This window comes from Ruegeria sp. HKCCD6157 (assembly GCF_013110685.1).
GTDB lineage: Bacteria > Pseudomonadota > Alphaproteobacteria > Rhodobacterales > Rhodobacteraceae > Ruegeria.
This window is the reverse complement of the sequence record NZ_WVRB01000003.1, coordinates 229,644-287,314: the sequence shown is the minus strand read 5'-3', so window position 1 is coordinate 287,314 and position 57,671 is coordinate 229,644. Positions and strand designations below refer to the sequence as shown.

General features: G+C 58.4%; 52 protein-coding genes (2 of these 52 cut by a window edge). 25 read left to right on the top strand and 27 right to left on the bottom strand.

Going from position 1 to position 57,671, the window contains the following annotated elements:
• Both GS612_RS13205 and GS612_RS13200 read right to left on the bottom strand, forming a co-directional pair.
• Window positions 1–821 carry the 5' end (the start) of a sulfatase-like hydrolase/transferase gene (locus GS612_RS13205; RefSeq protein ID WP_171640922.1) on the bottom strand. 844 nt of this gene lie to the left of the window's left edge, so the window shows 821 of its 1,665 coding nt (coding positions 1–821); it begins with the start codon at window positions 819–821; the stop codon falls past the left edge of the window.
• A 4-nt stretch (window positions 822–825) separates the two neighbouring features.
• On the bottom strand, window positions 826–1,047 hold the full coding sequence (locus GS612_RS13200; RefSeq protein ID WP_152460509.1) for a hypothetical protein: 222 nt from the start codon (window positions 1,045–1,047) through the stop codon (window positions 826–828).
• Window positions 1,048–1,104: 57 nt separating this feature from the next.
• Between GS612_RS13200 and GS612_RS13195 the strand changes: the two genes are divergently transcribed.
• Window positions 1,105–2,052, top strand: a complete 948-nt coding sequence (locus GS612_RS13195) for a helix-turn-helix domain-containing protein (RefSeq protein WP_171640920.1) — start codon at window positions 1,105–1,107, stop codon at window positions 2,050–2,052.
• 160 nt (window positions 2,053–2,212) lie between these two features.
• Here the strand turns inward: GS612_RS13195 and GS612_RS13190 are convergent, their stop codons facing one another.
• The 8 genes from GS612_RS13190 to GS612_RS13155 form a co-directional block, all read right to left on the bottom strand.
• Entirely contained in the window at window positions 2,213–3,202 is a 990-nt protein-coding gene (locus tag GS612_RS13190; RefSeq protein WP_171640918.1) for a HupE/UreJ family protein, read from the bottom strand.
• On the bottom strand, window positions 3,199–4,029 hold the full coding sequence (locus tag GS612_RS13185; protein ID WP_171640916.1) for a peptidyl-prolyl cis-trans isomerase: 831 nt from the start codon (window positions 4,027–4,029) through the stop codon (window positions 3,199–3,201). Before GS612_RS13185 ends, GS612_RS13190 begins: the two co-directional genes overlap by 4 nt.
• Before the next feature lie 157 nt (window positions 4,030–4,186).
• A complete protein-coding gene (locus tag GS612_RS13180; RefSeq protein ID WP_171640914.1) occupies window positions 4,187–6,109 on the bottom strand; it encodes a DUF3604 domain-containing protein in 1,923 nt (640 codons plus the stop codon).
• A 199-nt stretch (window positions 6,110–6,308) separates the two neighbouring features.
• On the bottom strand, window positions 6,309–7,457 hold the full coding sequence (locus tag GS612_RS13175; protein WP_171640912.1) for an energy transducer TonB: 1,149 nt from the start codon (window positions 7,455–7,457) through the stop codon (window positions 6,309–6,311).
• On the bottom strand, window positions 7,454–7,831 hold the full coding sequence (locus GS612_RS13170; RefSeq protein WP_171640910.1) for a biopolymer transporter ExbD: 378 nt from the start codon (window positions 7,829–7,831) through the stop codon (window positions 7,454–7,456). Before GS612_RS13170 ends, GS612_RS13175 begins: the two co-directional genes overlap by 4 nt.
• 4 nt (window positions 7,832–7,835) lie before the next feature.
• A complete protein-coding gene (locus tag GS612_RS13165; RefSeq protein WP_371809343.1) occupies window positions 7,836–8,168 on the bottom strand; it encodes an ExbD/TolR family protein in 333 nt (110 codons plus the stop codon).
• Window positions 8,169–8,193: 25 nt separating this feature from the next.
• A complete protein-coding gene (locus GS612_RS13160) occupies window positions 8,194–8,856 on the bottom strand; it encodes a MotA/TolQ/ExbB proton channel family protein (protein ID WP_171640908.1) in 663 nt (220 codons plus the stop codon).
• The gene (locus GS612_RS13155) at window positions 8,853–9,281 is read right to left on the bottom strand and encodes a hypothetical protein (RefSeq protein ID WP_171233258.1); all 429 of its coding nucleotides are present in this window, start codon (window positions 9,279–9,281) and stop codon (window positions 8,853–8,855) included. The genes GS612_RS13160 and GS612_RS13155 overlap by 4 nt, the downstream gene beginning before the upstream one ends.
• Window positions 9,282–9,791: 510 nt before the next feature.
• Here GS612_RS13155 and GS612_RS13150 point away from each other — a divergent pair.
• Together GS612_RS13150 and GS612_RS13145 are read left to right on the top strand one after the other, a co-directional pair.
• On the top strand, window positions 9,792–10,763 hold the full coding sequence (locus GS612_RS13150) for a FecR domain-containing protein (protein WP_253286167.1): 972 nt from the start codon (window positions 9,792–9,794) through the stop codon (window positions 10,761–10,763).
• A gap of 57 nt (window positions 10,764–10,820) precedes the next feature.
• On the top strand, window positions 10,821–13,052 hold the full coding sequence (locus GS612_RS13145) for a CHASE2 domain-containing protein (protein ID WP_253286166.1): 2,232 nt from the start codon (window positions 10,821–10,823) through the stop codon (window positions 13,050–13,052).
• 59 nt (window positions 13,053–13,111) lie between these two features.
• Here GS612_RS13145 and GS612_RS13140 read toward each other — a convergent pair whose 3' ends face one another.
• From GS612_RS13140 to GS612_RS13115, 6 genes are all read right to left on the bottom strand, one after another.
• Entirely contained in the window at window positions 13,112–14,107 is a 996-nt protein-coding gene (locus tag GS612_RS13140) for an ABC transporter ATP-binding protein (RefSeq protein ID WP_171640906.1), read from the bottom strand.
• Window positions 14,104–15,138: a Gfo/Idh/MocA family protein gene (locus GS612_RS13135; RefSeq protein WP_171640904.1), complete on the bottom strand. Its 1,035-nt coding sequence runs from the start codon at window positions 15,136–15,138 to the stop codon at window positions 14,104–14,106. Before GS612_RS13135 ends, GS612_RS13140 begins: the two co-directional genes overlap by 4 nt.
• On the bottom strand, window positions 15,135–15,974 hold the full coding sequence (locus GS612_RS13130) for a carbohydrate ABC transporter permease (protein ID WP_171640902.1): 840 nt from the start codon (window positions 15,972–15,974) through the stop codon (window positions 15,135–15,137). Before GS612_RS13130 ends, GS612_RS13135 begins: the two co-directional genes overlap by 4 nt.
• A gap of 10 nt (window positions 15,975–15,984) precedes the next feature.
• Window positions 15,985–16,899, bottom strand: a complete 915-nt coding sequence (locus GS612_RS13125) for a carbohydrate ABC transporter permease (protein WP_171640900.1) — start codon at window positions 16,897–16,899, stop codon at window positions 15,985–15,987.
• A 67-nt stretch (window positions 16,900–16,966) separates the two neighbouring features.
• Window positions 16,967–18,217, bottom strand: coding sequence for an ABC transporter substrate-binding protein (locus GS612_RS13120; RefSeq protein ID WP_170345229.1), 1,251 nt, complete (start codon window positions 18,215–18,217; stop codon window positions 16,967–16,969).
• The gene (locus GS612_RS13115) at window positions 18,214–19,137 is read right to left on the bottom strand and encodes an N-acetylmuramic acid 6-phosphate etherase (protein ID WP_171640898.1); all 924 of its coding nucleotides are present in this window, start codon (window positions 19,135–19,137) and stop codon (window positions 18,214–18,216) included. The genes GS612_RS13120 and GS612_RS13115 overlap by 4 nt, the downstream gene beginning before the upstream one ends.
• A 158-nt stretch (window positions 19,138–19,295) precedes the next feature.
• Between GS612_RS13115 and GS612_RS13110 the strand changes: the two genes are divergently transcribed.
• From GS612_RS13110 to GS612_RS13090, 5 genes are all read left to right on the top strand, one after another.
• Complete coding sequence (locus GS612_RS13110; RefSeq protein WP_171640896.1) at window positions 19,296–20,183, top strand: BadF/BadG/BcrA/BcrD ATPase family protein; 888 nt, start codon at window positions 19,296–19,298, stop codon at window positions 20,181–20,183.
• Window positions 20,170–20,925, top strand: coding sequence for a GntR family transcriptional regulator (locus tag GS612_RS13105; RefSeq protein ID WP_171640894.1), 756 nt, complete (start codon window positions 20,170–20,172; stop codon window positions 20,923–20,925). The genes GS612_RS13110 and GS612_RS13105 overlap by 14 nt, the downstream gene beginning before the upstream one ends.
• A 12-nt stretch (window positions 20,926–20,937) precedes the next feature.
• Window positions 20,938–21,966 (top strand): SIS domain-containing protein, encoded by a 1,029-nt coding sequence (locus tag GS612_RS13100; protein ID WP_171640893.1) that lies wholly within the window; start codon window positions 20,938–20,940, stop codon window positions 21,964–21,966.
• The gene (nagA, locus tag GS612_RS13095; RefSeq protein WP_171640891.1) at window positions 21,963–23,096 is read left to right on the top strand and encodes an N-acetylglucosamine-6-phosphate deacetylase; all 1,134 of its coding nucleotides are present in this window, start codon (window positions 21,963–21,965) and stop codon (window positions 23,094–23,096) included. Before GS612_RS13100 ends, nagA begins: the two co-directional genes overlap by 4 nt.
• Window positions 23,097–23,279: 183 nt before the next feature.
• Complete coding sequence (locus GS612_RS13090) at window positions 23,280–24,152, top strand: bifunctional allantoicase/(S)-ureidoglycine aminohydrolase (protein ID WP_171614603.1); 873 nt, start codon at window positions 23,280–23,282, stop codon at window positions 24,150–24,152.
• On the opposite strand, the gene bhcR is transcribed toward GS612_RS13090, so the two are convergent.
• Window positions 24,130–24,978 (bottom strand): HTH-type transcriptional regulator BhcR, encoded by an 849-nt coding sequence (gene bhcR, locus GS612_RS13085; protein WP_171640889.1) that lies wholly within the window; start codon window positions 24,976–24,978, stop codon window positions 24,130–24,132. The two genes, GS612_RS13090 and bhcR, sit on opposite strands and share 23 nt — an antisense overlap.
• Window positions 24,979–25,147: 169 nt before the next feature.
• Between bhcR and bhcA the strand changes: the two genes are divergently transcribed.
• The 4 genes from bhcA (at window position 25,148) to bhcD (ending at window position 29,579) form a co-directional block, all read left to right on the top strand.
• Window positions 25,148–26,338, top strand: coding sequence for an L-aspartate--glyoxylate aminotransferase BhcA (bhcA, locus tag GS612_RS13080; RefSeq protein WP_171640887.1), 1,191 nt, complete (start codon window positions 25,148–25,150; stop codon window positions 26,336–26,338).
• Complete coding sequence (gene bhcB, locus GS612_RS13075) at window positions 26,338–27,306, top strand: beta-hydroxyaspartate dehydratase BhcB (protein ID WP_171640885.1); 969 nt, start codon at window positions 26,338–26,340, stop codon at window positions 27,304–27,306. The genes bhcA and bhcB overlap by 1 nt, the downstream gene beginning before the upstream one ends.
• 27 nt (window positions 27,307–27,333) lie before the next feature.
• Window positions 27,334–28,497: a 3-hydroxy-D-aspartate aldolase BhcC gene (gene bhcC, locus GS612_RS13070; RefSeq protein WP_171640883.1), complete on the top strand. Its 1,164-nt coding sequence runs from the start codon at window positions 27,334–27,336 to the stop codon at window positions 28,495–28,497.
• A 116-nt stretch (window positions 28,498–28,613) separates the two neighbouring features.
• Window positions 28,614–29,579 carry an iminosuccinate reductase BhcD gene (bhcD, locus tag GS612_RS13065; RefSeq protein WP_171640881.1) on the top strand — a complete coding sequence of 322 codons (966 nt, stop codon included), beginning with the start codon at window positions 28,614–28,616 and terminating at the stop codon, window positions 29,577–29,579.
• A 166-nt stretch (window positions 29,580–29,745) separates the two neighbouring features.
• Here bhcD and GS612_RS13060 read toward each other — a convergent pair whose 3' ends face one another.
• Genes GS612_RS13060 through puuE form a run of 3 tightly spaced genes read right to left on the bottom strand, consistent with a single transcriptional unit; the run spans window position 29,746 to window position 33,118 of the window.
• Complete coding sequence (locus tag GS612_RS13060; protein ID WP_171640878.1) at window positions 29,746–31,170, bottom strand: uracil-xanthine permease family protein; 1,425 nt, start codon at window positions 31,168–31,170, stop codon at window positions 29,746–29,748.
• Between the two features lie 53 nt (window positions 31,171–31,223).
• Window positions 31,224–31,709, bottom strand: a complete 486-nt coding sequence (locus tag GS612_RS13055) for an ureidoglycolate lyase (RefSeq protein ID WP_171640876.1) — start codon at window positions 31,707–31,709, stop codon at window positions 31,224–31,226.
• Window positions 31,706–33,118, bottom strand: coding sequence for an allantoinase PuuE (gene puuE, locus GS612_RS13050; RefSeq protein ID WP_371809342.1), 1,413 nt, complete (start codon window positions 33,116–33,118; stop codon window positions 31,706–31,708). The genes GS612_RS13055 and puuE overlap by 4 nt, the downstream gene beginning before the upstream one ends.
• 146 nt (window positions 33,119–33,264) lie before the next feature.
• Here puuE and uraH point away from each other — a divergent pair, with 146 nt between their 5' ends.
• Entirely contained in the window at window positions 33,265–33,618 is a 354-nt protein-coding gene (uraH, locus tag GS612_RS13045; protein WP_171118073.1) for a hydroxyisourate hydrolase, read from the top strand.
• Window positions 33,619–33,623: 5 nt separating this feature from the next.
• On the opposite strand, the gene GS612_RS13040 is transcribed toward uraH, so the two are convergent.
• Window positions 33,624–34,544: a LysR family transcriptional regulator gene (locus GS612_RS13040; RefSeq protein ID WP_171229402.1), complete on the bottom strand. Its 921-nt coding sequence runs from the start codon at window positions 34,542–34,544 to the stop codon at window positions 33,624–33,626.
• A 101-nt stretch (window positions 34,545–34,645) separates the two neighbouring features.
• Here GS612_RS13040 and GS612_RS13035 point away from each other — a divergent pair, with 101 nt between their 5' ends.
• Window positions 34,646–35,878 carry a urate hydroxylase PuuD gene (locus GS612_RS13035; protein ID WP_171640874.1) on the top strand — a complete coding sequence of 411 codons (1,233 nt, stop codon included), beginning with the start codon at window positions 34,646–34,648 and terminating at the stop codon, window positions 35,876–35,878.
• Window positions 35,879–35,932: 54 nt separating this feature from the next.
• Here GS612_RS13035 and GS612_RS13030 read toward each other — a convergent pair whose 3' ends face one another.
• Complete coding sequence (locus GS612_RS13030) at window positions 35,933–36,835, bottom strand: LysR family transcriptional regulator (RefSeq protein WP_171640872.1); 903 nt, start codon at window positions 36,833–36,835, stop codon at window positions 35,933–35,935.
• 155 nt (window positions 36,836–36,990) lie between these two features.
• On the opposite strand from GS612_RS13030, the gene xdhA reads away from it, so the two are divergent.
• The 8 genes from xdhA (at window position 36,991) to GS612_RS12990 (ending at window position 49,389) form a co-directional block, all read left to right on the top strand.
• On the top strand, window positions 36,991–38,454 hold the full coding sequence (gene xdhA, locus GS612_RS13025; protein ID WP_171640870.1) for a xanthine dehydrogenase small subunit: 1,464 nt from the start codon (window positions 36,991–36,993) through the stop codon (window positions 38,452–38,454).
• A gap of 15 nt (window positions 38,455–38,469) precedes the next feature.
• Window positions 38,470–40,788: a xanthine dehydrogenase molybdopterin binding subunit gene (xdhB, locus tag GS612_RS13020; protein WP_171640868.1), complete on the top strand. Its 2,319-nt coding sequence runs from the start codon at window positions 38,470–38,472 to the stop codon at window positions 40,786–40,788.
• 3 nt (window positions 40,789–40,791) lie between these two features.
• Window positions 40,792–41,670: a xanthine dehydrogenase accessory protein XdhC gene (gene xdhC / locus GS612_RS13015; protein WP_171640866.1), complete on the top strand. Its 879-nt coding sequence runs from the start codon at window positions 40,792–40,794 to the stop codon at window positions 41,668–41,670.
• A 43-nt stretch (window positions 41,671–41,713) separates the two neighbouring features.
• The gene (locus tag GS612_RS13010) at window positions 41,714–43,315 is read left to right on the top strand and encodes a xanthine/uracil/vitamin C permease (RefSeq protein WP_171640864.1); all 1,602 of its coding nucleotides are present in this window, start codon (window positions 41,714–41,716) and stop codon (window positions 43,313–43,315) included.
• A 515-nt stretch (window positions 43,316–43,830) separates the two neighbouring features.
• The gene (locus GS612_RS13005; protein WP_171640862.1) at window positions 43,831–45,927 is read left to right on the top strand and encodes a hydantoinase/oxoprolinase family protein; all 2,097 of its coding nucleotides are present in this window, start codon (window positions 43,831–43,833) and stop codon (window positions 45,925–45,927) included.
• Window positions 45,927–47,591 (top strand): hydantoinase B/oxoprolinase family protein, encoded by a 1,665-nt coding sequence (locus GS612_RS13000; RefSeq protein ID WP_171640860.1) that lies wholly within the window; start codon window positions 45,927–45,929, stop codon window positions 47,589–47,591. Before GS612_RS13005 ends, GS612_RS13000 begins: the two co-directional genes overlap by 1 nt.
• Window positions 47,588–48,655 carry a histidinol-phosphate transaminase gene (locus GS612_RS12995; RefSeq protein ID WP_171640858.1) on the top strand — a complete coding sequence of 356 codons (1,068 nt, stop codon included), beginning with the start codon at window positions 47,588–47,590 and terminating at the stop codon, window positions 48,653–48,655. The genes GS612_RS13000 and GS612_RS12995 overlap by 4 nt, the downstream gene beginning before the upstream one ends.
• Window positions 48,652–49,389: an Asp/Glu racemase gene (locus GS612_RS12990; RefSeq protein ID WP_171640856.1), complete on the top strand. Its 738-nt coding sequence runs from the start codon at window positions 48,652–48,654 to the stop codon at window positions 49,387–49,389. Before GS612_RS12995 ends, GS612_RS12990 begins: the two co-directional genes overlap by 4 nt.
• A gap of 191 nt (window positions 49,390–49,580) precedes the next feature.
• Here the strand turns inward: GS612_RS12990 and GS612_RS12985 are convergent, their stop codons facing one another.
• Window positions 49,581–50,936 (bottom strand): MmgE/PrpD family protein, encoded by a 1,356-nt coding sequence (locus GS612_RS12985; protein ID WP_171640854.1) that lies wholly within the window; start codon window positions 50,934–50,936, stop codon window positions 49,581–49,583.
• 229 nt (window positions 50,937–51,165) lie between these two features.
• Between GS612_RS12985 and GS612_RS12980 the strand changes: the two genes are divergently transcribed.
• Together GS612_RS12980 and GS612_RS12975 are read left to right on the top strand one after the other, a co-directional pair.
• Window positions 51,166–52,053 (top strand): LysR substrate-binding domain-containing protein, encoded by an 888-nt coding sequence (locus GS612_RS12980; RefSeq protein ID WP_171640852.1) that lies wholly within the window; start codon window positions 51,166–51,168, stop codon window positions 52,051–52,053.
• 373 nt (window positions 52,054–52,426) lie between these two features.
• Window positions 52,427–53,731, top strand: coding sequence for a UDP-glucose/GDP-mannose dehydrogenase family protein (locus tag GS612_RS12975; protein ID WP_171640850.1), 1,305 nt, complete (start codon window positions 52,427–52,429; stop codon window positions 53,729–53,731).
• A 72-nt stretch (window positions 53,732–53,803) separates the two neighbouring features.
• On the opposite strand, the gene GS612_RS12970 is transcribed toward GS612_RS12975, so the two are convergent.
• The gene (locus GS612_RS12970) at window positions 53,804–54,805 is read right to left on the bottom strand and encodes a sterol desaturase family protein (protein WP_171640848.1); all 1,002 of its coding nucleotides are present in this window, start codon (window positions 54,803–54,805) and stop codon (window positions 53,804–53,806) included.
• A 107-nt stretch (window positions 54,806–54,912) separates the two neighbouring features.
• Here GS612_RS12970 and GS612_RS12965 point away from each other — a divergent pair, with 107 nt between their 5' ends.
• A complete protein-coding gene (locus tag GS612_RS12965) occupies window positions 54,913–55,803 on the top strand; it encodes a LysR substrate-binding domain-containing protein (protein ID WP_171640846.1) in 891 nt (296 codons plus the stop codon).
• Here the strand turns inward: GS612_RS12965 and GS612_RS12960 are convergent.
• The 3 genes in view from GS612_RS12960 to GS612_RS12950 are tightly spaced (at most 38 nt apart) and all read right to left on the bottom strand, a layout consistent with a single transcriptional unit that may run on beyond the window.
• Complete coding sequence (locus tag GS612_RS12960; RefSeq protein WP_371809341.1) at window positions 55,776–56,864, bottom strand: helix-turn-helix domain-containing protein; 1,089 nt, start codon at window positions 56,862–56,864, stop codon at window positions 55,776–55,778. The two genes, GS612_RS12965 and GS612_RS12960, sit on opposite strands and share 28 nt — an antisense overlap.
• Window positions 56,865–56,902: 38 nt before the next feature.
• Window positions 56,903–57,640 (bottom strand): hypothetical protein, encoded by a 738-nt coding sequence (locus tag GS612_RS12955; RefSeq protein ID WP_171640842.1) that lies wholly within the window; start codon window positions 57,638–57,640, stop codon window positions 56,903–56,905.
• On the bottom strand, window positions 57,637–57,671 hold the 3' end of the coding sequence (locus tag GS612_RS12950; RefSeq protein WP_216597837.1) for an RNA polymerase sigma factor. Its footprint extends 490 nt past the window's final position; the window shows 35 of its 525 coding nt (coding positions 491–525); the start codon falls outside the window, past its right edge — the gene reads right to left on this strand; the stop codon is at window positions 57,637–57,639. Before GS612_RS12950 ends, GS612_RS12955 begins: the two co-directional genes overlap by 4 nt.

Genomic DNA, 57,671 nt, shown 5'->3' with positions numbered 1-57,671 from the left:
TCACTCAGGGTTTTGTCCTGAAATGCTTGGTTCATCTCATCATATTTGGCTGCGTTCCAACGTTCACCCGGCTCCATTCGGATCTCACGAACAGGTCCGCCGGCATTTCCTTCGATCACCGTGGCCATGGCCGATGCATCGGGGCGGAACCAGTCGTCGATCGTGTAATCGTCGACAAAATCTGCGATACCAACCGAAACCTGCTCGCGGATTGCATCGTCATTGAAAATCGTCAACTGGCCCTGTTGATGAACGGCGTGCTGCGCATAGTCGAACCCCTGGTTCATTGCCCAGCTCTCGGCAATGTCACCCATGTGCCACTTCCCGACATGCGAGGTTGCATATCCTTCGGCCTTCAATACCTCGGCAAGCGTCACTTCCTCTCCGGGCAAACCGAAACCGGCGATGTCGACGGTCGTATCACCCATTCCGATCCGAACCGGCAGACGACCGGTCGTCTGGGCCACACGTGTCGGGGTGCAGGATGGCTCTGTATACATGCGCACCATGCGCATCGCTTCGTCAGAAAAATCGTTGATGTTTGGGGTGCTGATGCCGCGTACCGCGTTCAATTCTGGGATACCCATATCCCCAAAACCGATGTCATCGACCAGAATACTGATGATGTTCGGGGGGTTGCCACCGTTCTCGTCTCGAAATGCCGCGAGAGCCTGATCAACGGCTGTATCGTCCTGTTCCCAGGCATCCTTGTTCTGGGCCTGTAGGATATAAAACTCGGAATCATGCGCAATGGGTGCATCCTGCGCGTAGGCAGGTGCGCTGATCGCCAGAGAACCCAGCAAAAACAACTTGAGATCCATTTCTTTAGGTTTCCTTTTTTCTTGGGTTTTCTTCTCGCTCCAGACCCTGTGCGATAAGATCGTGGGCGACACTGGAAAGCGTCTGTCCGGTTAAATCCGCAAGACGCGTAAGCCTGTGACGCTGTGAGGGTGTAAGAAGGGTCACGATCCGTTCCGACCGCACTTCTGCTTTCGGAAGCGGAGGGCGACCACGTTTGGGCGCGGCAAGCGGATCGGGCAATTTCATTTGAACATATTCCTATGTTTCGACTAAGCTTTTCATGCAAACTACAGGGGAGATATTTTGCACCGCATCAAAAAATCGACAAAACCAGACCTGGCCCCGCCCGAAGCTCCCCGGTTTTTTGCGGCCACTTTCCGTGATCCGAACCAAATCGCCGCAATATCCAAATGGGATATGGATTTCCGTCAGATCGAAGACGGCGAAATGCAGGCTGATTTCAAGGTCAGATCCGGCCCGCTGATTTCCGTTATGAAGTTTGGTTTCTCGCGGCGTGTGCACCAGATCGGCGCGTCTCCAAAGGGGCACATCACATTTGGCATCCCTACCCATTCAAGACTGACGGACTGGAACGGTACCAGCATCGAAACGCCACCGTTTCTGTCCTTCGGCAGCGGCGATGAGTTCGACTGTATCAGCGACAGCGGGTTCGGCGGATATACGATGACCGTTGAAACTGAGAATGCGGTGAAAATAGGCGAGAAGATGGGGATCGCAGTCTCTGATACAGAATTCGGGGCATTTTTGTTGCCTGCAACGCCACCTGATCGCTCGGCTGCGCTTTTGAACGACATTCAGACTTTGTTGGCGACCCCAAATTCGTCAGAACAGGGCGAAACCCATTTGATCGAAGAGATACTGCGGATCGCTTTGGGGGGCGGGGCGGATCGCAGGGAGCCGCGGATAAACCGAAAAGCTCTGGCACTTGCTGCGGCCATTGATCGGATGACGGCGACCCCGGACGAAAACGTCCCCATCAGCGAGATCTGCGGGGATATCAGTGTGTCATTGCGCACATTGGAACGCGCGTTCAACGAAAAATTCGGTATCGGCCCAAAGGCCTATTACACAAGGCTCCGCCTTAACAGGGTTCGAAGCCTGCTTGCAGAGCAAGGCAAAGATCTGTCAATTTCTGACGCCGCAAACCGATATGGTTTTTGGCATATCGGGCAGTTCTCACAAGATTACAAAAAGTGTTTCGGCGAATTGCCATCGGCCACTGTCGATTGAAAACACTTGGCTTTGTGCTGTTTATGACCATGGCCTTTCATCGAAGCAAATCCGAAACGGCGCAAAAGCTCAGCAGGTCAGGCTCGGGCCGCATTCCATTTCAGGCACATGCGCCGTCATGATCCACAAAATCTTGCTCAACTCGCAACTTTGCTGCAGTTCAAAAACCGCTTACGCGTTCTATCAGCCAGTACATTGACACTGAGCCGATCCCATACGCGGTCAAGACAGTGGCATGTTTGCCAACCGGAAGCGCGATCAGCCGCCAGGTCGCCATCAGAAGAGCCAAGGCAGCAATAAAACTCAGCTGCCCGGCTTCGACACCGAGGTTGAAGGCCAGCAATGCCGCGGGAATATCGTCAGGAGGCAACCCGATATCAGCCAATGCCCCTGCAAAACCAAGGCCGTGCAAAAGCCCGAACCCGAAGCAAACGATCCATGGTTTCTGTTTTGAAAGCCGGAACCGTCCTTCGCCGCCTTTGACGATCTCCATCGCCAGAAAAACGATGGACAGTGCGATAACGGCCTCGACCGGTGGTCCGGGAACATTCAAAACGCCCATCGTTGCCAGCGCCAGGGTTATTGAATGCGCAAGTGTGAACGCAGTTACTGCTCCGACAAGTTTCCATGGATCGCGGACCAGAACAAACAGCGCGAAGACAAACAGAAGGTGATCCCAACCTTCCAATATGTGTTCAAACCCCAACCGGGAATATGCGGCAAACACTGACCATGTCGACTGTTCAGAAGGTATGATTTGGACATTGATATCCGGTGTAAAACGAAGCGTAGTAGGTTGAGCATCAACGGGATGCATACGCGCCAGCACGTCGTTTCTCTGAGTCTCAAGGCCCTCAATGGCAATGGGTTGGCCCGCGATACCCGCCTGGCATTCGACGACCCAGGACGAAACCCACCCTCGACCGTCGGAAATGGGATCCGGGCCACGCGCCGGTGTGCAGCCATCTGGCAAAACTGCGTCAATCGCCATCGGTTGGCCATTCACGTCGGGCTTTCGCCAATGAACGCTCCAAGTGTCAGAGGCAATTTGACGAATTTCCAGATATCCCGGATCAAGCGCGTGCGCAGCGGCGAAATTTGCAGGCCACACAAACAGCAGCGCAAACAGGAAGCAGATCAAGGTTCTCATTTGGCCGGGCCTGAAAGATCGGGGGCCACAATCTCGTATTTTTCGGCCAGAGACTGATATTGCGCTTGCGCCAAATCTTCACTCATCGCGCGGCGCCAGTCCCGCAGCACCGCGTCGTGGATTTCGGCCAAAGGAGGTGTTCGGCTGGGCTCGACAGCAACGACCTCGACAAGGTGGATACCGTAACCTGACCGGATCGGACCCGTCCACTGACCTGTTTCGACCTCTGTGATGCTTTTCGAAAACCCTCCTCCAAAGACCGACTCGACAACCCGCGTCGCGGACAAAGGCATTGACGCCGGCAGCAAGGTCGAACCGCCCAGATCGGAAATGTCCTGCTTGGCGCGCAGGCTGGCCAGTGCTTTCTCGATTTCGGCCTCTGCGGGCTCCTCTCCAAGAAAGACCTGATTAAAGGCCACCATGACAGGCGTTGCATAGCGTTCCGCGTTTTCCTGAAGAAAAACCTCCAGATCTTCGTCATTCGGAACGATGGAAGTGGCAATGGCTTCGGTCAGATAATCCATTTTTTGGCTCAGCCGGGTCCTTATCAAGGGATCTCCGCGATCCAGACCAAGTTGCCTTGCCTCTCTGACCAGAACCTCTTCACGAATGGATGCGTCGACCAAAGCCTTCAGTTCCGCATCGCTTGGAGGGCGTTTCCACTGCGCTTCGAAACGAGCGGACAAAAGCGCCACGTCATCCTGGTCGAGTGTTATTTTCTCAAGATCTTCAACGCTCTCGCTTTCCGGCGCTACGATATGGAACCAAACAAAAATTGCCGCTCCAATCAAAAAAAAATGGAGCAGAGGTTCTTTCAGTACTCGCATCAAGCCTCCTGCGTGGAACGTGTTTTGATTGTTTGTTCAGATGTTGGCATCATCGGGTCGGGTTTTGCATGATGATGCCCTCCACGTGTTACAGTAACGCGGAGGACGCACCGAGGTAAGGTCATTGACTCGGCTTGTGTTCCAATCGCAGAACGGATCACTCTGCCGGGGTGTACCAGATCGGGGACGAATAGGCGCGTTCCTGATGCGTAAGCACTGCATCCTCGGGCAATTCGATACCATATCTCAACTTGTCGTACAGGATCCAACGCGGCGTTGGAATTTCGATGGCGCGGACGTAGTAAAACGCGCGTGCATTCGGATCGAAATCCGGGTCTGACCATACGGTGACAAGTTCGGCCGTTCCGATTGTGTTGGTCCAGCTGGCAGTCTCCACGTCCACAGTGTTTCCAACCGCAGGGACTTTGCCGTTTTGATCGACCTCGCGGTTATCCGACCATGCGACGTCGTAGACCTTTTCCTGCAAGGCACCTTCGGAGTCGAGCCATCCCTTTATCACTTGAACACGGTCCAGATTGGCACCAACCGGGTCGCGCAAAGCGGCGATCAGGAAGCTTGGCGCAGCCTCGCCCTCGCGCGGGCGCAGGTCCGAACCCATTGGCACGCCTTTGGTATAGCCAACATTGGCAAGGAAACGAGTTTCAACGTCTGCTTCACTGAAATCCCATCCGCCAAAGAACCGTAGACCGATCCTTGGCCCGGTCGTTGCATAGGTTTCGCGGCGCTTGAACGCGTCAAAGATCGCCGCGCGCGTATTCTCGGTGGCCCAGACGGCCGTGTATCCGGAGGCGACAAGCAGGTCGCCGGGAATTTCCCCAAGGTCATTGGCTATGAACGGATGCTTGATACGCGAGGCTGAGGGTTCGACGCTGACGGATTTTCCAAAGAAATTGTCTTCTTCGGCCGTGGCCAGAGAGGTATGGCTGTCCGTCGCGCCCCCCATGCCGAATTTATAGGGGTTCACGCCAAACTTTTCTTCCAGCATCAATCCGCGTTTCAATGCCTCTCGGGCGTATTCTCCGGCCAGCATGTCATCGGTTTTCAACTCGGTTATGTCCAGATTGCCGACGTCCCAGTTCTCGTAATCGGCAAACTCATCATCCGGGCTCAGGAAAGGATGCGCTTCACCGTCACCCTTTATCTGGGTGACTTCGTAATGGGGCTCCCATTTTGCGCGGGCCGCGACATATTCCTCGTCAACCTTGCCGCCGTGATACGTGTCTTCGGTCGGGAACATCCACCCGTTCGACAGGTTCCCGTTATGGGCAAAGGCAACAGCACGCCCCCCCGTTTTTTCCTGGTACTCTTCAAGCCAGGCGTAAAGCGCCTTTGGATCCGTATCACCATAGGGCGGTTGCGTGACCGGCGGAACCATTTGAAGCGCCCTGATTGGCCCATCGCGCAGCATGACATTGCGGTGCAAGTTGAACCCTTTCGGTACCGAGGTCCATTCAAAGCCGATGAAAGCGGTAAAGGTGCCGGGGTCATTGTGCCGCTCTGCCGCCAGAACGATGCTTTCCCAGGTAAAGGCAAATGCGTCGGCACCGGGGCTGTAGGATTCCAGCAGGATTTCCGGCAGTGTCATTTGCGAAAAATTGGTGATGATGTCGAAAGCCGCTTTACCGGCTTCTTCCCCGCCGGCCTTGTACCCTTCGTACCACTCCAGTCCTTTCGGATCAGAAAGAACGCCCGGCTTGCCAGCCTGCAAATCCGGCGCGAACCCCATCAGGTCCGTGTGATCCGTGAGAACCATCCAATCCAATGGTCGTGACAGTCTTACCGGCTGACCTGTTGAAGAAATGACCTGCTCACCCTTGGCGAAACGCCACGCCTCATCCGGCAGCAATGTGTTCCCGAAAGCACCTGCATCCAGCGAAAGCCCGGTGTGAAGGTGAGTGTCCCCCCATAATGGGCGTTCAGGAAATGTGCGTTGGGCGTAAGGGGAATAGGGCTGATCAGAAAACAATCCCTCGGCAGCATCTTCGCTGGGTACGGCGTCGGCACCAACAACAGCAGGGACCAATACGAGTGAGATTATGCAAGCAGATTTCCGAAACAAAGTGACCTCCCAGTTCAGGAATACTTAGCTGTGAGGGCGAATTTCATCGCGCCATTATTATATTCCCATTTTCTTATATCACATTCTATTGGTCAAAGGGTTTTTTTAATCTGAGAGCTGCAAACCCGCGCAATCAGGGAGTTCGGCGAAAGCCCTTAGGGAGATCGCTAATCGTGTTCACCTGACGAGACCCGTCGGATCATCTTATCTGATAGTAAAATGAAAGCTTCCGGCTGACGCCCCCAGGCGGGCGCGGGAAAGGTGCGGCGGTTCGAACCTGTTCTTTGGCTGCGCGCTCTATTTCCGGCGAGCCAGAGCTTTCGACGACATCAACCCAAGCCAATGAACCATCCGGGTCAATCTGGAAAAACACCCGCGCATAGCCACGACCGGCAACGTAAACGATTGGCGCCCTGTTCAAATGAACAAGAACCTGACCCGCATAGTTCGTGGTGTCCGAATTTCCCGGCCCCCGCCCGCCTGAACGGGTGCCGCCCCGGTTTTGTCGGAAGGTGTCGACACCCTCTCTTTGATACGTCGCCAGCGGTGATTCAATCGTCTGTTCCGGAAATCTCAAAGCGTCAAAGTTGCTTGACGGATCCAACGCACCCCGCAGACTGGGTTGCGGGCGTCGGTCTGGAAGGCGAGGCCGCAATGACGTGGCTACGGCCTGTTCGGATCCGTCCACGCTTGCATCGGGAACGGTCAGTTCGGCGTCGTCATCCAGAGGTTCCGACGCTTCTTCCGGTATCACAGGTTCAAGTGGGGACGTGTTTTCCGGAACAACCGGAGCCACCTCGACCGGTAACGCGGCGATCTGTTGCCGTTCCTCGGACACCGGTTCTTCGGCAGAAGAAGGCTCAACCGGAGCAACCGCCTCTTCCTTCGGCACCTCGGGTGTTTCGGCCAACGCTTCGGGCCTTGCCGACGCAGCGCCTTCAGCTTCGGCGGCTTCGCCTTCGTCCTCCAGGTTCTGGTCTACAGGGTTCACGACAACCTCATCCGGCGCCCTCGGCTGGATAATCGTTGAATCCCCGGTGTCGGGCGTGAACGTCTCTTGCGGATTCGGCGAGGCCACGCGGGCATCACTTGTCGGAACTTCTGCCTCCTGCGGCTGGGTTGGCGGTTCCACCGGAGGGGTTGGCGGTTCATCCGGCGCAGGCGGTACGGGTTCGATCGTGGTATCGGCCAACTCTTCGAACGCGTTGCTGAGTTCGATCGTATCGGTACCGGGTTCCCCGGAAGCCGGATCTGACAAATCTGGTACCGTGACAATCAGGCCGATCAGATGCACCAGTACGGAAATCGAAATTGCAATGATTGCAACAAAAACGGACCGCCTGATCATTCGAGGGCCTGTTCGGTCACCAGAAAAACCGTTGGCGCACCCAACCGGCGCAAATTGCTGGTGATCTCCATCAATCGAGAGGCCGACGCATTCCTGTCCGGAACGATCCGCACGGCCCCCGAGTCATGCGCGGCCATGAAAGCTCCAGCCTCGATCGGATTGCCCCGAAAACTCAATGTCCCGTCCCGATGAAGAACAAGCGCATCCGGTGGCTCGCGACCGTCAAGATCCGCAGTATTCACCAGATCCAGATCGGGATCCAATGGCGGTGCAATCGTACCCGTAATCAGAAAAAAGATCAGGATCAGAAAGACGACGTTGATCAGCGGAATTGTGGAATCGCGATTTCGACCGGGTCGGATGTAACGGATCATTGCCTCACTCCAACACCCTGACTGTCAAACCTTCGCGCCCGCGCAAAGGGATAAGCAGGTCCACAAGACGTTGCGCGGTTGTCCCGGGATCAAGGCTTACCAGCACCTGACCGGCCTGGACCTGATCGAACAATTCCTCAAGCGACAGGGGTTGGCCGTTCAGGACAACACGTGTGGGACCAAGTTGCACGAAAAGGCGTTCGGGCGGCGTAGCGTCGGCATTCCCGCCTGTGGCGGCGCTGCTCAACTCGATCTCGCTGAATCGCGAAAACGTTGAGGACAGCATGAAAAACAGCAAAAGCAGAAAGATCACGTCGATAAGGGGCGTCATCGACATGCGCCGCCGCACAAAAGGCGCAGTGTTACGCATGTTCTGGGGCGACCGGGACCTGTGCCGCCTCTGTGCTTTGGATGGAATGACCGGGAACCAGAACCGTACGCAAAGCCTTGTCCGCAAAAACACGCTCGCGTGCGGTTCGGCTTTCAAGCCAGGACAAAACCATCGACGTCGGCATCGCAACGGCCAGACCCACAGCCGTGGTGATCAGGGCCACCCAGATCCCGCCTGCCAAAAGTGACGGATCAACCGATGATCCAGCGGTTTGCAAGCTTTGGAAAGCACTGATCATACCCAGAACCGTACCAAAAAGACCCAGCAAAGGCGCCAACTGCGCCACGGTGTCCAGCAAACGAAAACCACGTTCCAGCCCGGCAAGCGCCAAACCCGCTTCGGCATCCAGCCGGTCATCGGCCCCCGGAACACCAGATGCATTCATCGCCGCGCCCACAATAGGGGCAAGATAGCTGCTGCTGTCCGCCAGCCTGGCGCGCGCGGCACTGTGATCTCCTGCGTCCCAGGCCGCCAGAGCTTCAGACAGCACCTTGTGCCGCCCGACACCGCAGGCTGCAAATTGCCAAAGTTTGTAGAGGGTGACCGCCAGCGTCAAAACCGACATGGCGATCAATATCGCCACCACCGGCCCGCCGAGGTCAAATATCTCACGAAGTGCGGCTACAGGACTCATCCCAACAACTCCATTTCCACCCTGCTGCTCAGCGTCAGGGTGCTGTCGCATATGTCACTTTCGGTACCATCCACGACGCAGGAGTTCGCGCCGTTGATCAAGGCTTGTCCAACTGTGTCACATGTTCTGTTGGGAAGGTCGAACTGGCGCACCCGGGGCCGGTCGGCGGGCAAATCGCGAAAATCGAACAGAGAAAGGTTCAACACACCACCTTCGGTGTCGAAAATGACGGTTTCGAACACGGCACCGTCGATCGGCTGCCCGGTTTCATTCTTGACCAGAAACGTCAACCTGCACGCGCTGGCAACATCCTCGGCCGAGTTCAGTTCCACAAAAAGCCGTGCAGCGGAATCGGATTGCGCAGACGCTGTGGACAGCAAACAGCCAGAAAACATGGCCGCGACGATAATGCGACGAAACAGCATGAGCAGACTCCGTGTTGCAGCGCTGGAACAATCGGGCAGCGACCGTCAGCTTGCCCATCTGCGTTTCTACCCGAGGGACATGTCACATTAAAGTGCCGCGAAGGGTAGCAAAGTAAAAGGGTCGTCAGCGCGTGTTGATATACGTATTTTCACGGCAAGACATACGGTGCGCAATCAGAATTTCAACTGTGCCCAAAGCTGTTCCGCGCATGCGGACAACCAGCAAGTTGATGCCGGGTCAAATTCAAAAAAGTCACCCTTTTTCAAAACAGGTGCTTGGCCCGCAACAAAAGGCGCGAAACTGCGCTCGATCTAGTCTTCACAGAAAATCACTCAAAGCGGTTTTTGAACGTCGTTTTCACTTAATTCTTGCTAAAAGCACGAAAAATAATGCATATTTGTCTACATTTTTAATGCATATGAATAATAATAACATGCTTTTTGAGAGGCAAGCGTCGAGCACAGCGCGGTTTCCGTGCTTCAAAGCCCATTGGGGGAAGGGGTTCGAGTTTGTCGTTGTTAAAGATTGTAGTGGTTCTTTGCGTTGTCGTGGCCATACCGTCGCAGACCATCGCCAACATCGGAAAAATTATTAGCGTCAAACAAGGCGCCCAAGTCGTTCGCGCGGGAAAAGCACAACCCGTTTATTCGGGAATGGAGGTTGCGTCCGGCGACGCGCTCAGTACTGATCAGACTGGCGTAATCCAAATCGTTTTTGTGGATGACACCAAGATTGCCATTGGCCCCAACGCACGCATGGTGCTGGATGTGTCCATGTTGCGAAATAACCGCAAAGCCAAGAACTTTGCCGTTCAGGCCTTGGGTGGCAGTTTTCGGTTTATTTCCGGGAAAAGTCGAAAGAGAGCCTACTCGATCAGGACTCCGTCGGCGACAATGGCCGTGCGCGGCACCACCTTCGACATGTGGATCGTGTCGGAAAAACAAAGCGCGATGCTTGTCCTGCAAGGTACGGTCCGCATGTGCGGCAGTCAGGGCGCGTGCAGGTCTTCGGGACGTCAATGCAGCATGTTCGCAACAAGCGGAGATGGAGGAGTTGGACGGCCTGCCGATCAGACGCAATACGAACAAGCGCTGAAAAGCGGGTTTCCATTCGTTCAATCCCAGGAAGGGCTGCTGCCCCCTTTGCAGGTACGCGTTGAAGGGTGCTCAGGTGATGGAGCGCCCATACGGCGCATCGAGACAGACCGGTCGGAAGCCCGTGGGGACCCTCCTCAGCAACGCGAAGCGCAGAATACGGTCACTGGCCCTTCGCCTTCCGCGAACAATGAACCGGAAAGAGAAGAGCCGGACCATGCAGAACCCGAACGCGAAGAACCAGAGCAGGAAGAGCCCGACAGAGAAGAACCGGAGCAGGAAGAACCTGAACCGGAAGAACCTGAACATGAGGAACCCGAACGGGAGGAACCGGAACCTGAGGAGCCCGAACGGGACGAACCAGAGCGGGAAGAAACTGATCCGTAATTGCTCGGGAATTGCTGTTGAACACGCAGTTCCAGTTCCATTTGTCTGGAGGATGGTTTGAGCGACAAGGCGCGGAAATCCAGGAACGGGCGATGGGCTTTCCGCCTCGTGGGGCTGGGGCTGATCCTTTTGGGTTGCTTCATCCGGGCGTGGGATCCGTACCCGGTTCGAATGACGCGCCTGATCTATTTCGACGTTTTGCAAAGATTATCCCCGCGGGAGTTCAATCCCGAACTCCCCGTGCGCGTCGTAGATATCGATGAAGCTTCGCTTGCCAGCTTTGGACAATGGCCCTGGCCCCGCACTTTGGTTGCGCAGTTGGTTCAAAATCTGGGTGACTACGGCGCCGCGACGATTGCGTTCGACATGCTGTTTGCTGAACCTGACCGGTATTCGCCGTCTCGCCTTCTGAATGATCCATCGCTGGCGGGCGTACTGACTGTGGAACGCCATGCCGAAAAGCTGGACAACGATGTCTTGCTTGGGATGGAAATGGCCTACTGGCCCGTGGTGCTGGGCGTGGCCGCGCGATTGTCGGCCAAAGGTGAGCCCATTGCGGCCAAGGCCGGAATCATTGAATTCGGGGAAAGCCCCGCCGAGGGGCTGATCTCGGTTCCGCATTGGACGCCGATCGCGCCACCATTGGATCGGGCGGCGGCGGGTGTCGGCGGGGTCAATGTCTCGCCCATCGGAGGAACCGGCATCGTAAGACGGGCGCCGGTTCTTTGGAACGGTCCGGACGGTCCGCTGCCAAGCCTTGCCGTCGAAGCCCTCAGGGTCGCCCTGGGTGAGACCAGCATTTTCGTGGAAGGCGCGCCTGACGAGGCTGGCATCATGCTGGCCGTCGAAATCGCCGGATACCGTTTACCGACAACCGAGAATGGCGAACTTTGGCTGAAATACCGGCGGGACAGCCCCGACCTTTACATTTCAGCCAAGGATGTCCTGGAAGGTACTGAAGACCCCGGGCTGCGATCCGAAATCGAAGGAAGAATAATCCTGATCGGAACCTCCGCTGCCGGTTTGTTCGATATTCACCAGACGGCGCTTGGCGAAAGCGTCCCCGGTGTTTCAATTCATGCCCAGATGATCGAACAGATTCTGACCGGTGATATGCTCAGCCGGTCTGACGTGACCGCAGCACAGGAACTGCTTGCCTTTGCGTTTCTGGGGCTTGTGGTGATTGCGGTCATGTCCAGCCTTGGTGCCATCGCATCCTTCATCGCCGGTGGCATAGCCGCCGCAGCCGTTCTTGCCATCAGCTGGCTGGTTTTTCAAAACCAATCCATCCTGTTCGATGCCACCTTTCCTCTGATTGGAGGCATCGCAAATTTCGGTCTGCTGGCGGGGTATCTTTTTGTTTCGACCGAGCGCGAAAAGCGCCAGATTCGAAAAGTCTTTTCGCATTACGTGGCCCCGGAAATCCTTGATGAAATGGAGAATTCGGGCCACCAGCTGCAATTGGGCGGAGAAAGTCAGGAAATCACCGTGATGTTTTCGGATATCCGGGGATTTACCGCTCTGTCCGAGTCCGCGTCGGCAACGGAACTTGTATCCTTGTTGAATGCGCTCTTTTCTAAGCTTGGAGATCAGATCCTGCATGAGCGTGGTACGATCGACAAGTTCATCGGTGACGCCATCATGGCCTTCTGGAACGCGCCTCTACCTGTTGCGGACCATCCATGCCGCGCAGGGCTTGCCGCGCTCAGGATGCGGCGTGCCCTGGCACAGTTCAATGCATCCGAGATCATGCGGAACCGAAAGCCGATAGCGCTGGCAACCGGAATCGCCACGGGGCAGGCCTGCGTCGGCAACATAGGATCGCAAAAACGGTTCAACTATACGGTTATCGGAGACGTCGTGAATGTTTCGGCACGGATCGAACAATGCTGTCGAACGGTCGAGTATGACATAGTCGTCTCAGACGCGGTGTATCAAGCCGGGCGAGATGACCTGGCATTTTTGCAGGCAGGCCATGTTGACTTGAAAGGCAAAGCCAACCCAGAGCCCGTTTTTGTTCTGGTTGGAGATTCCGCTTTGCGGAAGACGGACGCGTTCCAGGAACTCGTTGCACGGCACGGTAAGTTGATCGCAGCATTGAGAACCCGAAAGCCTCAGGGCGACATCCTGCGCATGTGTCAGCATTGCGAAGAACTTGCCGCAGATATCGAACCCGGATTGCGCCAGTTCTATCGCGCTTTGGCAGGTCGCGCGGCCGATTTCCGCGCGGTCGCATCATCTGGGCCTGTCATGTTCACCCGAAACACCAGAATAGCCGGTGGTGTTTAGGCGGCGCTGCATCGAAAACTCGGCTGACTTCGGCCCCCAGAGCCCTGCGTCAGTGAGTGTCACGCGAAACGCGCACCCTGTGCGTCGAAGCGATAGACCCTGCCCGGAGAATACCCAAATCGGATGCTCTGACCGGCTTCAACCTGATGCTGCCCGAACAGGCGCGCGGTGATCTGGTGATCCTGCATCATGGCAATCACGTTGGTGTCACCGCCCAAATGCTCGACATGGGTGACGTTTGCGACCACCGGACCGTCGTCAGACAAAAACAGGTCTTCCGGCCGGATCCCCGTTGTAATGTCCGAGCTTTCGCCGATCATGCTGGCAGGAAAGAAATTCATCGACGGCGCCCCAAGAAAACCGGCCACGAACTGGTTAGCAGGATTGTTGTAAAGCTCCATCGGGCTGCCGACCTGTTCCACACGCCCGTCGCGCAGAACGACGATTTTATCGGCAAGAGTCATTGCCTCGGTCTGGTCATGGGTCACGTATATCATCGAAGCGTCAAGCTGCCGGTGCAGGTTCGCAATTTCCAACCTTGTGTTCATACGCAGAGCCGCATCGAGATTGGACAGAGGCTCGTCGAACAGGAACAGCTTTGGTTCCCGGACGATGGCACGACCGATGGCGACGCGCTGGCGCTGACCACCGGACAGTTCGGAAGGATACCGGTCAAGGTAAGGTTCGAGGTTCAGCATCTTGCTTGCCCTTTCGACACGCTCGTCGATGACCTGCCTGCTCTGGCCCTCCTGTTTCAGCGCCAATGACATGTTCTTGCGCACGTTCAAGTGGGGATAGAGAGCGTAACTCTGGAACACCATCGCGATACCGCGTTTCGAAGGCGGGGTGAGATTCATGAGCTCTCCGCCGATGCGCACTTCGCCCGACGTCACATCCTCGAGCCCCGCGATGACACGCAGAAGGGTGGATTTGCCACAGCCCGAGGGGCCGACGAAGACGACGAATTCACCCTCGTCAACGTCGATGTTGATATCCTTTAGGACCTCGACGATGCCGAAGGATTTATTCACGTTTTGCAGCGTCAGGGCGGTCATGTGCGTGCCTCTTTCAGCGAAATGGGTTGGCCGGTACGGATGCTATCATCAGCGGCCAGGCAGATGGCCAGCGATTGCACGGCATCGTTCATGTGGCGGGTCAGATCGATATCTTCGGCGATGGCGCGCAGCATATAGGCTTGCTCGGCATCGCAGAGTTGCTGATGGCCGGGCTCATCCGGCATCTCTATTATCCGGTCGCCGTCAGGGCGGTGGACCAGAAGGCCGCCAACCTTGGTGTGGCCGTCGATATCCGCGGATGCGCCCTTGTTGCCATCCGTGATTGAAACCGATCCATTGGGTGACACGATATCTTTCACGAAAAAGGCGGTCTCGGACATCATCGGGCCCCAACCGGCCTCGTACCAGCCGACCGAGCCGTCTTGGAAAATCACCTGAAACTGGCCGTAGTTATACATGTCTTCGGCAATCTCATCGCTCAGGCGCAGGCCCATGCCATGCACGCGGACGGGATCGGAATCGGTGATCTGACACATCACATCGACGTAATGCACGCCGCAATCGACGATAGGCGATGTCGTCTGCATCAAGGCCTTGTGGGTTTCCCATTCGGCCCCGCTGCTTTGCTGGTTCAGGTTCAGACGGAAGACATACGGCCCGCCGAGATCGCGCGCCTCCGAGATCAGTCGCATCCATGACGGGTGGTGCCGCAGAATATATCCGATCACCAGTTTCCGGCCGGTTTCCACTGCTTTTGCGACCACGCGTCTGGCGTCCGCAACCGTCGTGGCCAGTGGCTTTTCAACAAAGACATGCGCACCTGCTTCCATTGCGGCGCAGGCAAAATCTGCGTGGCTGTCGGAATAGGTTGCGACGACGACCAGATCGGGGTTTGTCTCGGCCAGTGCCGCCTGAAAATCCGAATAGGCCGGATAGCCTGACAGGTCTGGATGGTCTACATGACCTGTGCGGTTGACCAGCCCCACGATCCGTGCGTCGGGGTGGCGACGATGGGCCAAGGCATGACTCAGGCCCATGTTGCCAAGACCAGCGATCAGAACCCGGGTCATTTGACCGCTCCTGAGGTGATACCGCGGATCAGCTGGCGCGAGAAGATGACGTAGAGCACCAGAACCGGCAGGATCGCCATGCTGAGCGCGGACAGAACCGCGTTCCAGTCGGTCACAAACTGGCCAATGAAGACCTGGCTGCCCAACGTCAGGGTTTTGGTCTCTTCAGCGGGTGCCAGGATCAAGGGGAACCAGAGATCGTTCCAGATCGGGATCATGTTGAACACGGCGACGGTTGCCATAGCAGGCCGGACCAGAGGCAGCACCAACCGGAAAAAGATCGTGTATTCCGAAAGCCCATCGATGCGCCCTGCATTCTTCAGGTCATCACTGACCTGGCGCATGAACTCGGACAGGATGAACACCGCCAGCGGCAAACCCTGTGCCGTGTAGACGAAGATCAGGGCCCAGAGCGTGTTCACAAGCCCTGTGGCGACCATCATCTCCAGGATCGCCACGGTGCCGATGCGGATCGGAATCATGATCCCAAGCGCCAGATAGAGCCCCATCAACATGTTGCCCTTGAACCGGTATTCGCTGAGGGCAAAGGCGGCCATGGCGCCGAACAGAAGGATAAAGGCCAGTGAAACCACGGTGACGATCAGCGAGTTCTGAAAGTAGAGAAAGAAATCCCCCTGCTTCATCACCGTCTGGTAGCCGATCAAGGAAAAGCTTTCGGCATCAGGCAAGGCAAGCGGCTCGCGAAAGATGGCCCGGCGCGTTTTGAAGCTGTTGATGATGATCACGAAAACCGGGAACAGCGCGATCAGAGTATAAAGGATCAGCACACCATGCATTGCGGCGGTATTCAGTGGATTCGAGCGTGCCTTGTTCATTGCAGAGCCCTCACAGCTGATACCGGCGCATCCGGGTCTGGATGCCGAAAAGGTAAATGCAAACACCCACAAGGATGATGGCGAACATGGCGCCGGCAATGGCGGACCCCATATACGGATCACCCAGTTGCAGCTGGAAGCCAAAGAACGTGCGGTACATGAAAGTGCCCAGGATGTCGGTCGAAAAATCCGGCCCCGCCAGCGCGCCCTGAGAGACATAGATCAGGTCAAACGCGTTGAAATTGCCGACGAATGTGAGGATCGAGATGATCCCGATCGAAGGCAGGATCAGCGGCAGTTTTATTTTCCAGAAAGCCGAAGCTCCGGTGATCCCGTCAATCTCGCCGGCTTCAAGAATTTCTTCAGGGATCGACAGCAGGGCCGCATAGATCAGCATCATCGGGATGCCGACGAATTGCCAGACCGAGACAAGCGCCAGAGTCGTCAGAGCGTATTCTTCCTTGCCCAGCCACGGAGCAAACAGGGATTTCAGGCCAACAGCGTCCAGCATCGAGGGCGCAATCCCCCAAAGCGGAGACAGGATCAGTTTCCAGGCAAAACCCACAATCACGAAGCTCAGGATCGTCGGAATGAAAATGGCCGACCGGTACAGTGCGGCAAAGCGCAGCCTCGGGTGTGACAGGATCGCGGCCAGAGCGATTCCGATGGGGTTCTGCACCAGCATGTGGATCAGGAAGAACCAGAAGTTGTTGCCCAGCGCATTCCAGAATTGCTCGGACCACAGCGGATCAAAGAACAAGGTTCGGAAATTCTCCAACCCCACATACACACGCGCCTGATCGACTTCGGTGAACAGCGCAAGGCGGAGCGTGTTGAACAAGGGCAGGATCATCACCGCCGTGTAGACCAGCACCGCAGGTGCAAGGAAAACAGCGATGTGCCAGCGTATGCGGCGCGTCTGCATGGGATTCTCCGGGGAAAAGTGCCGGGCGCGGCGCGATGGGCCGCACCCGGAGTGAGTGGTTCAGGTGTTACTGATGCGGTGCGTACCAGCTGGCCAAACCATCTTGCAGTTTCTTGCCCAAAGCCTCGGGGCTTTCGGTGCCCTTGATGGCTGCAACGGATGCACCCCAGGTCTCGTTTTCAAGATTGGGTGTGCCGCGTGACAGGATCTGATAGGTCGAACGGATGGTGCTCTCGCACTCATCCCGCCACCCGACGATTTCCTTGGCAAGGGGATCTTCCAATTCAACCGGAGTATTGGACAAAGGGAAGAAACCGGGAACAGCATTGCCGAAGATGCTGGCGAATTCCGGGCTTGCGACCCAGGCCAGGAACGTACGGGCAGCCTCCTGGTTTTCGCTGGCGGCGTTCAGGCCGATGCCGATATCGGTATGGTCCGAGATATAGCAGGTGTCACCGGCATTCTGGACCGGCGGCTTGAAGGCGCCCATCTCAAAATCAGCCTGTGTGTTGAAACCTGCAATCTCCCAGCTGCCCGCCGGGTAAATTGCAGCGCGGCCCAATGTGAACAGGTTCTGGCTGTCGGGATAAGTCTGCGCCTCGTATCCGTCACCCAGATAATCGGCCCATTTCGCCAAAGTGGCAAAGGGCGCGACCCACTGAGGGTCGGTCAGTTTCTGTTCGCCTTTGATCAGAGCCAGGCGGCCTTCTTCACCTTTCCAGTAGTTCGGGCCGATGTTGTTGTAACCCATCGTTGCGGCTTCCCACTGGTCATTGGTGCCCATCGCCATCGGTATATAGGTGCCGTCTTCCTTGATCTTGTCCAACACTTCAAAGAATTCCGCCTCGGTGGTCGGAACCTCCAGACCCAATTCGTTGAACGCATCCTTGTTGTAGATGAAACCGTGGATCACCGATGCCATCGGAACACAAAAGCTGGCCGACCCGTCGTCTGTCTGCCACGCGGATTTGGCAACGTCCGAGAAGTTGTTCATCGCATCCAGATCGGACAGGTCGGTCAGATGGCCCGCTTCGTAAAGCGCCAGAGAAGCATCAAACGGGCGGCAGGTGATCAGATCACCGGCGGATCCGGCTTCCAGCTTCGAGTTCAGAACCGCGTTGTACTCCGCCGGGGCTGAAGGCGAGAAAACAACTTTGATACCTGGATTGGCCGCCTCGAATGCAGGGATGATCTTTTCCTGCCAGAGAGCGAGGTCATCGTTGCGCCAGCTTTCGATTGTCAGCGTGGCGTCTTGCGCATAGGCACTTGTGACCAGCGCCGTGCTCATCAGAGCCAGGCTCAGAACTTTGCGTTTCATTTGGTTTCTCCCAGGTTGCTATGTTCGTTTTCTTCATTCAGCCGGTTCATCGCATGACGCAGACGGCCATTCGTTTCAGCCAGTCGCTTTTGTGCATCCTCTGCCGATACGGCACCTGCGGCGACAAGTGCCGCGCATTTCAGGTTCCCATCCGCGGCCCTCAGGGCATCATCGGCACGTTCAGGTGATACGCCGGTCAGCTGGCAAACGATTCCGTTGGCGCGCGCGCGCAATTTGTCATTGTCCGCGCGCAGATTGATCATCATGCCGTCCTGAATATGCCCAAGCTCGATGGCCATCAGCGTCGACAACGTATTGAGGGCTATTTTCTGCGCAGTGCCGGCCCCCATCCGGGTGGAGCCCGAGATCAACTCCGGAGGGGTCGCAAGCAGAACGGCGTGGTCCGCCAGTTGCAACAATTGCGAGCCCGCGTTGTTTGCAATCCCGATCACGGGCGTCCCTCTGTCGCGCGCCAGTTTTGCGGCGGCAACGGTATATGGCGTGGTGCCGCTGGCCGAGACCGCAATGAGCGTATCATTGGCAACCATATCCGACACCTCTTGCGCCAGCCCATCAACAGCGTCTTCCACATCCCCTGGCATGTCTGCTTTGGTCGGCATTCCACCGGCCATGTGAATGCGGATCTGCTGCGCCGGAATTGAGAACGTTCCGCCAAGCTCCAGCGCGTCCGAGGCCGCCATGAGGCCGGAAGACCCCGCCGCAAGATACCGAAGCGTGCCGCCCGACCGGATCGTTTGGGCCATGGCCGTCGCCCCGCTGCAAATCGGGCCAAGCGCATCAAGCACTGCCGTCGCCGCTGATACCTGCGACCGCGCCAGCAGGCCGGCCACCTCTGCCAGCGGACGGGTATCAAGCCCATGCGCATCCTGATGCAATTGTTCTGTCGCCGGCGTATTCAAGTGATTCTCCCCCAAGAACTCTCGATATCATACCTTTTAAATACCATTAGTCTACCATTTATTTTTTCTCATATTTTTGGCCATTATAGCACAATATTCGCCGCTTTGGTCACAATTAGGACTTCAAAACGCATAAAAGGTATTATAAAGGTCTTTATATGGTAAAGTCACCAAAACCCATGTTCCTGGCCGCCGACGGGGGTGGAACGCGCTGCCGCGTCGCCGCTTTTGTTGATGGCGAAACACACCGGGTCGAAGTCGGCGCGGCAAACGTGTCCACGGATTTCGAGGCCGCCTGCATCGAGTTGCGGCGCGGTCTGGAAGCCCTGGCCGTTCAGACGGGCCGTTCGCCCGAGGAGCTTGCGCAAGCGCCCGCCTATCTGGGCCTGGCCGGGATAACAGGTGATGCGATTGCCCGGAAGCTTGCGGCGGCATTGCCATTTCGGCACGTCCGGATCGAAGATGATCGCGCAGCAGCTTTGCGCGGCGCATTGGGGGGCAATGACGGGTTTGTCGCACATTGCGGCACCGGTTCCTTTGTTGCAATGCAAAGGGGTGGCACGATGAAGTTTGCCGGCGGATGGGGCCCTGTTCTGGGCGATCAGGCTTCCGCACAATGGGTTGGCAAACGGGCGCTGGCCAAGACGCTGGAACACACGGATGGTATGACCGGCCCTTCAGCATTGGCGCAGGATCTGCTGTCTCGATTCGGCGATGCCGCAGGAATTGTACGGGCCGCCGCTGACATGACGCCATCTGACTTTGGCGCCCTCGCCCCGCTTGTGACCGAGCTTTCCAATCGCGGGGACGACTTGGCCAGAACCATCCTTCGGGACGGTGCGGACTATCTGATCGACGAGATGAAGAAAATGGGCTGGAACGTTGACCTGCCCGTTTGTCTGACCGGGGGCATCGGCCCTCTTTATGCGCCATACCTGCCTGCGGACATGCAATCCGCTCTGGTCCAGCCTGCGGGCGATCCACTGTCCGGCGCACTTGCATTGGCACAGGCCTATCTGGAGGAAATCGAACATGAACATAGCTGATTTCCTGCGGCCCGAAGGATGGTTGGGGCACAGCTCGGGCCCGCGCTATGTACAGCTCCGTCAACGCCTTGAACAAGGGATCAAGGACGGCATCCTGCCTCCCAACAGCTCGCTGCCCCCTGAAAGAGAAATTGCCGAGATCACCGACCTGTCCCGTGTGACCGTGCGCAAGGCCATTCATGAACTGGTGCGCAAAGGTGCAATCGAACAACGGCAGGGGTCTGGGTCCTTTGTTCGCGAACCCGTAGCGAAGGTTGAACAATCGCTGTCCCATCTGACATCGTTCACCGAAGACATGGAGCGGCGCGGGCTCAAGACGACCTCGACATGGCTGGAGCGCGGGATTTTCCTGCCATCCCCGGAAGAAATGATGGCATTGGGCTTGTCGGCAAATGAACAGGTCGCGCGTATCTACCGCCTGCGAGAGGCAGGAGGACGGCCGATGGCGTTGGAAAAAGCGGCCCTTCCGCTCGATATCCTGCCGAACCCCACTGAAGTGACGGGATCGCTTTACTCTGTTCTTGAACAATCTGGTCTGCGACCGGTGCGCGCGATTCAGAAAATCTCGGCCATCAACCTCGAACCGCCCGAGGCAGAGCTTCTGGATGTTGCGGAAGGTACGGCCGGGCTTCGGATTCAACGCACCTCATATCTGCAAAGTGGGCGGGTCGCTGAATTGACCCGCTCGATCTACCGCAGTGACGCCTATGACTTTGTGGCCGAGCTGCGCCTGTCAAATTGAAAGCCTGGGAAAATGCCTGACACAACCACTCAGATGCGGCGCGAGATCGATGAGATTCCCGACGCCGTTGACCGCCTTCTGACCGAAGGCGCAGATTTGATCGCGCAAACCGCCAACGAGATCCGGGCCCGCGACCCGCGGTTCCTGATCTCGGTGGCGCGCGGATCCTCGGATCATGCGTGCAGTTTTCTGAAATACGCCTCGGAACTGCTGCTTGGCTTGCCGATGGCTTCGGTCGGACCGTCGGTGAAATCCATCTACGGGGTCGACATGCGGTGCGAGGATGCAATCTGCATCTCGGTCTCACAATCCGGTCAGAGCCCGGATATCGTGCAGCTCACGCAGTCGCTCACATCCGGCGGGGCTTACTCGGTCGCGATCACGAACAACCCAGCCTCTGCCCTGGCCGAGGCGGCTGCGGCAACACTGCCCATTCATGCGGGCCCCGAACTGAGCGTGGCGGCGACAAAGACGTTCGTGACGTCTCTGGTCGCCGGGCTGTGGCTGATTGCGCAGGTGAAGCGCGATGATCACCTGTTGCGCGCAATCCATGAGCTGCCGGACAGTTTGTCGACCGCAAACGCCTGCGACTGGAGCGCCGTGGCGGACGCGGTGGACGGGCGTTCTTTGTTTACCTTGGGCCGGGGCCTGTCTTTGGCAATCTCCAACGAAGCCGCGTTGAAATTCAAGGAAACCTGCCAGATCCACGCAGAAAGCTATTCGGCGGCCGAGGTTCTGCACGGCCCGGTTTCCATCGTGGACCAGGGCTTTCCCGTGCTTGCCCTGTCGTCCGGGGATGCCGCAGAGGACAATCTGGCCGAAGTTGCGGACGCACTGGCGTCCAAAGGCGCTGTTGTTTTCGCCACAACCGGCCGCGTGAAACACGCCACAGAACTGCCCCATGTCCGGACGTCGCATTGGATGACGGACCCGATACCGACAATCGCTGCGTTCTATGGAATGGTGGAGAAGGTGGCCACACAACGCGGGATTGACCCGGACACACCACGCCATCTGAAAAAAGTGACGGAAACGGTATGACCAGCTCTACTGTTACTTTTGCGGGTGGCCCGATCTTCGATGGCACTGAATTGCGTGAAGGATACGCCGCACGGTTCAGAAACGGTGTGCTGGATGCGATGCTACCTGCGGCCCAGATCGCGCAGGACGACCAGATCGAGGATCTGCATGGCGACATCCTCAGCCCCGGCTATGCTGATTTGCAGGTCAACGGCGGCGGGGGCGTGATGTTCAACGACGATCCATCGGTTCACACGCTGACCCAAATCGCCAGCGCTCATCGCGCGCTGGGTGCCACTCGCATCCTGCCAACCCTGATCACGGACACGGCCGAGAAAACCCGGGCCGCGATTGATGCCGCCATCAAGGCCGTTCAGACGGGTGTTTCGGGCATTGCGGGCCTGCATCTGGAAGGTCCGCACCTGTCTGTGCGACGAAAGGGTGCACATGATGCCGCCCTGATCCGCCCGATGCAGCAAACCGATCTGGAGATTCTGATCGACGCTGCAAAACACCTGCCTGCATTGATGGTCACGCTGGCGCCCGAAAGCACAACTCTGCAACAGGTTGAAGCATTGAAGCGCGCGGGGGTCATCGTTTCTCTGGGGCATACGGACGCACCTTTTGAAACCTGCCTGGCGTTTTCAAGGGCCGGGGCGCAGTGCGCAACGCATCTGTTCAATGCAATGAGTCAGCTTGGCAGCCGTGAACCGGGACTGGTCGGCGCGGCTCTATCCTGCGGGTCGTTATCGGCGGGCTTGATCGCGGATGGCATCCACGTTCATCCCGATACGATGCGGATTGCCTGGACCGCCAAACGCGGGCCAGGGCGGATTTTCCTTGTCAGCGATGCGATGGCGGTCGCCGGAACGTCACTGACCGAGTTTCAGTTGGAAGGACGCCGCATCCGGCGGGAAAACGGCAGGCTGACTTTGGAGGATGGCACTCTGGCCGGGGCCGACTTGTGCCTGACAAAGGCGGTGCGGGTTTTGACGGAACAAGCAGAGATCCCCGTTCAGGATGCACTCGCCGCAGCAACAAGCGTTCCGCTTGGGATGATTTCCAGTAAAAGCACAGGAATGAAACCTGACCTGTCGCTGATGATACGGATTTCCCCGGATCTGTCCGGGGTCAGACCGGTGCAACCCTGACCCAATCATCGTTGATCCGACCGGCCGCGCAGCGCGCGCATGATGCCAATGCTGCGCGCGCTTACTGACGGCCAAATTCTGATTTTTCAAATCTTCACGAATAGAGCTGTCAACTTTTTGCGGGTGGTCCGCCCCGATCCTTCGGCGCATATTTCAAGCATATGACGTTTTTCAGGAGCATGCATGACCGCCAAGTATTATTCTCCACACGGTGGGCACCCTGGTCAGGAGCAATTGCTGACTGACCGCGCCGTATTTACTGACGCTTATGCAGTGATCCCAAAGGGAACGATGCGGGATATCGTGACCAGTTTTCTGCCGTTTTGGGACGACACCCGCTTATGGGTGATATCCCGCCCGCTCAGCGGCTTTGCTGAAACCTTTTCGCAATACATCATGGAGGTTCAGCCCGGCGGTGGCTCTGACCGGCCCGAGACCGATCCCGAAGCCGAAGGCGTTTTGTTCGTGGTCGAAGGTACAGCGACCTTGACGGCCGACGGCGCGACCTACGAGCTGACACCCGGCGGCTATGCCTACCTGCCCGCTGAATGCAACTGGACCTTACGAAACCGAGGCGGTGAGACCCTGCGCTTCCATTGGATTCGAAAGGCTTATGAAGCGGTGGAAGGGCTTGACCGCCCGGACGTTCTGGTTCTCAACGAAAATGAGATCACGCCAACGCCGATGCCCGGAACCGACGGCAAATGGGCCACGACGCGCTTTGTGGATCCAAGTGACCTGCGGCACGATATGCACGTGACCGTGGTGACTTTCGAGCCCGGCGCCGTCATTCCTTTCCTTGAAACACATGTGATGGAACATGGTCTGTATGTTCTTGAGGGAAAGGCCGTCTACAGGCTGAACAATGACTGGGTAGAGGTCGAGGCCGGCGATTACATGTGGTTGCGCGCGTTCTGCCCGCAGGCCTGCTATGCAGGCGGGCCAGGTAAATTCCGTTACCTGCTGTACAAAGACGTGAACCGTCATATGGCATTGCGGCCGGGGCCAGCGGCTTATCCGCAGCACCGGCGTCTCAGGACAGCGGCGCAGAAATAGTCCCGCCGATGGCCAGAGTTAACTGACGCGCCGCCTCGATGACGGGGCGGCTTAGGCGTGCGATTTCGGTTTCGCTGACGCGGCTTGTCGGTCCGGATACCGAAATCCCAGCTACAGCCTCTCGGTTGATGTCGAAGACCGGCGCAGCGATACATCGCATACCCATGTTTTTTTCTTCGTTGTCTATCGAGAAGCCCTGTGCCCTGACCATGGCAAGATCTTCTTTCAGCGCGGCCGGGCTGGTAATCGACCGGTCCGTGAAGGCCCGCAGTTCCGTCTTGGCCAACAGCCGGTCCAGCCGATCTTCATCCATATATGCCAACAAAGCTTTCCCGATGCCCGATGCGTGCATCGGAGACAGCGTGCCCGGAGGGAAAAACGCCCGGATGCTGGCATGGGTTTCCACTTGGCTCAGGAACAGCACCATTCCTTCCTTCTCGACCCCAAGGTTTGCGGTCTCGCCAGTGGCCTCCATCAGCTTTCGCATCACGGGTCGGGCCCGGTCCACAAGACTGGTGCGACGCAGGAAGCGCGAGCCGATTACGAACGCACGAGGACCGATGTGCCAGACCTGCTCGTCATGATCGAACTCGACAAGTCCCCTGCCCTCTAGTGTAACGAGAATTCGGTAAACCGTGGCGGGCGACTGGCCCATTTCGTCGGACAGCGCGGTTAACGCCTTGCCCTGCGCTTCACTCAAATACTCAAAAACTTCCATCGCACGGTCGAGAGATTTGATCGTGTTTTGCGCTGTTTTGTCGTCCCATCCCCGTGGTCTTCCACGGGCTTTTCTGCGGACTTCGCGAGTATTGTCTTGAGAATCCATAAAAACCCTTTGATCATTCGTGAAAGACTAATTCATCATATGAAAAATATAACACACTGACAATTATAAATTAAATTCAATACGTGGTGTTTTGAAAGTCTTTTTCAAAAATATATCGGGCAGAGCGGCTAGAACTTATTGTGTGGTCAACGACGGAAGGAGACCACCCATGAGCTTTCAAAATCCCGTTTTCATTCCGGGCCCGACCAATATCCCCGAAAGCCTTCGCAAGGCTTGCGACATGCCCACGATCGATCACCGCTCGCCACTGTTCGGGCAAATCCTACATCCAGCGCGCGCGGGTGTTCAGAAAGTCCTGAAAAGCAACAGCGCCGAAGTCTTCATCTTCCCGTCGACCGGAACAGGAGGCTGGGAGACCGCGCTGACCAACACCCTGTCGGCCGGTGACAAGGTTCTGGCGGCACGCAACGGCATGTTCAGCCATCGCTGGATCGATATGTGCCAGCGCCACGGTCTGAATGTCGAGATCGTCGAAACCCCTTGGGGCGAAGGTCTGCCAGCCGATCGTTACGAAGAGATCCTGACCGCCGACACAAGCCACGAAATCAAGGCTGTTCTTGCCACGCACAACGAAACGGCGACCGGTGTGAAATCGGATATTGCCGCTGTACGCAAGGCTCTGAATGCTGCCGGGCACCCCGCAATGCTGTTCGTCGATGGTGTTTCATCGATCGGATCCATGGATTTCCGTTTTGACGAATGGGGCGTTGATGTGGCCGTCACGGGTTCGCAGAAAGGGTTCATGTTGCCTGCGGGCCTTGCCATCGTCGGGTTCAGCCAGCGGGCAATGGACGCGACCAGCACAGGGACCCTGCCCCGCACCTTCTTTGACGTGCACGACATGGCGAAAGGCTATGCCAACAGCGCATACCCCTACACACCTGCGGTTGGCTTGATGAATGGCCTCAATCAGGCCTGTGACAAGCTGCTGGGTGAAGGTTTGGAAAACGTCTTTGCCCGGCATCACCGTATTGCCGAAGGCGTACGTGCCGCCGTGGGCGCCTGGGGGCTGGACCTGTGCGCGGCGGACCCATCGGTATACTCTGACACCGTCAGCGCGATCCGCACGCCAAACGGTCTCAACGCCACCGATATTGTCACGCACGCGGCCGAAAAATACGGCGTTGCCTTCGGTGTCGGCCTTGGCGAAGTCGCGGGCAAGGTATTCCGCATCGGGCATCTGGGAAGCCTGACGGATGTCATGGCCCTGTCCGGGATTGCCACTGCTGAAATGTGCATGGTCGACCTGGGCCTGAACATCCAGTTGGGCTCGGGCGTGGCGGCTGCGCAGGAATATTATCGCGGTCATTCGGGCGCCGTTCAAAAGGACGCCGCGTGATGAAGGACTGCAACATGTATATCCCGACCTACGAGGACGTGCTGGCGGCACATGATCGGATTGAACCTTTCATCCGCCGCACACCGATACGTACTTCGGACTTTCTGAACGAGCTGAGCGGTGCACAGCTGTTCTTCAAATGTGAAAACTTTCAGGAACCGGGCGCCTTCAAGGTTCGCGGCGCTGCAAACGCCGTGTTTGGCCTTGATGACGAACAGGCCAGGAAAGGCGTCGCAACCCATTCTTCCGGCAACCACGCATCGTGCCTGTCCTATGCGGCAATGAAGCGCGGCATACCGTGCAACGTCGTCATGCCGCGCACAGCGCCACAGGCCAAAAAAGACACGGTGCGGCGCTATGGTGGGAAGATCACGGAATGTGAGCCCTCTACCTCGTCGCGCGAAGCAACCTTTGCCGAGGTTCAGGCCGCCACGGGCGGGGATTTCGTCCACCCCTACAACGATCCGCGGGTGATTGCCGGGCAAGGCACCTGTTCGCGCGAGCTCATCGAGCAGACCGACGGTCTGGATGCGGTTGTAGCACCTATCGGCGGCGGCGGCATGGTGTCCGGCACCTGTCTGACACTGTCGACGCTCGCCCCGGAAACCGCGATCATCGCGGCGGAACCGGAACAGGCCGACGATGCCTATCGCAGCTTCAAAGCCGGCCACATCATCGCGGATGACGCACCCAAGACGATTGCCGACGGGCTGCTGGTTCCACTGAAAGAGCTGACCTGGCATTTCGTGTCGAACCATGTCTCTGAAATCTACACGGCCTCAGAGCAAGAGATCATCGATGCGATGAAGCTGACGTGGAAACACCTTCGGATCGTGATGGAACCATCTTCGGCCGTTCCGCTGGCCACGATCCTGAAGAACCCGGACGCATTCAAAGGCAAGCGTGTCGGTCTGATCATAACCGGGGGCAATGTCGATCTGGACAGGCTGCCCTGGCTGAACGCGTGACATCAATCCCGACATAGGAATACAGAAATGAAAGATATGACCAATCTCGACGAATTCGAAGTAGGCTTTGACATTCCGGCCAAGCCCGGAATGGATGAAGCAGATATCCAGACCCCTAGCTTGGTGCTGGATCTCGATGCGCTTGAGCGCAACATCAAGAAGATGGGCGACTATGCCAAGGCGCACGGCATGCGCCACCGCGTGCATGGAAAAATGCACAAATCGGTAGACGTGGCCAAGTTGCAGGAGAAGATCGGAGGCGCCGTTGGCGTCTGCTGCCAGAAAGTTTCAGAGGCCGAAGTGTTCGTGCGCGGCGGCATCAAGGACGTTCTGGTGTCGAACCAGGTGCGTGACCCCGCCAAGATCGACCGTCTTGCCGGCCTGCCAAAGCTGGGCAGCCGCATCATCGTCTGTGTCGATGATCTGGACAATGTCGCGGATCTTTCAGGCGCGGCGGTGGATCACGGAACACAGTTGGAGGTCTTCGTCGAAATCGACTGCGGCGCTGGCCGGTGCGGTGTGACGACAACACCCGACGTGATCGAAATCGCCAAAGCGGTCGAAGCGGCCGAGAACCTGAAATTCACCGGCATTCAGGCCTATCAGGGCGCAATGCAGCACCTCGACAGCTATGAGGCGCGCAAGGAAAAGCTCGACACCGCAATTGCGATGGTAAAAGACGCGGTTGAAGGCCTCAAAGCCGAAGGCATCGAATGCGAATTGGTCTCGGGCGGCGGTACGGGCTCATATTACTTCGAATCCAACTCGGGCGTGTACAACGAACTGCAATGCGGGTCCTACGCCTTCATGGATGCCGATTACGGCCGGATCCTGGACAAAGACGGCAACCGGATCGATCAGGGCGAGTGGGAAAACGCCTTCTTCATCCTGACCAGCGTCATGAGCCACGCCAAGGCGGACAAGGCGATCGTCGATGCGGGCCTCAAGGCGCAGTCGGTGGACAGCGGTCTGCCCGTTATCTTCGGCCGAGATGATGTCGAATACATCAAATGTTCGGACGAACACGGCGTCGTGATGGACCCGAACGGTGTGCTGAAGGTCAACGACAAGCTCAGGCTGGTTCCGGGGCACTGCGACCCGACCGCAAATGTACATGATTGGTATGTCGGCGTTCGCAACGGCAAGGTCGAGACCGTCTGGCCCGTATCCGCCCGCGGACGCGCTTATTGATCCGAACTTGCTCTGTTTGGGAGGGCTGGCTCGGACGCAGCCAGACAGCCGCCCGCGTGTATGCTCTCCTTCCGGCGGTGGCACGCGGGCGCACGAATGTTTGATTGGAGAATGAAATGCTGATCGTACCCGAGCGTGAGATCGCTGACCTTATGACCCGACAAGCGGCTTTTGACGCGGTCGAACAGGTCTTTGCCGCAATGGCGTCCGGCGATGCCTACAACTTCCCTGTCGTGCGTGAAGCCATCGGGCACGAAGATGCACTGTACGGCTTCAAAGGGGGGTTTGACCGCGCCGGCCTGACGCTGGGACTGAAGGCGGGCGGCTATTGGCCGAACAATCTGGAAAAACGCGGGCTGATCAACCACCAGTCCACCGTTTTTCTTTTCGACCCCGACACGGGCAAGCCATCTGCGTTGGTCGGCGGGAACCTTCTGACGGCCCTTCGAACGGCGGCAGCATCATCGGTATCGATCAAGCATCTCGCACGTAGCGACGCCAAGATCATAGGCATGATAGGCGCTGGCCACCAGGCAGCCTTTCAGCTTCGCGCGGCACTGGAGCAGCGCGCCTTTGAAAAAGTCATCGGCTGGAACTACCACCCCGAGATGCTGCCGAATATCGAGAAAGTCGCCAATGAAGCCGGCGTTCCGTTCCAGGCGGTCGAGCTTGACCAAATGACTGAGGCGGATGTGATCATTTCGATCACTTCGGCCTTTGCGCCCTCGCTGATGGCGAACCATGTCAGCCCCGGAACTCATATCGCCTGCATGGGCACGGACACGAAAGGAAAACAGGAAGTCGAAGCCGCCCTTCTGGCCAGGGCGAGCGTGTTCACGGACGAAGTCGCGCAATCCGTCAGCATCGGCGAAGCGCAGCACGCGGTGGCCGAAGGCCTGATCCAGGAAAGCGACGTGACGCAGCTTGGCGCGGTCATCAACGGCACCGATCCGGGCCGGATATCGGACAATCAGATCACGCTGTTCGATGGCACGGGTGTGGGCCTTCAAGATCTTGCGGTCGCTGCGACCGTGGTTGACCTCGCCGTTCGGAAAGGGGTCGCGATCGAGGTCGATTTCTGAAGCCAGACGGCGACACCCTCTTGGGCATTGTCTCGGCGGTCCTTTTGGGCGGAGAGCTTTTGACAGTAGATCTCCATTCAATGGTGACTAAACAATGACACGCGGCGCGCCAAGGCGCGCCGCTTCATGTTTTTTCCAGGACGATCAGTGTATCAGGCCGAACGCATCAGACGTGGTCGTCTTGCTCGATGGATCCAAGACCATGTCCGGCCATGCCGCCCGAGACCTCTTCCGTCGCTTCGTCGGAAAGTTCTTCGGGAAGCACCAGATTCAATACAATGGCGATGACGGCAGCGGGCAGGATTCCTGATGTCGCCAGAACCTTCAATGTGCCGGGCAAGTATTGCAACGCGTTGGGTTCCAGCTGCAAACCCAGTCCAAGGCTCAGGGCGATTGCAAAAATCACCATGTTGCGCCGGTTCCAGTTCACGTCCGACAGCATCGAAACCCCTGCGGCAACAACCATGCCGAACATCACGATCACGCCGCCGCCAAGAACCTCGATCGGAATGGACGAGATTATCGCCCCGATCTTTGGAATAAGCCCGCAAACGATCAGGAAAAGCGCGCCGATGGTCACGACCATGCGGCTCATGACTCCGGTCATGGCAATCAGCCCGACATTCTGGCTGAACGACGTGTTCGGCAGCGCCCCAAACAGGCCAGAAATCGCAGTACCTAGACCATCGGCATAGGTCGCGCCCTGTATTTCCCTGTCGGTGGCTTCTCGGCCAGCGCCCCCTTTGGTGATACCGGATACGTCCCCAACGGTTTCGACGGCGGAAACAAAAGACATTGCACAGAAACCGATTATGGCCGCGACCGAAAATTCAAGGCCAAAATGCAAGGGGTTCGGCAGAGCAAAGGAGGCCGCATTGCCGACGTTGCCCAGATTCACCTGGCCAAGCAGGAAGGCCACGGCGTATCCGACAAGCAGTCCGATCAGAACCGCCGACACCGACAACATGCCCCGGGCAAAGAATTTCAGGCCAAGCGTGACCACGATTACGGTTCCGGCCATGAACCAGTTCAGACCCGAGCCATATTCCTCGGTACCTATGGCGGGCACACCGCCGGCGGCATATTGGATGCCGACTTTGACAAGGGCCAGGCCGATCATGGTCACCACAAGGCCCGTAACCAGCGGCGGAAGAGCAAAGCGAATGCGCCCTATGAACAACCCGAGGCAGGCGTGAAACAAGCCACCGACAACAATCCCACCCATCAGGACGGCAATGGCGTCAACGCCTTTCCCCACCACCAGTGGAATCATGATCGGGATAAAGGCAAACGATGTTCCCTGCACGATGGGCAACCGGGCACCAACAGGACCCACACCAATGGACTGAAACAACGTGGCGACGCCCGCGAAGAACATCGACATCTGGATCATGTAGATCATCTGCGGAAAATCGGGGCTGTTCGAGCCAAAGCCGAAACCGGCCGCGCCACAAACGATAATGGCTGGCGTGACGTTGGACACGAACATCGCCAGCACATGTTGGATTCCAAGCGGCACCGCCTTCAACAGCGGCGGAGTATAATTCGGATCGCGGAGTTGTTCCGGCGATCCGATGGATGCATCTGACATTTGGTCTTTCCTCCCTTGAGGTTCGCAGCCGGCTCCTCTTCCGGCAACGCGCCTCATTCCGTGATTTCAAACGCCTCCTCGAACCAATGCTCTTCGAGGTTGGGCCCGGCTCCAATTCGGTCGACCACCGCAAAAAGTCCGGGCGCATGAAGCGGGGTCAGAACACCATGCCAGATGTTGCGATGATAATTCACTCCCTGTCCGGGCGCTGTTTTGAAGGCGATGGGCCGCCCGGGTGTTCCGTTTTCATCCGGGGCCACAACCACGACAAATGGCTTGTCCGACAAAGGCAAAAAGGCTTGGCTGCCATCCGGATGGCGTTCAACCATTTCCAACTTGATCGGCAGGCTGAAGGCTTCGGACTGAAACACGCTGATACCCGCGCGCCCATCGTGGAAATCCAACACGGCCCGATCGTGATAGCGGGCGCATTTACCCTGATTTATAAGCTTGTCCAACTGGCCAGCCGCCTCGATGACATCGCCGAAAGGTGCAAATGCCTCTGACGTCAAGGGGCGCAGTTTCAAGGCAGCCGTCATTGCGCGAACTTCTCGATCAGGCGCAATTCGGCAATGCGCTCAACCTGACGGCAGGCTTCGGCAAATTCGCTGTCGCGGTCATTGTCGATGCGACGGCGAAAGGCTTCCAGAATGCTGGCCTTGGTGTTGTCTTTGACGGCAATGATGAAAGGAAAGCCGAACTTGGTCGTGTAGGCTTCGTTCAACGCCGTGAACGTGGCGCGTTCTTCATCGGTCAGCATGTCCAGACCCGCACCGGCCTGTTCCGCAGTGCTTTCCTTGGTCAGGCGGCCGGCGGCGGCCAGCTTGCCCGCCAGGTCCGGGTGGGCTGTCAGAACGCCAAGGCGCTGCTCGGGCGAGGCGGAACGGAATACACGCGCCAGCGCGTTGTGGACACCAGCGGCATTGTCATGCGTCGGGCCCAGTTCCAGTTCATACGCAGCTTCGGCAATCCATGGGCTGTGCTCGAACACGCCGCCGAATTCCGACACGAAGGTTGGTCGATCCATTTCGGACGGAGTCAGACGTTGCACCGGCGGGTGTTCCCTGGCCCAGTGGTCGGCAATCTGCTCGCGCGTTGCGAACCAGACACCGTCGTGGTTTCTGAAATAATCAAGTGCGCGTTTCAGCGCCATGGCGCGACCGGGGCGACCGATCAGACGGCAGTGCAACCCAATCGAGAGCATCTTGGGCGCGCCCGCCTCACCCTCGGCATAGAGCATGTCAAAGCTGTCTTTCAGATAGCTTTCGAATTGTTCCCCATTGGTGAACCCAGCCTGGATTGCAAAGCGCATATCGTTGCAGTCCAGTGTATAAGGCATGATCAGTTGATCCTTGCCCCCTGCCTTGATCCAGTATGGCAGATCGTCGGCGTAGCTGTCGGCGATATAGGCAAAGTCGCCTTCTTTGGCGGCCAGTTCGACCGTATTCATCGAACAACGGCCCGTATACCAACCACGGGGCGGCTGACCAGTAACCTCTGTGTGCAGGCGGATTGCTTCGCGGATCTGGGAACGTTCTTCTTCTGCGCCCATGTCCTTGTGTTCAATCCACTTCAAACCGTGGCTGGCGATCTCCCACCCGGCATGCTTCATCGCCGCAACCTGTGCAGGTGCACGGGCCAAAGCGGTTGCAACCCCGTAGACGGTGACAGGCAGATCCTGCAAAAGGCGATGCACGCGCCAGAACCCCGCGCGGCTGCCATATTCATAGATCGATTCCATGTTCCAGTGCCGTTGCCCCGGCCAAGGGGCGGCTCCGGTGATCTCGGACAGAAACGCTTCGGATGCGGCATCGCCGTGTAGAACGTTGTTTTCACCGCCCTCTTCGTAATTCAGCACGATCTGAATGGCGATTTTGGCGTCGTTCGGCCAGTTTGCTTTGGGAACGTGCCCACCGTAACCGGTCATGTCTCGTGGATAAGGCTTCACATCGGTTTCCTTCTTCTTGAATTGATCAATACCCCAGATAATCAAAGATGTTTTTCAAAAAATGCAGAAAGCAGCTTCCCACAGACTGCCTTTGCTCCTGGATGCGAAAACAGACTAGTAACTGTATAACTTGAGGAGTAGCGCAAATGACCGGTTACCTTACAACACATGTTCTGGATACGGCACGGGGGTGCCCCGCCGAAGGATTGAAAATCGAACTGTTCCGCATTGAAGGTGCAGACCGCCAGTTACTGAAAACTCTGGTCACCAATGACGACGGCAGGACCGACGAACAAATTCTGCCCGAAGCAGAGTTTTCAACAGGTGACTACGAACTTGTCTTCCATGCCGGGGATTACCTTGATGCCTGCGGCACACCACCTGAAAACCCGCGCTTTCTGAACGTCATCCCGATCCGGTTTGGAATGTCCGAACATTCGCATTACCACGTGCCTCTGCTGCTTTCGCCCTTCGGGTACTCGACTTATCGCGGCAGCTGAGAGACCTACCGGGCCGTATTTGCCGCCGCAATCGACGACCCGATGCGTTCGATTATGAATTCCATGAAAAGCCGCGTTTTTGGGTCCTGCATACGGCGGTGCGTAAACAGACATGCCATCTGAATCGGTTCTGGCGGCGTCTTTTCCGCCACCGGAACCAGTGTCCCGGCCTTGAGATGTTGAGCGATCTCAAAAATCGGCTTCAACGCGATACCATGTCCGCCAAGCGCCCAGTCTGTCAGCACATCGCCATCGTCTGACTCGTAGCGCCCGGAAACCCGGAACCGTTTGGGCCCCGCATCGGTCCTCAAAAGCCATTGAAACTCGGTCGCGCCCGGGAACCGCAAATTGAGACATTCGTGCTCATCTGCGATCAACGCGTCCCCGCTTTCGGGCATCCCGCGCTTTTTGATGTATTTCGGGGATGCACAAAGCACTCTTTCGACATCCGCGATCTTGCGAATACGCAGGTTGCTGTCCTCTGGCTGACCAAGAAAAAATGCCAGGTCCAGACCTTCGGTTGTCAGATCAACCTTTCGGTCGGTAAGCCTTAGCCGGACGTTCACCTCGGGGTACTCGGCAAGAAACTTCGGGACCTGCGGCGCAATCAACCGACGCCCGACCCCCAAAGGCGCCGCGACATAGAGTGACCCTTTCAGGTTTTCGGTAAGATTGACGATCTGGGCTTCGGCACTTTCGACTGCTTCTAGGATCTCTGCCGCGCCACGATAGAAAGATTTTCCCTGCTCGGTGGGGGTCAGGCTGCGTGTCGTGCGTTGGAACAAACGCACGCCAAGATGCTCTTCCAATTGCGATATACGCGCCGACGTGACGGCTGGCGAAACCCTCAGATCACGGCCCGCGGCGGACATGCTGCCCAATTCATAGACCCGGACAAAGGTTCTGATGTTATCAAGGTAGGACATTTTTTTGCATTTTTTGATACTGCTTGGTCTTTACCAGCAATACCAGAACAAAACACACTCGCATAGAGTAACCGGAAGCAAAGAATCTTAGGAGCAAAGCCATGTATGACTTGGCCGTGATGTGGGAGTGGATCGCCTTTTCCGTCCGCTGGCTGCATGTGATCACCGCGATGGCGTGGATTGGGGCGTCATTCTACTTTATCGCGCTGGACCTCATGCTCAAGCCGAACCCAGCCCTGCCGGACGGGGCCTACGGCGAAGAATGGGAAGTACATGGCGGCGGCTTCTACCACACCGTCAAATACTTGGTTGCGCCCTCGCGCATGCCCGAGCACCTGACCTGGCACAAATGGCAGAGTTACACGACCTGGCTGTCAGGTGCGGCGTTGCTCATGATCATATACTGGGTCGGGGGCGAGCTGTTCCTTCTGGATCCAACCAAAGTGGACCTGGCGCTGTGGCAGGGGATTCTGATTTCCGGCGGATCACTGACCATTGGTTGGCTGCTCTACGACCAGATGTGCAAATCCAAGCTGAGCGATCACCCGACCGTTCTGATGCTGCTTTTGTTCGTGATCCTGGTGATCATGTCCTGGGGTTACAACCAGATCTTCACCGGTCGTGCCGCGCTTTTGCATCTTGGCGCCTTCACTGCGACGATCATGACGGCCAACGTGTTCTTTCAGATCATGCCGAACCAACGGATCGTGGTCGAAGACCTCAAGGCCGGTCGGACACCTGATGCCAAATACGGCAAGATCGCCAAGGTACGATCCACGCACAACAACTATCTGACTTTGCCGGTCGTGTTCCTGATGTTGTCGAACCACTATCCGCTTGCTTTCGGCACCGAGTATTCCTGGATCATCGCCAGCCTGATCTTTCTGACGGGCGTCACCATCCGTCACTATTTCAACACGATGCACGCAACCGGGAAAGGCCCGCACTGGACCTGGGGCGTGACGGTTCTGCTAATGGTCGTGATCGCCTGGCTGTCTTCGGTGAGAAACACCGAGACATGGGAGGACGCCGAGGCGCGCGACCTGACGCCATACGAGCAGAAATATGCGTCCGCCGCGGGCTTCGAAGACGCCTATGACACGGTCTTGGGCAATTGCTCGATGTGCCACGCCCGCGAGCCGGTGTACGGCACCATGAAATGGGCCCCGAAGAAGGTTTATCTTGAGACACCCGGAGATGTCGCCCAACATGCTGACCAGATCTATCTGCAAGCCGGGATCAGCCACGCAATGCCACCGCCATCGGCAGTGCAAATGGATGAAGAGGCACGCCAAACCATCATCGCATGGGTGCGTGAAGTCAGAAACCAATAGTCGCCTGCGCGCGAAACCATGACAGCGAACCGGGCCGTGATACCCGGTTTTTCTTTATGCGAAAAAGCGTTTGCTGTGTTGCGCGATATGTTCGACAAACAGGCGCACCTTGGGATCTTGCAGCTTTTTGTGCGGATAAAGACACCCGAAAATCGTTGGCAAGGGGGGCGTCTCGGGCAGGACCTCGACCAACCGCCCATCCTCGAGAAACTCCCGCACGTCAAAGCGCGGCTTGTTGACGATCCCACGACCGGCCAAGGCCCAGTCGGTCAGAACATCACCATCATCCGCGTCGTATTTGCCGCCAACTTCAAGCTTTCGCGGCCCCATGTCGGTGCGAAGAGTCCAATAGTATTCCGGAGACCGTGGATAACGCAGCAACAGGCAGTTGTGGGGCATGTGCAACAAATCATCCGGTGTATTGGGCGTCCCAAACTGCGACAGGTAGTCGGGCGAAGCGCACAGAACACGATCACAATCCGCGAACTTCCGCAGTTTCATGGTTGAATCGCCGGGTTCACCAATGAAAAAGGCGATATCCAGACCGTCGGCCAGGATGTCCACCTTGCGGTCAGACAGACGCATGCGAATCTCTGTTTCCGGGTAGCGATCAGAGAATTCCGGCACCAGAGGTGCAACGATTCTGCGCCCGACACCCAAAGGCGCGGTGATGCGGATCGCCCCCCGAGGCGCATCGGAAAAGCTGGCGACGCGCGCTTCGGCGTGATCAAGCGCCAGCAGGACCGCCTTGGCTTCATCGTAGAAAACCGTCCCCACTTCGGTTGGTGTCATCGACCGGGTGGTTCGGTTGAACAGCCGCACACCCAGATGGTTTTCAAGCTCTTTCAACCGTTTGCTGGCCACCGCCGGGGTCAACCGAAGATCACGCCCGCCAGAGGTGATGCTGCCCAGCTCCATCACTCGGACAAAAACACGCAGACTTTCGATGTAAGACATTGGAACCTCCCAGCAGCGAAAGAATGCGCCATGGCCCCATCTTTTTCAACGATCTGTTGAAAGTATTTGCCGTTTGCAGCGATTTTCCACCTCAATCTTTGCTCCTATGGTTTCACTGACCACCCTCCGGAAGGAAGGGGCAGAGGGAGAATTCCATGACGCATCGCACTCACATCCAATTTGTCCTCAATGGCAAGGATGTCTCCGTCCCAGACGTGTCGGCAGGCCAGACACTTCTTGATTTCCTGCGCCTGGAACGCCGACTGACAGGAACGAAGGAAGGCTGCGCCGAAGGCGACTGCGGCGCGTGCACCGTGCTTGTCGGACGGCTTGGGCGCACGGGGCTGCACTATGCTCCGGTCAATGCCTGTATCCGGTTTCTTGCCTCTGTCGACGGCTGTCATGTCGTGACGGTTGAACATTTGTCCGGGCCTCAGGGCCGGCTGCACCCAGTTCAACAAGCCATGGTCGATCACCATGGCAGCCAGTGCGGGTTCTGCACACCGGGCTTCGTAATGGCCCTCTATGCGCTTTGGATGCAAACTCCGGAACCGACCGAAGTACAGGTTGAAACCGCATTGCAGGGCAACCTGTGCCGCTGCACCGGGTATGAGCCGATCATCCGAGCGGCCATTGCCGTCAGCCGCTACGGCACCCCGGCATCTGATCATCTGAACACCGAACGCGAAACCATGACCGCGCGTCTGGCGGCCCTGAAGGACGGGCGGCGCGTGGTCTCCGGACCCAAGAACAACCTGAGCATTCTGCCATCCAGCGTCGATGATCTTGCCGAATGCCTGCAAGCTTATCCAAACGCCACGATCGTGGCCGGAGCCACCGATGTGGGCCTGTGGGTGACCAAGTTCCTGCGCGACATTGGCCCCGCCATCTTCACCGGTCATCTCGAAGACCTGAAAACAGTCGAAAGACAGGGGTCTCTCCTCCTGATCGGTGCCGGCGCCAGCTACACCGATTGCCAGGACCTTCTGTCTGAACACCTGCCACACCTGTCCTCCTACTGGGATCGCATCGCAGGGTGGCAGGTGCGGAATATGGGAACCGTAGGTGGGAATATCGCCAACGGCTCACCCATCGGGGACACGCCGCCGGTTCTCATCGCGCTCGGCGCGGAAATCACTCTGCGGCGCGGTTCCGAACGCCGAACCCTGCCTCTGGCTGACTTCTTCATCGACTATGGCAAGCAGGACCGTCTGCCAGACGAATTTGTCGAAAGCATCCGCGTGCCCCTGCCCCGACCCGATGATCTGGATGCGGCTTACAAGATTTCCAAGCGCCGTGACGAGGATATTTCTTCCGTGGCCGCCGGACTGCACATGAGCGTCACAGACGGGATCATCAACAATGTGCGCATCGCATTCGGGGGCATGGCCGCCACGCCTAAACGCGCATCGACAGCTGAGGCGGCGCTGAACGGCCAACCCTGGGCACGCGAAAGTTTCGAAGCCGCCGTTGAAGCGCTGGCCGAGGATTTCGCGCCTCTCACAGATTGGCGCGCATCGTCGGACTATCGGATGCTGACCGCCCAAAACCTGCTGCGCCGGTTCTTCCTTGAAAACGACGGCGAAACCGAAACACCCGTTCAACTGGCTTGTGCCTGATCAGGAGACGAAACCATGAAAGACAACGTTTCCATCACTGGATCGGCTCACACCAGTGTAAACCATGACAGCGCGGTCAAGCACGTCACAGGGCAGGCCGATTACACGGATGACATTGCGCTGCCACAAGGCGCGCTGCACGCGTATCTCGGCGTTTCCGACGTCGCGCACGCCAGGCTTCTGGGTATCGATTTCAGCGACGTTCTGGCAATGCCCGGCGTGGTCGGCGTGCTGACCGCTGATGACGTGCCGGGGGCCAATGATATCAGCCCGACCCACCTGAACGACGAACCGGTTTTCCCGACCGACGCCATACAATTCCACGGCCAGCCTCTGTTTGCCGTCGTTGCCGAGACCCGCGACATCGCGCGCCGCGCCGCGGAACGGGCAAAGATCGAATACGAAACCCTGCCCCACGCGCTGGACCCGATCACCGCGCAGAAAGCAGGATACCCGCATGTCACAGCGCCCCTCAAGCTGGAGCGGGGTGACGTGGCACCGGCTCAGGCGGCCGCGCCCAACCGGATCAAAGGCCGGATGAGCGTCGGCGGTCAGGATCACATGTACCTTGAAGGTCACATCGCCTTTGCGATTCCCGGCGAAGACGATGATGTGGTGGTGCATTGCTCGACCCAGCACCCGTCCGAGGCGCAGCATATGGTGGCGCATGTCCTCGGTGTGCCGTCCAATGCGGTCGTGGTCAACGTCCGTCGCATGGGTGGGGGGTTTGGCGGCAAGGAAAGCCAGATGAACCTGTTCTGCGCAGTGGCGGCCATGGCTGCCAAAAAGTGGAACCGCGCCGTCAAAATCCGCCCCGACCGGGATCAGGACATGACCGCAACCGGCAAACGCCACGACTTCGTGATCGACTATGATGTCGCCTTTGACGATGAAGGCCGCATTCAGGCGGTCGAAGGCAGCTTTGCCGCGCGCTGCGGCTTTTCGGCAGACCTGTCCGGCCCAGTGACCGACCGGGCGCTTTTCCACGCGGACAACGCCTATTTCTATCCGAATGTGCGCCTGAACAGTCGCCCGATGAAGACCAACACCGTGTCGAATACCGCGTTTCGTGGGTTTGGCGGCCCGCAGGGCGTGATCGCGGCGGAACGGATGATCGAAGAAATCGCCTATGCCACGGGGCAGGATCCGTTGGATGTGCGCAAGGCCAATTTCTATGGCACCACGGACCGCAACGTGACCCCGTATCACCAAGAGGTCGAAGACTGCATTCTCGACCGGCTGGTCGGAGAGCTGGAAGAGACCTCGGAATACCGCCAGCGCCGTCAGGACATCATCGCGTTCAACAAGACATCGCCGGTTCTGAAAAAAGGCATCGCGCTGACACCGGTCAAGTTCGGCATTTCCTTTACCGCGACCTGGTACAATCAGGCCGGTGCGCTGGTGCATGTCTACAACGACGGGTCGATCCACCTGAACCATGGTGGCACCGAAATGGGCCAGGGTCTGAACACCAAGGTTGCTCAGGTCGTGGCCGAGGCCTTCCAGGTCGATTTCAACCGGATCAAGATTACCAAGACGACGACTGAAAAAGTTCCCAACACCTCGGCCACTGCGGCGTCCAGCGGGACCGACCTGAATGGCATGGCGGCGTTGAACGCGGTCGAACAGATCAAGGAACGTCTGGTGAAGTTCGCATCCGAGACCTGGAACGTCTCGCCAGAGGAAGTGGTCTTCCACGCCAATCAGGTGCATATCGGCCAAGACGTTCTGGCCTTCGATGCATTCATCAAACAGGCCTATCTGGCGCGCGTGCAACTGTCGGCGGCCGGGTTCTACAAGACGCCAAAAATCCACTGGGACCGGGCCAAGGGACAAGGCCGCCCGTTCTATTACTTCGCCTATGGTGCGTCCTGTTCAGAAGTCACGATTGACACACTGACCGGTGAATACCGCGTGGACCGGACCGATCTGCTGCACGACGTCGGACGTTCGCTGAACCCTGTGCTGGACAAAGGTCAGGTCGAAGGCGCATTCATTCAAGGTATGGGATGGCTGACCACTGAAGAGCTTTGGTGGGACGATGCCGGCCGCCTGCGCACCCATGCCCCGTCGACATACAAGATCCCGCTGGCGTCAGACCGCCCGCGCATCTTCAACGTGAACCTTGCCGATTGGTCGGAAAACCGCGAGCTGACCATCAAACGCTCCAAGGCCGTCGGCGAGCCGCCGTTCATGTTGGGAATTTCGGTGTTCGAGGCCCTGTCGATGGCCGTGGCCTCGGTCGCTGATTACCGGGAATGCCCCCGCCTTGACGCGCCGGCCACGCCCGAACGTGTGCTGATGGCCGTCGCGCGGCTGCAAGCCGGGTCCTGAGCCATGGTTGCCCTGGGTTCTCTGAACGAATTTCTGTCCGCGCAGCATAGCGTGATCCACGTTGCGTTGACGCGTGTCCGCGGGTCTTCGCCGCGCAATGAGGGGACAGAAATGTTCGTCGCGCCCGGGGCGTTGTGGGGAACCATAGGCGGTGGACAGTTGGAATTCCTCGCCATCAACGCCGCGCGGGACATGCTGCGTGACGGTGCGTTGCATCAGGATCTGGACGTGCCACTTGGCCCCGAGATCGGGCAATGCTGCGGCGGCCGGGTCGAACTGAACCTGTCCCGCATGCGTGCGTCCGACAAATGGGCCGCGACGGAACGCGCGGCCCGGAACGAAGATGCTTTGCCCCATGTCTATGTCATGGGGGCGGGCCACGTGGGGCGTGCCCTGGCCAATCAGTTTCAACATCTGCCGGTGCGCTGCATCCTCGTCGATACCAGACCCGAAGAGATCGCGCTTTGCGCCGCAGATGTCGAAACCCGGGTCAGCGCGATTCCCGAAGCCGAAATCTGGCGCGCGCCCGCAGGCAGCGCCTTTGTCGTTCTGACCCATGATCACGGGCTGGATTTCCTGCTGACGACCGCCGCGCTGGAACGAAAGGACGCCGCTTATGTGGGGATGATCGGTTCCGCAACAAAGCGGAAAAAACTCAGGAACTGGGCGCAGAAACACTGTGACGGACAGTCCATCGAACATTTGAAATGCCCCATTGGGGCTAGCGGTAGCCGCGACAAGCGGCCCAGCGTCATCGCCGCCTTCGTGGCGGCCGAAGTGATGGCTGAATTGACCTCTGAAACTGCCGCGACCGCCCTGACCGGGGCAAACCAGGCACCCCTGCGGGGCCATCATCACGACCGGAAAGGGAGATCGGCCTAACACCTGTCGGGCCAAACCGGTCACATCAGAGGAGGAGACCGTCATGGACGGGAGGACCTATGAATACAAGCTGTTTACCCGCAGCGATTTCAGCGCTTTCTGGGCGCTGTTTACCGACAACCTTGTCAACTTGCTGATCCTGTCCGGGGTCTGCCAGTTCGTGTTTCAAATGCCTGCGGACATCGTCTTTGGCCGCATCGTTCCCGGCGCTGCCATCGCGATTTTGGCCGGTGTAACCGTCTACGCATACCTCGCCAAATGGGCGGCAAACGCGCAGGGCAAAGACGTAACCGCGCTGCCCTACGGCATCTCGACGCCAGTCATGTTCGTCTACCTGTTCGGGGTGATCGGACCCATCTATTGGGCGACAAATGATCCAATGCTTGCCTGGCAAGTGGGCATCGGCGCCGGGTTCATGGGCGGCATCGTCGCGGCTCTGGGCGCCGTGGTTGGGCCGTATCTCAAGCGGATCACGCCACGTGCGGGGATGCTGGGGACGCTGTGCGGCATTGCCCTGGTCTTCATCGGCTCTGTGCCGCTGGCCGAAGTGTTCGAGAACCCCATCATCGGCTTTACGTCGCTGCTGTTCATCCTCTGGGGTTTGATCGGCCGTTTCCGCCTTCCGGGCAATGTTCCGGCCGGCCTTGTCGCGATTGCTGCCGGTACCGTGATCGCCCTTCTACTTGGCGAGTCCAAAATCGATGTCAGCGGCATCGGGTTCTACCCGCCGATCCCGTATTTCGGTGATCTGATCGCCGGTGTGCAATACCTGTTCGCCAACCCTGAGCTGTTCCTGGTGCTGATCCCCGTGCAGATCTACAACTTCATCGAAACGATGAACAACGTGGAATCCGCCGAAGCGGCAGGCGACCATTACCCTGTCGGGCTCTGCCAGGTGACGGACGGCGCGGGCACGATGCTGGGCGCTCTGTTTGGTTCGCCATTCCCGACAACCGTCTACATCGGCCATCCGGCCTATAAACGGCTGGATGCCCATGCGGGGTATATTGTCGGTGTGGCCGTTGTAATTGCCGCCGCCGCCTTTCTGGGGTTCCTGTCCTTCCTTGCGGGGCTGATCCCGATCGCCGCAGCCGCACCGGTACTGGTCTTTGTATCAGTCAGCCTGATCACCAACACGGCCTGGGCCGTTAAACCGATGCACATGACTGCGGTATCCTTTGCGATCCTGCCCCATATCTCGGCCTTCCTGATGGTCAAATGGGGATCTTTGATGAACGCCCTGCGCAGCAGCGGTGTCGAAGGGCTGCCATCCTTGGGAGATCCTGATCTGACTTCGGCCCTTCTGATGGAAGGGGCGCATTACGAGGGGCACCTTGCCCTGAGCCAGGGGGCGATCATCACCGGTCTGGTCTGGGGTGCCATCGTGGCCGATGTGATTGACGGGCGCTTCCGGATGGCCGGCGCGTTTGCTGTCGCAGGTGGGCTGATGTCTTCGATCGGCATCATCCATTCCTACACGCTACAGATGCCTCAGTTCGACGGGATAACCATCGGCTATCTGATCATCGGCGCGTTCCTGTACGTCTACCCGGTGTTCGCCCCCAAAGAGGATCTTAAGCATCGCATCATCGTACCGGACGAGCCCGACCTCATCGATGACGACTCACCCGCTCAACAGGCCTGATCGGCAACGGGGCAGTCGCACGGCTGCCCCAAAAACCATCCCTTCCCGTTCAATCGTGGCCGTTCAAGACGCAGAGTTTGCCCTGCGGTCGCTTGCAGATCTTTCTCTCGCCTATCTCCGGGCAGGGCATTTGGTTCGCACAGGTCTTGCAGAGGATCACCCTTGCGAACCACGCATCTGCGCCGCCTGGGCATCTTCCATCACGAACACGGGCGCTGCATCGGCTGGGTCACACACAACAGACGACTACAGGTGATGTGCGCGGGGGCAAGACCCTCACCCGCAAGCGCCGCAATCGGCCAGGCGTGACGAATTTTGTCGTTTGCAGGCTTTTGTGTCGCTTTCCGGCTTGTTGCGGCATGCTGGTATGAACAAGAATACCTGCCTATGAAGAGTTGTTTTCCAAATCCCATGGACCGCCGTGCCACCGGCTGTGACCTTGTGATCCCAGCCTGATCTCAGGGCCTCTGGCCCTTACGCATCACGCTGTGACCACGGATTTTTCGGATAACCTCATGACAACTCAAGCGCTGCGCCTGGCCATCGATATTGGCGGCACGTTCACGGATACGGTTCTTGTCTCTGGCGCAGAGACGATACTTGCCTCGACCAAAACCCTGACCACACATCACAACCCCGCCGACGGAGCCATGCAAGGCGCAGCGCGCGTAATGCAACAGACAGGGCACCGTCTGAGCGAAGTCACCGGTTTCATTCACGGCACCACGCTGGCCACCAACGCGCTGATCGAAAAACGCGGCGCGGTCGTGGCAACCGTGACCACCGAAGGGTTCAGGGACATTCTGGGAATCGCCTACGAGCGGCGCTATTCGCAATACGACATCAATCTGGAAAAACCTGATCTGCTGGTGCCGCGTGAGCGCGCGCTGACAGTCCGCGAGCGCGTTTCGGCGGATGGCAAGGTATTGAAACCGCTGGAAGACACAGCCATCGACGCGTTGTTGAAGGACATCGACGCCAGCGGAGCGGAAGCCATCGCCATCTGCCTGATGCACGCATATGCAAACCCCGAGCACGAGCGCAGGCTGCGCGACATGCTGGTGGACAGGCGCCCCGATCTGACCGTCTCGATTTCGTCGGATGTCAGCCCCGAAGCGCGCGAATTCGACCGGCTGTGCACGACGGTCGCCAACGCCTATATCCAGCCTCTGATGGCAACGTATCTGGCCCGGTTTGTCCGGCAATTCGAGGCCCAGGGCGTCACCTGTCCGATCCTGATGATGACAGCGGGTGGTGGAATGTGCACCATGCGAACCGCCGCGCGGTTCCCGATCCGGCTGGTGGAATCCGGCCCTGCCGGCGGAGCCATTCTGGCCGCCCGCGTCGCCGCCCGCGCCGGTCTGGATCAGGTTCTGTCCTTTGACGTCGGCGGCACCACCGCCAAACTGTGCCTGATCGACAACGCACGTCCCCAGACCTCGCGCCAGTTCGAGATTGCCCGCGCCGCACGGTTTATCAAAGGGTCCGGAATGCCGGTACGTATACCGGTCATCGAAATGATCGAGATCGGCGCCGGAGGCGGTTCGATTGCCGGGGTTGACCGGTTGGGACGGCTGACCGTGGGGCCAAAATCAGCGGGATCCGAGCCCGGCCCCGTCGCCTTCATGCGCGGCGGAACCGAACCCACGGTGACTGACAGTGATATTGCACTGGGATATATCGTACCCGACACGTTTGCCGAGGGGCATATTCAGCTTGATCCCGAAGCTTCGAAACGGGCGCTGAGCCGGGTGATCGGGTCAAAGCTGGATCTGGATGCCGTAGGCGCCGCCGATGGCGTCAGCCGTATCGTCGACGAAAGCATGGCCAGCGCGGGTCGGATGCATGCGGTGGAATCCGGCAAGGACCTTGGCCCACGAACAATGATAGCGTTCGGGGGCAACGGGCCATTGCACGCCAGCCGGGTCGCGCGATCCGCCGGGGTCAGCCGCATCGTGATCCCGCCTGATCCCGGTGTCGGATCGGCTGTCGGTTTCCTGTTCGCTCCGGTGTCTTTCGAGATCGTCCGCTCGCGTTATACGTTGCTGGGCAGCATGGACCTGAACGGGATCAACACGCTGTTCGAAGCCATGATTTCCGAGGCCAGAGAGGTCGTCTTCCAAGGGGCCGGCGATGTCCCGACCCAGACGCTGCGCACTGCTTTCATGCGCTACCACGGACAAGGGCACGAGATCGAGATCACACTTCCCGACCGCCCCCTGACCGCCGAAGATATCGTGCCGCTGACCGCTGCATTCGAACAGGAATACCGCAAGCAATTCTCGCGCCCGGTGCCGGGGATGCAGATCGAGATTCTCAATTGGGCGGTGCGTGTCGCGACCTGTGACAGCGGCGTGCCGGCGGTTCCTGAAACGCCCCGGTTGAAGACAATCTCGGCGCCGGAAACCCGTCCGATCACCTGTGACGTTGACGGAGTATCGAAACCAGCGGCCTTCGTTGCCCGAGCGGATCTGAATCCCGGCGACCAACTTCACGGCCCCGCATTGATCACCGAACCGCAGACAACCACGCTCGTATCCGCCGACTTCTCGGCGCATGTGGATGCCATGGGAAACCTCGTCCTTGTACAGGACCAGAAAGGAGGCGCATGATGTCGTCCGGTCTTTCACACGACCTTTCGCCCGCCCGATTGCAGGTGATGTGGAATCGTCTGCTGGCCGTGGTAGAAGAACAGGGCCAAACCCTGATCCGCGCCGCCTTCAGCCCGATCGTACGCGAATGCGGTGACATCTCTGCCGGGATATTTGACGCCGATGGCCGGATGCTGGCGCAGGCCGTGACCGGCACACCAGGGCACATCAACACCATGGCCGAAGCGGTGCAGCACCTGCGCCGGGCTTTCCCGGTTCAGACCATGAAGCCGGGCGACATCTACATGACGAACGACCCATGGCTTGCCTCGGGGCACCTGAACGATTTTCTGCTGATGATGCCCGCATTCAAGGATGGCAAGGTCGTGGGCTTTACCTCCTGCACCTCGCATCTTGTTGATCTGGGTGGGTTGGGCATGGGCCCCGAAGGTTCCGACATTTATGACGAGGGCCTGCTGATCCCGCCCTGCAAGCTGGTTGAACAGGGCACCCCCAACGCTTTGCTGCTGAACATCATCCGCGCCAACAGCCGCGAACCCATCGCCAATGATGGCGACATCTATGCGCTGATCGCCTGTTGCGAAGCCGGGGTTGCAAGGCTGCTGTCAATGATGGAGGAATTTGGCCTCGACGATCTAGGGACGCTCGGCTCGTACATCATCGACACGTCGCGCCGCGGCACGCTGGAGGCCATCGCCGACGTGCCCGAAGGTGTCTACAAGAATGTTCTGAAGATGGACGGCTATGAGAATGAGCTGGAGCTGCACGCCACCCTGACCGTAAGGAAGGACGGCATGCATGTGGATTTCTCGGGCACCTCGGGCTGTTCGCGCAAGGGCATCAACGTGCCGCTGAACTATGCCACCGCCTATACGGTGTTTGCCTTGCGCTGCATTGTCGGCGCGGACATTCCCAACAATGCGGGATCGCTGGAGCCGTTTACCGTTGACGGGCCAAAGGGCTGCATCCTGAACGCGCAGCGCCCGGTGCCGGTTGCGATGCGGCATACCCTGGGTCAGGTCACGCCCGATCTGGTTCTGGGCTGCCTGCATCAGGCCCTGCCCGATGCGGTCCCGGCCGAAGGCGCAAGTTGCATGTTCGACTTGCCCATGCGCCACGCACCCGAAGTGGCCCGTGACGGCGGTCGCGAATTCGCGGTGGAACCCGTGCACAATGGCGGAACCGGCGCGCGACCTCATGCCGATGGTCTGTCGGCCACGGCCTATCCGTCGGGCGTGTTCGGCAGTCAGGTCGAGATCACCGAAAGCGTCGCACCCGTGACGATCTGGCGGCGCGAACTGCGCCCAGATTCCGGCGGCGCGGGCAAGTATCGCGGCGGGCTGGGGCAACGGATCGAGATGACCTCGTCCAACGGGGCGCCCTTTATCGTGTTCCTGTCGGTCGAACGGCTGAAATACCCGGCGCTTGGCCGTATGGGCGGCAAACCCGGCGCCCCCGGTCGCATCCGTTTCAGGGACGGTGCAAACGATATTCCGGGTAAAGGAGAATTGCGGGTGGAACACGGTGATTACCTGATCTTCGATACACCGGGCGGCGGCGGCTTTGGCGACCCTGCCGAACGCGACCCGGATGCGCTGGCACTGGACATCAAACGCGGGTTGGTAAGTGCGCAAGGCGCCAGGATTTACGGGGGTGACGCATGATCCGACCGGTTCCTTACGTTGGCGCCATGGGCGCTTATGCGCTGGCTGATCCGAACGGCGCAGGCACGATTTCACTGGCGCAGAACGAAAGCGCCTTTCCCGCAAGCCCCGCCGCCGTTGCGGACGGGCAGGCAGCGCTGGCGGATCTGGCCCTTTATCCTGATCCGGAATGGGCCGAAATGCGCTCGGCCATTGCCAAGGTGCACAGGCTCGACCCGGCACGCATTTTATGTGGGGCGGGCTCGATGGAACTGATTGGCTGTCTGATCCGCGCCTTTGCCGGGCCGGGCGATCAGGTGCTGGGCACACAATATGGCTATGCCTTTGTCGCCTCGGCCACAGCACAGGCACAGGCCGAATATGTGGCAGCGCCCGAGGTCGATTTGACCGTATCGGTGGACGCGCTGCTGGCCGCTGTCACACCTGCCACCCGCATCGTGTTCGTCTGCAATCCGGGCAACCCCACCGGCACGCTGATCCCGAATGACGAAATTATCCGCCTGCGATCGGATCTGCCTGGCGATACATTGCTGGTGGTGGACCAGGCCTATGCGGAATTTGCCGATGCCGCGAACGATCCCGCGCAGATCTTTGCGCTGGTGGATCGGGGCGACACCGTGATCACGCGTACATGTTCCAAGGCCTACGGGCTGGCGGGGGCGCGGGCCGGCTGGGGCTATTTCCCAAGCGAAATCTCGGGCGAGGTCCGCAAGCTTTTGAATCCCAACAATATCTCGATTGCCTCGCAGGCAGCGGCGGCGGCGGCAATACGGGATCAGGCCCATATGCGCAACGTGGTCGCACGGACAGCCGAAATTCGGGACCGGTTTGCGCAGGAGTGCCGCGAACTGGGCCTGAGCGTGCCGGAAAGCCACACAAATTTCGTGCTGATCCGCTTTGCCTCGACCGCGCAGGCACAGCGCGCCGACACGGCCCTGCGGGCGGAGGGCCTGATGATGCGCGGCATGGGCGGCTATGGTTTGTCGGACTGTTTGCGCGCCACGATCTGTGCGCCCCAGGTGATGGACAAGGCCCGCGACATCTTGAAAGGAGCGCTGACATGACCGAGACCCGCACAGCCGCCAAGATCGGTGTTCTGGTGCCCTACACCAACACCAATCTGGAACCGGATATGGAGATGCTGCGACCACCAAACACCACCATCCATTTCCAGCGCATGGGCGGCTATGACGTGGATGAAATTCCCGGCTCGGATCAGATGGCAGGTTTGGGTGCTTCGGATATCAGCCACGATCTGCGGATGATCTCGGGGGTGCGGCCCGATGTGGTGCTGTACGGCTGCACCTCGGCCACCCTGACCCATGGGCCGTCTTTCGACGCTGAGCTGGCGCAACAGATCAAATCGGAATCCGGTGCGCTGTCGCTGACCGCGGCCGGATCATTGATCGCCGCAATCAAGGCACTGGGGGCCACAAAGGTCGGCTTTTCCTCGCCCTATCTGGGCGAAATAAACGCTCAGGCGATGGATTTCATGGCCCAGAACGGAATCGAGACCGTTCGATGCGCCGATGTGGGCCGAAAGCTGGGCAATTACGGTCAGGGAGAGCTGACCCCGGACGACGTCTATGAACTGGCCTGTCAGGCCGATCACCCGCAGGCACAGGCCATAATTCTCAGCTGCACCGACATGCGTTCGGTCGAGGCGGTCGACCGGATTGAAGCAACGCTGGGCAAGCCGGTGGTCACCTCGAATCAGGCGATGATGTTCTGCCTTATGCGGGCGCTGAACCTGCCGCGTCATGACGCGCTGCCGGGGCGATTGTTCGACCTGCTCTGACCGGATCAGGGCGCAGGGCGACAGTGTAAAAGAGCAAGCTCACCTCGAACCGGTCTTGGATCACCCAGACTTGTTCCCAGCTCCAATTCAACCTGTGCAGCGGGCGGCAGGGCCTGCATCATCGCCGCCATCAGGATCAAGGGTTCGGATGTGCGGGTCGGAATGCGTTGATACGGCAGCTTCGGCAGATTTTACGTCTGGTCGACGGGGGCGTAGATCAACGCGCCAAGGTCTGAGAATTTCGAACCCGGCGCGCCCAGCCCCAGAACCGCATCACGAATGGCGGCAGCACGGGATGCACCCAGTGATGGTGTCGCAAATTCCATGAACTTGCCGATCACTTCGGTCTCATCCATTGGTGCCTCGGGTCCGCCGCGTGCGTGTACGTCGCCCGACTCGAGTATCCGCCCGTCGGTCAGGGTGATGCTGACATCGGCAAACCGGCTTTCGGGGAAACGGTCGGAATGGCGTGCGGCCTCTGAAACCGAGATACGCTCGACGATCGAGGCGACCAGCGGGTCGGCCAGGCCCGCACCGGTGATGTTCTCAACTCCGATCCGGCCATGCGCAACCATTGTTGCGACGGCAAATGGCAGCGAATACTGCGCCTTGGACGTATCATCCGGCATACCCTGGAAAAGGCAGGCGCTTTCCCGAAACGTGTTTACATGAATCGCGGCAATATCGCGGTAAGTCAGGTCGTTTTCACGCATGAGTGCACGGGTGGCATCAATTGCGGCGTGGGCCCAACGGCAGATCGGGTAGGGTTTGACATATTGATGCTCCATTTGCCAGAAATCGCCCAGATCTTGCCAATGGGGGGCAACGTCTGCCGCTTCGATGGTGATGGCCGGCGCCCCGGTAAAGCCTTTCTCGGCCAATACCGCTGAAGAAATGCCAACCAACGCACCCCAGCCCGAACCGTCATGCAGCATGGTGGGATTGGCGATCTCGCGCATCATCTGGCTGCGCGGGCCATGATATTCGGCAATCCCCATGGCCTGCCGCATCTGTTCGGCCGTCAAACCGCGCAAGCGCGCCGCCACGGCCACCACGCCAAGCGCGTTCCAAGCTCCGGATGTGTGATAATCGCTGACGGTGTCATGCAACGAAATGCCCGCGCGTCCCGCGACCTCGTATCCAACGATCACCGCCGCCAGCGCTTCGGGGCCTGAAAAATCTTGAACGGTTTCAGCCAGTGCCGCCAGTGCGGGAACGACGACAACCCCGATGTGGCCTTTGGTCGGATTGTATCCATCATGGCCGTCCAGATTGTCGGTCTGTGTGGCCGCTGCATAGGCCGCACCCGCGACGCTGACGCGACGACCGTCGAAAAGCATGCGCGCGCTCAGCCCCGGATCGCCCGCGCCAAACAGCGCTACCGCACTCTCGCGTGCAATCTGTCCGGCCTGCATCGGCCCCGATCCTATGGTGATCCCCAGCGTATCCAGCAGCATCAACGCTGCTGCCTTGCGTGCGGTGTCGGGAAAATCCTGCGCGGCACGATTCAGCGCAAAATCTGCAACGGTCTGAAAGGTATCTGTCACGGTGTCCAGTCGAGGTTTTTCTTTCGGGTTCCGTTTACAAGAAAAAGCCTATGTGAGTTTGCGCATAGCGGCACGAAAACAATCATGGGGCAATGGCCCCGGATTATTTGTGACTAGGACCAGATCACATTTCGAGGCAGAACCATACGTGTGAGTCGCTCATGGGCAAGACAGCAAGCCCTGGGCTTATTAATTCTTTGCGATGTGCCTTGCCTGAGAAACGTCCGTCATGATGAATCTTCCACACCTGACCTTTCTTCGCTCGTTCGAAGCGGCGGCAAGGCACCTGAGCTTTACCGCTGCTGCCGAAGAGCTGAACTGCACCCAATCTGCCGTCAGCAATCATGTCCGCTCGTTGGAAGAGTTTTTGCAGCGCCCCCTGTTCGTGCGCCATCCCCGTTCCCTGTCGCTGACAGATGTGGGCGAGGCCTATCTGCCGTCGGTGCGCCATGCCCTCCAGGAAATCAACGCTGCCACGCAATCGGTCATCGTGCGGTCGCATACCCGCAAAGTGGTGGTTTCTTGCCCGGTCAGTCTGGCCGAGAACTGGTTGCCGGATGTGATCCGTGGTTTCAACGCGGTGCATCCCGATATTGATCTGACGGTTCATGGCACTGTCTGGACTGATGTCGAACCAAATGTTTCGGACATCTCGCTGACAATCAATCATGTCGACGATGTGTCGCCGGACGCCCAACGTTTGTGGGTCGAAAAGCTGGCCTTGGTCTGTGCGCCCGGCTTTCTGGTCGATGGCGCGCCGCTGACCGACCCCAAGCAATTGCAGAATGCACCGCTGATCCACATCCTGGGCCGCCCCTCCTATTGGGAGCACGCGGCGCGGCATTTCGGGTTGTCCGATCTGAGCCAGAAGGGCGGGTTGCGGACGAATGTCTCGAATTTGGCGATGGAAATGGCCGCCAAGTCACTGGGATGCGTCGCCCTGCCCCGGTCGCTGGCCCGGTCCTATGTCGAGCGGGGGCTGCTGATCGAGCCGTTCCGGTTTGATCTGAACTGCCCCTGGACCTATTTCATGCGTCTCAAGGAAAAACCGGTTTCGCCACCGGTCCGGCTGTTTCAGAACTGGCTGTTGCAAGCCGCCGCTGAAATGGACAGCTGATCGACCGGTCATTTGCCGGGGCATTTCACGCGGCCCCTATTTACCCTTGCCAGCCAGCTTTTTGGTGGCGAGAACGCGCAATCACTTCCGCGCGTCATCAATACCCAAGGCAGGGGCTCTTCCAGCCATCAACAGCACCCTCTGCGCAACCGAGTTTCGACACCGACCAGTTCTTCCCGATCCTCGGTTCCGCTGAACAAAGCCGACATAATCGCGATTTCGAAGGGCTTTGCACCATCTGCGCTTCTATTGCCTCAATATCCGCAAGAATCTATGGGATGCATCACGCAACTGCTGACGGCCATTGAAACCGGCGTCAGTTTCTTTGATTGTGCCCACGCCGTCCGTGGTAATTGGTAAGAAGGATTTTTGGATGCGTATTGCAATGATCGGCACCGGTTATGTTGGCTTAGTGTCCGGTGTATGCTTTTCGGACTTTGGTCATGACGTTATTTGCGTCGACAAGGCTGAGCAAAAGATCGACATGCTCAAGGCCGGAGAAGTGCCGATCTATGAACCGGGCCTGGATGTGCTGATGGCAAAAAACGTTGCTGCCGGTCGCCTGAGTTTTTCAACCGATCTGAAGACGGCAGTTGATGGCGCCGATGCGGTTTTCATCGCGGTCGGAACTCCGACCCGACGAGGGGACGGCCACGCGGATTTGACCTATGTGATGGCCGCGGCGGAAGAGATCGCCCAAGCAGTTACCGGTTACACGGTCATCGTCACCAAATCGACCGTGCCGGTGGGAACAAACAGAAAAGTTCAGGAGGTCGTTGCGACCGCCAACCCCACAGCCGAATTCGACGTGGCCTCGAACCCTGAATTTCTGCGCGAAGGCGCCGCAATCGATGACTTCATGCGCCCCGATCGCGTCGTGGTCGGTGTGGAAAACGATCGCGCCGCCGAAGTAATGGCCGAGATTTACCGACCGCTTTATCTGCGTGACTTTCCGATCCTGACCACTGATCTGGAAAGCGCCGAGATGATCAAATACGCCGCCAACGCGTTTCTGGCGACCAAGATCACCTTCATCAATGAAATCGCAGGCCTGTGTGAAAAGGTCGGTGCGGATGTCAAGGAAGTTTCCCGCGGCATCGGTCTGGACGGGCGAATTGGCAACAAATTCCTGCACGCGGGGCCGGGTTATGGTGGCTCTTGTTTTCCCAAGGATACCGCCGCGCTGGCGCGGATCGGGCAGGATCATGCATATCCGATGCAGATCACGGAAACCGTCATTCGGGTGAATGACGAGGTCAAGAAGCGGATGATCGAGAAAATCCGCGACGCCTGCGACGACCGCCTTAACGGCAAGACGGTGGCGGTTCTGGGTGTCACTTTCAAACCCAACACGGACGACATGCGCGACGCGCCATCACTGTCCATCATTCCCGCTTTGATCGGCGGAGGAGCCAAAGTGCGCGTCGTCGATCCGCAGGGCAAAGCGGAAGGCGATGCATTATTGCCCGGGGTCGAATGGTGTGACGATCCCTATGTAGCGGTACAAGGGGCTGACGTTGTGGTGTTGCTGACAGAGTGGAACGAGTTCCGCGCGTTGAACCTGACCGAGCTGGCCGGTTCCATGAACTCTGCCCGAATGGTGGATCTGCGCAATATCTATTCAAAGTCACAGGCGCTGAAATCCGGCTTTGAAACCTATGTCGGCGTTGGACGCTGAAGGCACACCACCTGTTGTATCAAACGCGCCCACCGGACCCGCTTGGGTCCGGCAGGGATCTGCCTTCCCGGGCTATTCGGTGGCCCAGATCTTGCGGCGGCGTTCCTTGACCATGTCATTGCCTTCATCGGTGCCGTCGTGGAACGTGTTGAACCATTCATCCCAAGGCGTTTCCCAGGTGCCGTAGTTGCAGTCAAAAAACCGATGATGCAGCTGGTGAAAGAAATCCCCGACCTGAAACTTGGCCTTGTTGCCGAACTTCACATGCTCGAACCCGGCATGAGAGGTCGGAGCGCCGATGCCGTGATGGAACAGCAGGAAAATGGCGTGGATCGGATGAGACGGCAGCAGGAAGAATATCATCGTATCGAACATCAGAAAGAAACTTTCGACCGGATGCATCGCAAGCCCCGACCAAGGGCCGGTATTGATGTTGCGGTGATGCCAAGCGTGCACTTTTGTATAAAGCACACCCACATGCAGCAGCCTGTGCAGCCAGTAGAAATGGAACCCGGCCCAGATCGGCACGATGACAGTCATGGCGATGAACCAGATCGGGTTGCCGTCTAACGTGATCATCGTGATCCAGCCATTGGCATAGGAATACAGGATCAGACATTCCCAGAACGTCCAGAACGTCAATGCCGGGCCCAAGGTCCAGAACATGTTGTCCCAAACCTGATTTTTGAATGTGAACACCTTGGCGCCCTTCATCATCGGGCGCATGTCATAGCGGTATTCGTCCTGCTGCGTGCGGAACCTCCAAAGGGCCAGGTGCAAGCCGCCTGCGACCACCATCAGGATACAGAAATTGCGGAACCAGATTTCCGCAACCCAATCCCAGCCGAAGGTCTCGATCCTGCTCAGTGAAGGCGTCAGATAGGTCCAGGTGATGACCGCAAAGACCAGCAGCAGCGCCCGCAATGCAAGCGGATTCCAGCTTTGCAGCAGGTATTTCAACGCGGCCAGAGGTTTCATCGGCCAATCCCAATAGGGCGCGGTCTGAATCGGCAGCTGAGGCGTGTAATTCCAGATCTTGCGCTTGGCTCGTGGCGGCAGGGCGGGGTCTGACATAGAAGGCTCATTTCATCTGTTCACTGATCCCAAGCCTAAGGCCGGGGAACAAAAGCTCAGACCAAATTGTCTTGCCGGTGAGGCTAAGTTCTGCTTAGCCTGTCGGAATGAACACCCGCGTCCCCTCCCTCAACTGGCTGCGCGTATTCGAGGCTGCGGCCCGAACCGAAAGCTTTGCCCGCGCCGCGACCCAGTTGAACATGACGCCGGCCGCCGTCAGCCAGCAGGTCAAGGCGCTGGAAACAAGACTGGGCACACCCTTGTTTCACCGTCACGCGCATGCGGTCACTTTGACCGAGACCGGGCGCGCCTATCTGCCGTCGGTACAGCAATCCTTGCTCATGCTGGAAACGGCAACCGCCGGTCTGTTCGGCGAAACCCGCGAGCAAAGGCTTTACGTGCAGTCGGTGCTGCTGTTTGCACATGGCATTCTGGCCGGGGGCGTTCCCGATTTTCAGGCGGCGCATCCTCAGATCAACCTTTCGCTTTCAACTGGCAATGTCATGTCGGATTTTACCAATCGGTTCACTGACCTTCAGATCGTGTTCGGAAACCCCGCGCTGTTCAGCTCGGAAAGTGACGAGTTGATGCGCGAACATCTCTATCCCATCGCCCCACCCGAGATTGCTGCCCGGATCAAGACGGCAAGTGATTTGTTCGACTTCACCTTGATCGAAGTTTCGACCCATCGGGCAAGCTGGCCGCATTGGTTCGAACACCAACGGCTGCCAGCGGGCCAGGCACGGTATTTTTTCGCCGACAATTCGGTGATGGCGGCCGAGCTCTGCGCCAGAGGATGCGGCATTGCCTTGGCGCGCGCGCCCGCGTCAGATCGCATTATGAAGCTTTCCGGTTTGGTCCCCTGCCTGCCGGACTTCTCCTGCCCTGGGCAGGAAGCCTATCATCTAGTCTATCCCTCCCGCACGGCGCTGCGCCCGGCAGCGCGTACGTTTCGCGATTGGCTGATGGATTACAGCGCCGCCGTCCAGACGCGGTAACGCCCCTGCCCGGTGACTTCGCGAACCAGACCCCGCTGCGCGAACAGGTCGAAATTGCGCTGTACCGCGGCGCGGGAAGCCTTGGTCAGGTCTTCGGCCAAAGGCGCGGATACCATGGGCCAGGCCGTCAATGCATTGATCAGGCGCGGTGGGGTGCGGCCGCTCAGATCCTGCGTGACGTCTTTGGCTTTCGCCTCCCACGCGCTGATCCGGTCTAGGTGCAACAACGCCGCAAGGGCAGCCTGGCCTGCGCCGCCGATCCATGCGCTCAGTTTTTCCGACGGATCCCCCGAGCCGCGCAGCGCACGCGGCCCGGACAAGGCCAAGGGCATGAACTGCGCACCGCCACGCCCCATCGAGGCCGCATGCCGCGCGGCTATGACGGCTGCTTCCGTGTCCTGTCCGATGCCTTGTGACACCGCCCGCCAGGCGTGAAACGCAATTGCCGACTGCGTCACAGGATGCAACCCTTCGGCGTTTTGCATGACCTCGGCCAGATCAATGATGGATTCCGGGGTCGCGTCGACCCCCTGAGCCAGTCGGTCAAGAAACGCGGTCAGCCCGCGTTCCCAACCGCCGGCAGCAGGCGGCGCGCCCGAACTCAGGCGTCGCACGGCCCATCCGGCCCGGAACAGGGCCTGCACGTCATCATGAGTGGCGCCGATCCGCAAACCGGTCCACAAAGCCAATCGATCCACGCTAATCCGGTCTCCGGTCCACCACCCCAGATCGGACGTCTCCATCAATGCCAAGCGATGCGTCCAGCCTTCGGGGCCCGCTCGCAACCGTTCATCCAGCGCGCCAAAAGTCAGGGCCAGATCTGCAAGTTCCGCAGAAAGGTCGGACTGCGCAGCCCGCCAATCACGCGGATCGAACAGCAGGCGCTGTTCGCGTCGCGGCCCGGGCAGGAAGAAACCTTCGTCTTCCTCGACTTCATCCGGTGGCAAAAACCACAGGTCGTCCTCTTCGGACGGATCGCCGTCATAGATGCTGGCGGGGCCAAGATCTTCGGCCTCGTCTTCAGGAAGGGGCAAGGGTTTCTTCGACGTCATACCCCGCATTCTTCGGGCATTCCCGTTGGTTCACAAGGGGTATTCCGTCAGCCCGCAAAGGTTCGGGTCAGAACATCCAGTTCGCTGCTCAAATCGGTCTGCGGAGAGCTGCCCAGCAGCATGTAACCATAGCCATCCTGTGCCCAGGTCGCTGTTGCCAAACCGCTCAGAATGGCCTGTTTGACCTCTGCCTTCGGGGCGTTCGGCCCCTGGCGGATAACACAGAAGGCAAAAGGTTGACCCTGCTCATCGGCGAAAACGACCTGAACCAAAGGCTTTCCCTTGAACGAAAGAACCTGTGCTCGCTTCAACTCCAACCCTGGCAGGGAGTCCAGCGCTTCACGGTTCAGAGACCTGCCAAGTGCTGCCTCGGCCATCGCGAACTGCTTGTCCAGCGATGCCTCGGAACTGTCCAGCGAGACAATCGTCTCGGGCACATATAGCGACTGATAGATCGCCGCTTGCTGCGCCCAGCCCAGTTCCGCCGGACGCGTCGCCCAGAATGTCAGGGCAACGGCTGCAACCCCGACGCCCGAGGCCACTGCCAGAAGGCGAAGAAACCCGCCATTGGTGTTTTGCGCCACGCGTTCCGGGAAATCGATCTTCGGCGCCGCGGTGGGCAGTGTCTCAAAGACCTGCCGAACGACAGGCGCGAACGGATCCAGCGCCATCAGGCGGCGTTCAAGCTCGACATCATCCTCAACCGCGGCCTCGATGGCGCGGCTCTGAGCCTCATCCAGCGTGCCTTCCAGATACGCCAACAGCGTCTCGTCGGAAAACGTCATTTGCCACTCCGTCGCGCGGCGTCTGCCGCCT

Excerpts from the sequence above, each read along its gene's own strand:
- GS612_RS13200 (WP_152460509.1), bottom strand. The coding sequence starts at position 1,047 with ATGAAATTGCCCGATCCGCTTGCCGCGCCCAAACGTGGTCGCCCTCCG.
- GS612_RS13190 (WP_171640918.1), bottom strand. The coding sequence starts at position 3,202 with ATGAGAACCTTGATCTGCTTCCTGTTTGCGCTGCTGTTTGTGTGGCCT.
- GS612_RS13185 (WP_171640916.1), bottom strand. The coding sequence starts at position 4,029 with ATGCGAGTACTGAAAGAACCTCTGCTCCATTTTTTTTTGATTGGAGCG.
- GS612_RS13175 (WP_171640912.1), bottom strand. The coding sequence starts at position 7,457 with ATGATCAGGCGGTCCGTTTTTGTTGCAATCATTGCAATTTCGATTTCC.
- GS612_RS13170 (WP_171640910.1), bottom strand. The coding sequence starts at position 7,831 with ATGATCCGTTACATCCGACCCGGTCGAAATCGCGATTCCACAATTCCG.
- GS612_RS13165 (WP_371809343.1), bottom strand. The coding sequence starts at position 8,168 with ATGTCGATGACGCCCCTTATCGACGTGATCTTTCTGCTTTTGCTGTTT.
- GS612_RS13160 (WP_171640908.1), bottom strand. The coding sequence starts at position 8,856 with ATGAGTCCTGTAGCCGCACTTCGTGAGATATTTGACCTCGGCGGGCCG.
- GS612_RS13155 (WP_171233258.1), bottom strand. The coding sequence starts at position 9,281 with ATGCTGTTTCGTCGCATTATCGTCGCGGCCATGTTTTCTGGCTGTTTG.
- GS612_RS13140 (WP_171640906.1), bottom strand. The coding sequence starts at position 14,107 with ATGACCGCCCTGACGCTGCAAAACGTGAATAAATCCTTCGGCATCGTC.
- GS612_RS13135 (WP_171640904.1), bottom strand. The coding sequence starts at position 15,138 with ATGACCCGGGTTCTGATCGCTGGTCTTGGCAACATGGGCCTGAGTCAT.
- GS612_RS13130 (WP_171640902.1), bottom strand. The coding sequence starts at position 15,974 with ATGAACAAGGCACGCTCGAATCCACTGAATACCGCCGCAATGCATGGT.
- GS612_RS13125 (WP_171640900.1), bottom strand. The coding sequence starts at position 16,899 with ATGCAGACGCGCCGCATACGCTGGCACATCGCTGTTTTCCTTGCACCT.
- GS612_RS13120 (WP_170345229.1), bottom strand. The coding sequence starts at position 18,217 with ATGAAACGCAAAGTTCTGAGCCTGGCTCTGATGAGCACGGCGCTGGTC.
- GS612_RS13110 (WP_171640896.1), top strand. The coding sequence starts at position 19,296 with ATGGTAAAGTCACCAAAACCCATGTTCCTGGCCGCCGACGGGGGTGGA.
- GS612_RS13105 (WP_171640894.1), top strand. The coding sequence starts at position 20,170 with ATGAACATAGCTGATTTCCTGCGGCCCGAAGGATGGTTGGGGCACAGC.
- GS612_RS13100 (WP_171640893.1), top strand. The coding sequence starts at position 20,938 with ATGCCTGACACAACCACTCAGATGCGGCGCGAGATCGATGAGATTCCC.
- nagA (WP_171640891.1), top strand. The coding sequence starts at position 21,963 with ATGACCAGCTCTACTGTTACTTTTGCGGGTGGCCCGATCTTCGATGGC.
- GS612_RS13090 (WP_171614603.1), top strand. The coding sequence starts at position 23,280 with ATGACCGCCAAGTATTATTCTCCACACGGTGGGCACCCTGGTCAGGAG.
- bhcR (WP_171640889.1), bottom strand. The coding sequence starts at position 24,978 with ATGGATTCTCAAGACAATACTCGCGAAGTCCGCAGAAAAGCCCGTGGA.
- bhcA (WP_171640887.1), top strand. The coding sequence starts at position 25,148 with ATGAGCTTTCAAAATCCCGTTTTCATTCCGGGCCCGACCAATATCCCC.
- bhcB (WP_171640885.1), top strand. The coding sequence starts at position 26,338 with ATGAAGGACTGCAACATGTATATCCCGACCTACGAGGACGTGCTGGCG.
- bhcC (WP_171640883.1), top strand. The coding sequence starts at position 27,334 with ATGAAAGATATGACCAATCTCGACGAATTCGAAGTAGGCTTTGACATT.
- bhcD (WP_171640881.1), top strand. The coding sequence starts at position 28,614 with ATGCTGATCGTACCCGAGCGTGAGATCGCTGACCTTATGACCCGACAA.
- GS612_RS13060 (WP_171640878.1), bottom strand. The coding sequence starts at position 31,170 with ATGTCAGATGCATCCATCGGATCGCCGGAACAACTCCGCGATCCGAAT.
- GS612_RS13055 (WP_171640876.1), bottom strand. The coding sequence starts at position 31,709 with ATGACGGCTGCCTTGAAACTGCGCCCCTTGACGTCAGAGGCATTTGCA.
- uraH (WP_171118073.1), top strand. The coding sequence starts at position 33,265 with ATGACCGGTTACCTTACAACACATGTTCTGGATACGGCACGGGGGTGC.
- GS612_RS13040 (WP_171229402.1), bottom strand. The coding sequence starts at position 34,544 with ATGTCCTACCTTGATAACATCAGAACCTTTGTCCGGGTCTATGAATTG.
- GS612_RS13035 (WP_171640874.1), top strand. The coding sequence starts at position 34,646 with ATGTATGACTTGGCCGTGATGTGGGAGTGGATCGCCTTTTCCGTCCGC.
- GS612_RS13030 (WP_171640872.1), bottom strand. The coding sequence starts at position 36,835 with ATGTCTTACATCGAAAGTCTGCGTGTTTTTGTCCGAGTGATGGAGCTG.
- xdhA (WP_171640870.1), top strand. The coding sequence starts at position 36,991 with ATGACGCATCGCACTCACATCCAATTTGTCCTCAATGGCAAGGATGTC.
- xdhB (WP_171640868.1), top strand. The coding sequence starts at position 38,470 with ATGAAAGACAACGTTTCCATCACTGGATCGGCTCACACCAGTGTAAAC.
- xdhC (WP_171640866.1), top strand. The coding sequence starts at position 40,792 with ATGGTTGCCCTGGGTTCTCTGAACGAATTTCTGTCCGCGCAGCATAGC.
- GS612_RS13010 (WP_171640864.1), top strand. The coding sequence starts at position 41,714 with ATGGACGGGAGGACCTATGAATACAAGCTGTTTACCCGCAGCGATTTC.
- GS612_RS13005 (WP_171640862.1), top strand. The coding sequence starts at position 43,831 with ATGACAACTCAAGCGCTGCGCCTGGCCATCGATATTGGCGGCACGTTC.
- GS612_RS13000 (WP_171640860.1), top strand. The coding sequence starts at position 45,927 with ATGTCGTCCGGTCTTTCACACGACCTTTCGCCCGCCCGATTGCAGGTG.
- GS612_RS12995 (WP_171640858.1), top strand. The coding sequence starts at position 47,588 with ATGATCCGACCGGTTCCTTACGTTGGCGCCATGGGCGCTTATGCGCTG.
- GS612_RS12990 (WP_171640856.1), top strand. The coding sequence starts at position 48,652 with ATGACCGAGACCCGCACAGCCGCCAAGATCGGTGTTCTGGTGCCCTAC.
- GS612_RS12980 (WP_171640852.1), top strand. The coding sequence starts at position 51,166 with ATGATGAATCTTCCACACCTGACCTTTCTTCGCTCGTTCGAAGCGGCG.
- GS612_RS12975 (WP_171640850.1), top strand. The coding sequence starts at position 52,427 with ATGCGTATTGCAATGATCGGCACCGGTTATGTTGGCTTAGTGTCCGGT.
- GS612_RS12970 (WP_171640848.1), bottom strand. The coding sequence starts at position 54,805 with ATGTCAGACCCCGCCCTGCCGCCACGAGCCAAGCGCAAGATCTGGAAT.
- GS612_RS12965 (WP_171640846.1), top strand. The coding sequence starts at position 54,913 with ATGAACACCCGCGTCCCCTCCCTCAACTGGCTGCGCGTATTCGAGGCT.
- GS612_RS12960 (WP_371809341.1), bottom strand. The coding sequence starts at position 56,864 with ATGCGGGGTATGACGTCGAAGAAACCCTTGCCCCTTCCTGAAGACGAG.
- GS612_RS12955 (WP_171640842.1), bottom strand. The coding sequence starts at position 57,640 with ATGACGTTTTCCGACGAGACGCTGTTGGCGTATCTGGAAGGCACGCTG.